The organism is Ancylobacter tetraedralis, from assembly GCF_014195655.1.
Classification (GTDB): domain Bacteria; phylum Pseudomonadota; class Alphaproteobacteria; order Rhizobiales; family Xanthobacteraceae; genus Ancylobacter; species Ancylobacter tetraedralis.
This window is the reverse complement of sequence record NZ_JACICD010000001.1, coordinates 219,707-277,377: the sequence shown is the minus strand read 5'-3', so window position 1 is coordinate 277,377 and position 57,671 is coordinate 219,707. Positions and strand designations below refer to the sequence as shown.

Annotated in this window: 47 protein-coding genes and 2 riboswitches (2 of these 49 running past the window's edge); of the genes, 34 read left to right on the top strand and 13 right to left on the bottom strand. The window is 68.6% G+C overall.

Annotated features, from left to right (window positions below; all coding sequences use genetic code 11):
* The 7 genes from FHS55_RS01250 to FHS55_RS01220 form a co-directional block, all read left to right on the top strand.
* Positions 1-289, top strand: partial view of a type II 3-dehydroquinate dehydratase gene (locus FHS55_RS01250; protein ID WP_183187864.1) — the 3' portion only. The gene continues 170 nt to the left of window position 1, outside the view; 289 of the gene's 459 nt are visible here — the last part of the coding sequence; the start codon falls outside the window, past its left edge; the stop codon is at positions 287-289.
* Positions 290-398: 109 nt separating this feature from the next.
* Complete coding sequence (locus tag FHS55_RS01245) at positions 399-944, top strand: MgtC/SapB family protein (protein WP_246339745.1); 546 nt, start codon at positions 399-401, stop codon at positions 942-944.
* Between the two features lie 123 nt (positions 945-1,067).
* Positions 1,068-2,147, top strand: coding sequence for a quinolinate synthase NadA (nadA, locus tag FHS55_RS01240; protein ID WP_425485777.1), 1,080 nt, complete (start codon positions 1,068-1,070; stop codon positions 2,145-2,147).
* Positions 2,148-2,160: 13 nt separating this feature from the next.
* Entirely contained in the window at positions 2,161-3,696 is a 1,536-nt protein-coding gene (locus FHS55_RS01235) for an L-aspartate oxidase (protein WP_183187863.1), read from the top strand.
* Positions 3,697-3,778: 82 nt separating this feature from the next.
* Positions 3,779-4,675 (top strand): carboxylating nicotinate-nucleotide diphosphorylase, encoded by an 897-nt coding sequence (gene nadC / locus FHS55_RS01230; RefSeq protein WP_183187862.1) that lies wholly within the window; start codon positions 3,779-3,781, stop codon positions 4,673-4,675.
* 112 nt (positions 4,676-4,787) lie between these two features.
* A riboswitch (glycine riboswitch) is annotated at positions 4,788-4,890 on the top strand.
* Between the two features lie 3 nt (positions 4,891-4,893).
* Positions 4,894-5,015: riboswitch (glycine riboswitch) on the top strand.
* 76 nt (positions 5,016-5,091) lie between these two features.
* The gene (locus tag FHS55_RS01225) at positions 5,092-6,387 is read left to right on the top strand and encodes a D-amino acid dehydrogenase (RefSeq protein WP_183187861.1); all 1,296 of its coding nucleotides are present in this window, start codon (positions 5,092-5,094) and stop codon (positions 6,385-6,387) included.
* A gap of 129 nt (positions 6,388-6,516) precedes the next feature.
* Positions 6,517-6,807: a GIY-YIG nuclease family protein gene (locus tag FHS55_RS01220; RefSeq protein WP_183187860.1), complete on the top strand. Its 291-nt coding sequence runs from the start codon at positions 6,517-6,519 to the stop codon at positions 6,805-6,807.
* A 447-nt stretch (positions 6,808-7,254) separates the two neighbouring features.
* Here the strand turns inward: FHS55_RS01220 and FHS55_RS01215 are convergent, their stop codons facing one another.
* Positions 7,255-9,780 carry a heavy metal translocating P-type ATPase gene (locus tag FHS55_RS01215; RefSeq protein WP_183187859.1) on the bottom strand — a complete coding sequence of 842 codons (2,526 nt, stop codon included), beginning with the start codon at positions 9,778-9,780 and terminating at the stop codon, positions 7,255-7,257.
* Between the two features lie 71 nt (positions 9,781-9,851).
* On the opposite strand from FHS55_RS01215, the gene FHS55_RS01210 reads away from it, so the two are divergent.
* Positions 9,852-10,127: a metal-sensitive transcriptional regulator gene (locus FHS55_RS01210; RefSeq protein WP_183187858.1), complete on the top strand. Its 276-nt coding sequence runs from the start codon at positions 9,852-9,854 to the stop codon at positions 10,125-10,127.
* A 36-nt stretch (positions 10,128-10,163) separates the two neighbouring features.
* Here the strand turns inward: FHS55_RS01210 and FHS55_RS01205 are convergent, their stop codons facing one another.
* The 5 genes from FHS55_RS01205 to FHS55_RS01185 all read right to left on the bottom strand — a co-directional run bounded on the left by FHS55_RS01205 (position 10,164) and on the right by FHS55_RS01185 (position 16,274).
* A complete protein-coding gene (locus FHS55_RS01205) occupies positions 10,164-10,574 on the bottom strand; it encodes a GtrA family protein (protein ID WP_183187857.1) in 411 nt (136 codons plus the stop codon).
* Positions 10,574-11,572, bottom strand: coding sequence for a glycosyltransferase family 2 protein (locus tag FHS55_RS01200; RefSeq protein ID WP_343055933.1), 999 nt, complete (start codon positions 11,570-11,572; stop codon positions 10,574-10,576). The genes FHS55_RS01205 and FHS55_RS01200 overlap by 1 nt, the downstream gene beginning before the upstream one ends.
* A gap of 49 nt (positions 11,573-11,621) precedes the next feature.
* Positions 11,622-13,142 carry a hypothetical protein gene (locus tag FHS55_RS01195; RefSeq protein WP_183187856.1) on the bottom strand — a complete coding sequence of 507 codons (1,521 nt, stop codon included), beginning with the start codon at positions 13,140-13,142 and terminating at the stop codon, positions 11,622-11,624.
* A gap of 197 nt (positions 13,143-13,339) precedes the next feature.
* Positions 13,340-14,854, bottom strand: a complete 1,515-nt coding sequence (locus FHS55_RS01190; RefSeq protein ID WP_183187855.1) for a malonate--CoA ligase — start codon at positions 14,852-14,854, stop codon at positions 13,340-13,342.
* A 43-nt stretch (positions 14,855-14,897) separates the two neighbouring features.
* Positions 14,898-16,274 (bottom strand): glycoside hydrolase family 5 protein, encoded by a 1,377-nt coding sequence (locus FHS55_RS01185; protein ID WP_183187854.1) that lies wholly within the window; start codon positions 16,272-16,274, stop codon positions 14,898-14,900.
* A 125-nt stretch (positions 16,275-16,399) separates the two neighbouring features.
* On the opposite strand from FHS55_RS01185, the gene FHS55_RS01180 reads away from it, so the two are divergent.
* The 5 genes from FHS55_RS01180 to FHS55_RS01160 all read left to right on the top strand — a co-directional run bounded on the left by FHS55_RS01180 (position 16,400) and on the right by FHS55_RS01160 (position 23,961).
* A complete protein-coding gene (locus FHS55_RS01180; protein ID WP_183187853.1) occupies positions 16,400-17,728 on the top strand; it encodes a GntT/GntP/DsdX family permease in 1,329 nt (442 codons plus the stop codon).
* Positions 17,729-17,775: 47 nt separating this feature from the next.
* On the top strand, positions 17,776-19,230 hold the full coding sequence (locus FHS55_RS01175; protein ID WP_183187852.1) for a GH1 family beta-glucosidase: 1,455 nt from the start codon (positions 17,776-17,778) through the stop codon (positions 19,228-19,230).
* A 173-nt stretch (positions 19,231-19,403) separates the two neighbouring features.
* Positions 19,404-22,262, top strand: coding sequence for an autotransporter outer membrane beta-barrel domain-containing protein (locus FHS55_RS01170; RefSeq protein WP_183187851.1), 2,859 nt, complete (start codon positions 19,404-19,406; stop codon positions 22,260-22,262).
* A gap of 200 nt (positions 22,263-22,462) precedes the next feature.
* Positions 22,463-22,750 (top strand): acyl carrier protein, encoded by a 288-nt coding sequence (locus FHS55_RS01165; RefSeq protein WP_183187850.1) that lies wholly within the window; start codon positions 22,463-22,465, stop codon positions 22,748-22,750.
* Entirely contained in the window at positions 22,747-23,961 is a 1,215-nt protein-coding gene (locus tag FHS55_RS01160) for a beta-ketoacyl-[acyl-carrier-protein] synthase family protein (protein WP_183187849.1), read from the top strand. Before FHS55_RS01165 ends, FHS55_RS01160 begins: the two co-directional genes overlap by 4 nt.
* 44 nt (positions 23,962-24,005) lie before the next feature.
* Here the strand turns inward: FHS55_RS01160 and FHS55_RS01155 are convergent, their stop codons facing one another.
* A complete protein-coding gene (locus tag FHS55_RS01155) occupies positions 24,006-24,971 on the bottom strand; it encodes a LysR family transcriptional regulator (RefSeq protein WP_183187848.1) in 966 nt (321 codons plus the stop codon).
* A gap of 107 nt (positions 24,972-25,078) precedes the next feature.
* On the opposite strand from FHS55_RS01155, the gene FHS55_RS01150 reads away from it, so the two are divergent.
* The 6 genes from FHS55_RS01150 to folD all read left to right on the top strand — a co-directional run bounded on the left by FHS55_RS01150 (position 25,079) and on the right by folD (position 32,042).
* The gene (locus FHS55_RS01150) at positions 25,079-26,329 is read left to right on the top strand and encodes a sarcosine oxidase subunit beta family protein (protein ID WP_183187847.1); all 1,251 of its coding nucleotides are present in this window, start codon (positions 25,079-25,081) and stop codon (positions 26,327-26,329) included.
* A complete protein-coding gene (locus FHS55_RS01145) occupies positions 26,329-26,637 on the top strand; it encodes a sarcosine oxidase subunit delta (protein ID WP_183187846.1) in 309 nt (102 codons plus the stop codon). The genes FHS55_RS01150 and FHS55_RS01145 overlap by 1 nt, the downstream gene beginning before the upstream one ends.
* On the top strand, positions 26,634-29,597 hold the full coding sequence (locus tag FHS55_RS01140) for a sarcosine oxidase subunit alpha family protein (RefSeq protein WP_183187845.1): 2,964 nt from the start codon (positions 26,634-26,636) through the stop codon (positions 29,595-29,597). The genes FHS55_RS01145 and FHS55_RS01140 overlap by 4 nt, the downstream gene beginning before the upstream one ends.
* Entirely contained in the window at positions 29,590-30,198 is a 609-nt protein-coding gene (locus tag FHS55_RS01135) for a sarcosine oxidase subunit gamma family protein (protein WP_183187844.1), read from the top strand. The genes FHS55_RS01140 and FHS55_RS01135 overlap by 8 nt, the downstream gene beginning before the upstream one ends.
* Before the next feature lie 94 nt (positions 30,199-30,292).
* Positions 30,293-31,162, top strand: coding sequence for a formyltetrahydrofolate deformylase (gene purU / locus FHS55_RS01130; RefSeq protein ID WP_183187843.1), 870 nt, complete (start codon positions 30,293-30,295; stop codon positions 31,160-31,162).
* 10 nt (positions 31,163-31,172) lie between these two features.
* Entirely contained in the window at positions 31,173-32,042 is an 870-nt protein-coding gene (gene folD / locus FHS55_RS01125) for a bifunctional methylenetetrahydrofolate dehydrogenase/methenyltetrahydrofolate cyclohydrolase FolD (RefSeq protein WP_183187842.1), read from the top strand.
* A gap of 15 nt (positions 32,043-32,057) precedes the next feature.
* Here the strand turns inward: folD and sthA are convergent, their stop codons facing one another.
* Positions 32,058-33,452, bottom strand: coding sequence for a Si-specific NAD(P)(+) transhydrogenase (sthA, locus tag FHS55_RS01120; protein WP_183187841.1), 1,395 nt, complete (start codon positions 33,450-33,452; stop codon positions 32,058-32,060).
* Between the two features lie 295 nt (positions 33,453-33,747).
* On the opposite strand from sthA, the gene FHS55_RS01115 reads away from it, so the two are divergent.
* Complete coding sequence (locus FHS55_RS01115) at positions 33,748-34,377, top strand: helix-turn-helix domain-containing protein (protein WP_183188578.1); 630 nt, start codon at positions 33,748-33,750, stop codon at positions 34,375-34,377.
* Between the two features lie 21 nt (positions 34,378-34,398).
* Here the strand turns inward: FHS55_RS01115 and FHS55_RS01110 are convergent, their stop codons facing one another.
* Positions 34,399-35,181 carry a DUF1194 domain-containing protein gene (locus tag FHS55_RS01110; protein ID WP_183187840.1) on the bottom strand — a complete coding sequence of 261 codons (783 nt, stop codon included), beginning with the start codon at positions 35,179-35,181 and terminating at the stop codon, positions 34,399-34,401.
* A gap of 231 nt (positions 35,182-35,412) precedes the next feature.
* Positions 35,413-36,861 carry a helix-turn-helix domain-containing protein gene (locus FHS55_RS01105; RefSeq protein WP_183187839.1) on the bottom strand — a complete coding sequence of 483 codons (1,449 nt, stop codon included), beginning with the start codon at positions 36,859-36,861 and terminating at the stop codon, positions 35,413-35,415.
* 279 nt (positions 36,862-37,140) lie between these two features.
* On the opposite strand from FHS55_RS01105, the gene FHS55_RS01100 reads away from it, so the two are divergent.
* The 11 genes from FHS55_RS01100 (at position 37,141) to FHS55_RS01050 (ending at position 49,695) form a co-directional block, all read left to right on the top strand.
* Positions 37,141-38,673, top strand: a complete 1,533-nt coding sequence (locus FHS55_RS01100; protein WP_183187838.1) for an acyl-CoA carboxylase subunit beta — start codon at positions 37,141-37,143, stop codon at positions 38,671-38,673.
* Between the two features lie 68 nt (positions 38,674-38,741).
* Positions 38,742-39,035, top strand: coding sequence for a hypothetical protein (locus tag FHS55_RS01095; protein WP_183187837.1), 294 nt, complete (start codon positions 38,742-38,744; stop codon positions 39,033-39,035).
* Between the two features lie 12 nt (positions 39,036-39,047).
* The gene (locus FHS55_RS01090) at positions 39,048-41,063 is read left to right on the top strand and encodes an acetyl-CoA carboxylase biotin carboxylase subunit (RefSeq protein WP_183187836.1); all 2,016 of its coding nucleotides are present in this window, start codon (positions 39,048-39,050) and stop codon (positions 41,061-41,063) included.
* Between the two features lie 40 nt (positions 41,064-41,103).
* The gene (locus FHS55_RS01085) at positions 41,104-43,005 is read left to right on the top strand and encodes a methylmalonyl-CoA mutase family protein (RefSeq protein WP_183187835.1); all 1,902 of its coding nucleotides are present in this window, start codon (positions 41,104-41,106) and stop codon (positions 43,003-43,005) included.
* Positions 43,006-43,027: 22 nt separating this feature from the next.
* Complete coding sequence (locus FHS55_RS01080; protein ID WP_183187834.1) at positions 43,028-43,396, top strand: hypothetical protein; 369 nt, start codon at positions 43,028-43,030, stop codon at positions 43,394-43,396.
* Positions 43,397-43,466: 70 nt separating this feature from the next.
* Positions 43,467-45,623, top strand: coding sequence for a methylmalonyl-CoA mutase (gene scpA, locus FHS55_RS01075; RefSeq protein WP_183187833.1), 2,157 nt, complete (start codon positions 43,467-43,469; stop codon positions 45,621-45,623).
* 386 nt (positions 45,624-46,009) lie between these two features.
* Positions 46,010-46,747, top strand: a complete 738-nt coding sequence (locus tag FHS55_RS01070; RefSeq protein ID WP_183187832.1) for a GntR family transcriptional regulator — start codon at positions 46,010-46,012, stop codon at positions 46,745-46,747.
* 4 nt (positions 46,748-46,751) lie between these two features.
* On the top strand, positions 46,752-47,552 hold the full coding sequence (locus tag FHS55_RS01065; RefSeq protein ID WP_183187831.1) for a transporter substrate-binding domain-containing protein: 801 nt from the start codon (positions 46,752-46,754) through the stop codon (positions 47,550-47,552).
* 95 nt (positions 47,553-47,647) lie between these two features.
* Complete coding sequence (locus tag FHS55_RS01060) at positions 47,648-48,319, top strand: amino acid ABC transporter permease (RefSeq protein WP_183187830.1); 672 nt, start codon at positions 47,648-47,650, stop codon at positions 48,317-48,319.
* A gap of 10 nt (positions 48,320-48,329) precedes the next feature.
* Positions 48,330-48,989, top strand: coding sequence for an amino acid ABC transporter permease (locus FHS55_RS01055; protein WP_183187829.1), 660 nt, complete (start codon positions 48,330-48,332; stop codon positions 48,987-48,989).
* Positions 48,967-49,695 (top strand): amino acid ABC transporter ATP-binding protein, encoded by a 729-nt coding sequence (locus tag FHS55_RS01050; RefSeq protein WP_183187828.1) that lies wholly within the window; start codon positions 48,967-48,969, stop codon positions 49,693-49,695. The genes FHS55_RS01055 and FHS55_RS01050 overlap by 23 nt, the downstream gene beginning before the upstream one ends.
* Before the next feature lie 26 nt (positions 49,696-49,721).
* Here the strand turns inward: FHS55_RS01050 and FHS55_RS01045 are convergent, their stop codons facing one another.
* Positions 49,722-50,675 (bottom strand): LysR family transcriptional regulator, encoded by a 954-nt coding sequence (locus FHS55_RS01045; RefSeq protein ID WP_183187827.1) that lies wholly within the window; start codon positions 50,673-50,675, stop codon positions 49,722-49,724.
* 145 nt (positions 50,676-50,820) lie between these two features.
* Between FHS55_RS01045 and FHS55_RS01040 the strand changes: the two genes are divergently transcribed.
* The 3 genes from FHS55_RS01040 to FHS55_RS01030 all read left to right on the top strand — a co-directional run bounded on the left by FHS55_RS01040 (position 50,821) and on the right by FHS55_RS01030 (position 56,310).
* Entirely contained in the window at positions 50,821-51,648 is an 828-nt protein-coding gene (locus FHS55_RS01040) for an alpha/beta hydrolase (protein ID WP_183187826.1), read from the top strand.
* Positions 51,649-51,665: 17 nt separating this feature from the next.
* Positions 51,666-52,976, top strand: coding sequence for an efflux RND transporter periplasmic adaptor subunit (locus tag FHS55_RS01035; protein WP_183187825.1), 1,311 nt, complete (start codon positions 51,666-51,668; stop codon positions 52,974-52,976).
* 151 nt (positions 52,977-53,127) lie between these two features.
* The gene (locus FHS55_RS01030) at positions 53,128-56,310 is read left to right on the top strand and encodes an efflux RND transporter permease subunit (RefSeq protein WP_183187824.1); all 3,183 of its coding nucleotides are present in this window, start codon (positions 53,128-53,130) and stop codon (positions 56,308-56,310) included.
* 105 nt (positions 56,311-56,415) lie between these two features.
* On the opposite strand, the gene FHS55_RS01025 is transcribed toward FHS55_RS01030, so the two are convergent.
* Positions 56,416-57,405, bottom strand: coding sequence for an FUSC family protein (locus FHS55_RS01025; RefSeq protein WP_183187823.1), 990 nt, complete (start codon positions 57,403-57,405; stop codon positions 56,416-56,418).
* A 2-nt stretch (positions 57,406-57,407) separates the two neighbouring features.
* Positions 57,408-57,671, bottom strand: partial view of an HlyD family secretion protein gene (locus FHS55_RS01020; RefSeq protein ID WP_183187822.1) — the end only. 717 nt of this gene lie beyond the right edge of the window; the window shows 264 of its 981 coding nt (coding positions 718-981); its start codon lies off the right edge, out of view; it ends in the stop codon at positions 57,408-57,410.

Here is a 57,671-nt window from a genome sequence, read left to right as displayed (position 1 = left end):
CTGTGAGGGCGAACTGGTCGACTGGGTGCAGCAGGCGCGCGGCACGGCGGACGGCATCGTCATCAATGCCGGCAGCCTCTCCTACACGTCCATCGCCCTGCGCGACGCGCTCGCCGCCATCGCGAAACCGGCGATCCAGGTGCATGTGAGCAACGTGTTCACGCGCGAGCCCTTCCGCCATCATTCGCCGCTCTCCGCCGTGGTGACGGGCTGCGTCTTCGGCCTTGGGCCGGAGGGTTACGCGCAGGCGGTCGAGGCGCTGATCGCCCGGATCGGCCGGACCGACTGATCGCGGCGGCACGCACGGGCGGGCGGGCGCTTGACCGGGTGGCGGCATCGGCGCACGTCACGTGGACGAACGTCGCCTGCCGCGACGACCATCGCCCCAAGAGATCGCCATGGACCTGATGTCGCCACACGATATTGAGGCCCTGTTCCGCCTGCTGGTGGCGGCGGTCTGCGGCATGCTCATCGGCATCAACCGCGACCTGCGCGGCAAGCCGACCGGCATGCGCACGCTCGGCCTGGTCGCGATGGGCGCGGCGCTGGTCGCCCTTACCGCGATGCGGGTCGATGGCATTGCCGGCCATCCCGACGCCACCAGCCGCGTGGTGCAGGGCATCATCCAGGGCATCATGACCGGCATCGGCTTTCTCGGCGCCGGGGTGGTGCTGCACAAGCGCCATTCCAGCCGCGTGCATGGCCTCACCACGGCCGCCACCGTGTGGGTGACGGCGGCGCTCGGCATCGCCTGCGCCCTCGCCTCCTGGCACCTCATCGTCATGGGCATCGCCGTCACCCTGATGCTGCTGGTGCTGGCGCTGCCGATCGAGCGCTTCATCGAAGCCCGCGCCGGCGTGCCCGTGCGCCGGCATGGCGCCACCCCGCCCGCCAGCGGCGATGCCCCACTGGAACCGCCCCCGCCACCTTCATCGGCTTTGTGACGAACAGTTGACAACCCCTTATACTCAGTCCTAGCATAAGCTCGAAATGCCGGGCACGTCGCCCGGTCTTCTTTGACCCATATTATACTCAAAAAGAGCATAAGGGAGGGTGCGATGCTGGACATGAACCCCGCCGCCCGTGTCGAGCCGGCCGAGGACCTCGCCCCGGTTTCCGTTGCCGCGCTTGCCGTCGCGCCTGCCGTCGCGCGCGACGTCGCCTCCACGCTGCCGCTGGCTCATCTCTATGCGCGGGTGTCGCGCCACATCACCCTGGCCGAGTGGCCGCGGATCGCGCGCGACGTGGAGGCCATCGAGCGGCTCAAGCGCGAGCGCAACGCCGTGGTGCTCGGGCACAATTACCAGGCGCCGGAAATCTTCAACACGGTGGCGGACATCGTCGGCGACAGCCTCGCGCTGGCCCGCGAGGCGGTGACGATCGACGCCGACGTCATCGTCATGGCCGGCGTGCACTTCATGGCCGAGACGACCAAGCTGCTGAACCCCTCCAAGACCGTTCTGATGCCGGACATGCAGGCGGGCTGCTCGCTGGCCGAGAGCATCACGGCGGAAGATATCCGCCTGCTGCGCCAGCATTATCCCGGCGTGCCCGTGATCACCTATGTCAACACCTCGGCCGCGGTGAAGGCCGAGAGCGATTATTGCTGCACTTCCGGCAACGCGGTGAAGGTGGTGCGCGCCGTGGCGAAGGAATGGGGCGTCAACCGCATCCTCATGCTGCCGGACGAGTATCTCGCGCAGAATGTGCAGAAACAGGTGCCGGAGCTCGAGCTGATCGCCTGGAAGGGCCATTGCGAGGTGCATGAGCGCTTCAACCCGCAGGATATTCGCGATCTGCGCGAAGCCCATCCCGGCATCGTCGTGCTCGCCCATCCCGAATGCCCGCCCGAGGTGGTGGCAGAGGCGGACTATGCCGGCTCCACCGCCGGGATGGCGGATTACGTGCGCGACGAGAAGCCGGCCCGCGTGGTGCTCATCACCGAGTGCTCGATGGCCGACAATGTCGCAGTGAACCACCCCGACATCGAGTTCGTGCGCCCCTGCAACCTGTGCCCGCACATGCGGCGGATCACGCTGCCCAATATCCGCCGGGCACTGGAGACGATGACCCACGCGGTCGAGATCGACCCGGCCATTGCCGACCGGGCCCGCCGCGCGGTCGAGCGCATGCTCGCCATTTCCTGAAAGGCTTCCTGCGTTGCGCCATTCGCCCGAGAATATCGTCGTGGTCGGCGGCGGGGTCGCCGGCCTCGCCACCGCGCTACGCCTTGCGCCGCTTCCCGTCACGCTCATTGTCGCCGCCCCGCTCGGCGCCGAGGCCGCCACCGGCTGGGCGCAGGGTGGCATCGCCGCCGCGCTGGGCGATGATGACCGGCCCGATTATCACGCCATCGATACGCTCAAGGCCGGCGCCGGCCTGTCCGAACCCGAGGTGGCGCGGCGCATCGTGGCGGCGGCGCCCGGTGCCATCGACTGGCTGGTGCAACTGGGCACGCCGTTCGACCGCGCGCCCGATGGCGCCCTCGCGCTCGGGCTGGAGGCCGCCCATTCGCGCCGCCGTATCGTTCATGCCGGGGGCGACGGCACCGGGCGCCTCGTGCTGGAAACGCTGGTGAAGGCCGCGCGCGCCTGCCCGACGATCGCGGTGATCGAGGACGTGCGCGCCAGCGAGTTGCTCACCGACGAGGCCGGCACCGTGCGCGGCATCGCCCTGCGCGACCGTGCCGGGCGTGTGACCGGCCTGCCGGCCCGTGCGGTGGTGCTGGCGACCGGCGGGCTGGGAGGGCTCTACGCCTCCACCACCAACCCGCTCGGCGCCGTCGGTTCCGGCCTCGCGCTCGCGGCGCGGGCAGGCGCCATGCTGCGCGACCTGGAATTCGTGCAGTTTCACCCGACCGCGATCGTCACCGCCGCCAATCCGGCCGGGGCGGATCTTCTGGGCGGCCCCGCACCCATGCCGCTGGCGACCGAGGCGCTGCGCGGCGAGGGGGCGAAGCTGTTCAACGATCGCGGCGAGCGCTTCATGATGGAGGTGCCGGGGCAGGAACTCGCCCCGCGCGACGTGGTCGCCCGCGCCATCTTCGCGCAGAACGCGGCAGGCCGCCACGTGGTGCTCGACGCGCGGCGGACGGATGTGGGGCGGCGTTTTCCCGGCGTCGCCGCGCTCTGCCGCGCGCACGGGCTCGATCCGGCGCACCAGCCCATTCCGGTGCGGCCGGCGGCGCATTACCACATGGGCGGCATCAACGTGGATGATTGCGGTCGCTCCAGCGTGGCGGGCCTGTGGGCTTGCGGCGAGGTGGCCTCGACCGGCCTGCACGGCGCCAATCGCCTCGCCAGCAACTCGCTGCTGGAGGCGCTGGCCTATGCCGAATGGATCGCCGCCGACATTGCCGGCAGCGAGGCCGGCGCGGGAATCGCCCGCGCGCCCTCCCCGGCCCCGGTCGGCTCGTCCGCCCGTGCGGAAATCCGCGCGCTGATGGATAGTCATGTCGGCGTGGTCCGCGAGGCGTCGATGCTGGACGCCGCGGTGCAGCGGCTCGGCGAGCTGAACGCGCGGGATGGCGACGACCTTTCGCTCGTCGCAAGAATGGTCACGGAAGCCGCGCTACACCGCACCGAGAGCCGGGGCGGGCATTTCCGCACCGATCATCCCGCCCCCGCCGCCCTCGCCCGCCATTCGGAGAGTGCGCTGGCCGCCGCCCGCCCCACCCATGTGCGGCAGGTGGCCTGAGCCGGCCGGAGCCGATGGCGCTCCTTGCCAGGGGCGCCCACCCGCCGGCGGGTGCCCAAATCATCCCGAGACGAGTAGGCCCATGACCTCGCCCTCTCCCACCACCACGCTTTCCCCCCTGCCCCATCTGCCCCCCCTGCCCCGCCTGCTGGTCGAGCCCCTCGTGCGCGCCGCGCTGCTGGAGGACCTCGGCCGCGCCGGGGATGTCACCACCGATGCGGTGGTGCCGGCCGATGCCCGCTTCGAGGCGGTGATCGCTTCGCGCCAGCCGGGCGTGATCGCCGGCATCGATGCGGCGGTGATCGCCTTCGCGCTGATCGACCCCGCGCTCACGGTTGCGGTCACGCGCGGCGATGGCAGCGTGGTGGTGCCCGGCGATGAGGTGCTGCGGCTGTCGGGCGCGGCGCGCTCGATCCTCACCGCCGAGCGGGTGGCTCTGAACATCGCCTGCCGCATGTCGGGCATCGCCACCGCCACGGCCGGCCTCGTCGAGATCGCCCGCCGGCACGGGCATGCGCAGATCGTCTGCACCCGCAAGACCACGCCCGGCCTGCGCGCGCTGGAGAAGCACGCGGTGAAGGCGGGCGGCGGCTCCAACCACCGCTTCGGGCTGGATGATGCGGTGCTGATCAAGGACAACCACATCGCGGTGGCCGGCGGCGTCGCCATCGCCATCCGGCGCGCCAAGGCCCATGCCGGGCATCTCGTGAAGATCGAGGTGGAGGTCGACACGCTCGCCCAGCTGGACGAGGCGATGGCGGAGGGAGTCGACGCGGTGCTGCTCGACAACATGACCCCCGCCATGCTGGCGCAGGCCGTCGCCATCGTCGGCGGGCGCGCCCTCACCGAGGCGTCGGGCCGCGTCTCTCGGGAGACGGTGGGGCCCATCGCCGCGAGCGGGGTGGATCTCATCTCGGTCGGCTGGATCACCCATTCCGCGCCGATCCTCGACCTCGGGCTGGACGCGGCGACGCGGTAGGGCCGTTTCGCCGGCGGAGCAGCCATGCGGAAGTCGCGCGCAAGGATCCGCGCGCCGACGGAACCGCCCTTGAAGCGGGCATGCTTTTGTGCGATGCATATAGACGTCTGCTAATGGTCATGCGGGAGAGACTGACAGTCCTCCCAGGACACGTGTCGGCGCCGACGGAGCAACCCCCCAGGAAACTCTCAGGCACCAAGGACCGCATGATCAGGACGATCTGGAGAGAGGCGTCGGCGCCCGTCTAACGGTGCTGGGACGTCCACCGAAGGGGAAGCCCGGGATTTCCGGACGGCGCCGCCGTCTGTCTCGGGGCGAGCTCTCAGGTACCGCGACAGATGGGGACAGCCGGCCGGAGCGCCAAGGTGGAAACACCGGTGTTCGGGCTTCGTCGTCCTCCAGCGCGGGAGCTCTCCATGCGCCAGATCGCCGTTATCGGCGCCGGTATCACCGGCATCACCACTGCCTATGCCCTCAACGAGAAGGGCTATGACGTCACCGTCATCGATCGCCAGCGCTATGCGGCGATGGAGACCTCCTTCGCCAATGGCGGCCAGCTCTCGGCCTCCAATGCCGAGGTGTGGAATTCCTGGGCCACCGTGCTCAAGGGCATCAAGTGGATGCTCACCCCCGACGCGCCGCTGCTGATGAACCCCAAGCCCTCCTGGCATAAATATAGCTGGATGGCCGAATTCCTCGCCAACATTCCGAACTACACGGCCAACACGGTGGAGACCACGCGCCTCGCCATCCAGGCGCGCCGCTACATGTTCGACATCGCCGCGCGCGAGGGTATCGACTTCAACCACGAGACGCGCGGCATCCTGCACATCTACCGCGACAAGGCCGCCCAGGACAGCGCCCGCGCCGTCTCCACGCTCTATGCGCAGGGCGGGCTGGAGCGCCGCGAGGTGACGCCGGCCGAGATCCGCGCCATCGAGCCGACCTTGCAGGGCAGCTTCTACGGTGGCTTCTACACCCCCTCCGATTCCACCGGCGACATCCACAAGTTCACCTTCGGCCTCGCCGAGGTCTGCCGCGCCAAGGGCGTGCGCTTCATCAACGAGGCGAGCGTCGATCGGGTGCGGCACACCGGCGCTGGCGCGGGCGGCACGGGCGTCGAGATCAGCCTCACCCTCGCCCCGGCGCGGGAAGATGGCACGCCGACCCACGAGACGCTGGCCTTCGACGCGGCCGTGGTCTGCGCCGGCGTCGGCTCGCGCGCCCTTGCCGCCCAGTTCGGCGACCGGGTGAATGTCTATCCCGTGAAGGGCTACTCGATCACCGTGATGCTGGAGGACGAGCAGAGCCAGAAGGCGGCGCCCTGGGTGAGCCTTTTGGACGACAAGACCAAGATCGTCACCTCGCGCCTCGGCAAGGACCGCTTCCGCGTCGCCGGCACGGCGGAGTTCAACGGCGAGAACCGCGACATCCGCGCCGATCGCATCCGCCCGCTGACCGACTGGGTGCGCAAGCTGTTCCCGGGCGTGTCGACCGAGCGCGCGGTGCCGTGGGCGGGCCTGCGCCCCATGATGCCGGACCTGATGCCGCGCGTTGCCGCCGGTGCGAAGCCCGGCGTGTTCTACAATACCGGCCACGGGCATCTGGGCTGGACGCTCTCCTGCGCCACCGCCGAGATTATCGCCGCCAAGGTGGAGGCAGCCCTGCCGATCGACGCCCCCGCGCCGATGCTGCGCATGGCGGCGGAATGAAGGACCGTGCGGGGCCGGGACACCCTGTGTCCCGGACGCCTGCAGCGATAGCGGAAGGCGAGCCGGGACCCAGCGCGCGACTCCGCCCGCAAGGGCTCCTCATGATACCTTCAGTAGTGGAGGTCTCGCATGGAGCGGTACGCCGTTTACATCCTCGCCAGCGGGCGCAACGGGACGCTTTATGTCGGCGTCACCAACGACCTTGCCCGTCGCATGGCGCAGCATCGCTCCGGTGAGGTCCCCGGCTTCACGGCACGCTACGGGGTCCGGCTGTTGGTCCACGTCGAATTCTATACGTTGATCGACGAGGCACGCACGCGCGAGGCCCGCCTCAAGCGCTGGCGCCGGGAGTGGAAGCTCCAGTTGATCGAGACGGACAATCCCGGATGGGAAGATCTGGCGAATCGGCTGCTGGATTGAGATGGAGATCGAGCCTGCCGTCGGCAGGAGCCCCTCGCGCTGGACCCCGGATCGGCTCGGCGCTTGCGCGCCGCTTGTCCGGGGAACAGGGGCCATCGTTGCGGCGACCATGAGCGGCGCACCGCTTGTCCCGAGGAACACCCTGTGTCCCGGATGCCTGCAGCGGTAGCGGAAGGCGAGCCGGGACCCAGCGCACGACTCCGCCCGCAAGGGCGCCTCATGATACTTGCGGCATCGAGGCTCAGACGGCACGGCGTACCGATCGAGCCTGCCGTCGGCAGGAGCCCCTCGCGCTGGACCCCGGATCGGCGCGGCGCTTGCGCGCCACTTGTCCGGGGAACAGGGGCCATCGTTGCGGCGACCATGAGCGGCGCACCGCTTTTCGACGGAACACCTTGTGTCCCGGACGCCTGCAGCGATAGCGGAAGGCGAGCCGGGCGAAGCCTGTCACACCCGCGTCGCCCGCAGCCGCAGCGCGTTGCCGATGACGCTCACCGAGGACAGCGACATGGCGAGCGCCGCGACCATGGGCGAGAGCAGCAGCCCGAACACGGGATAGAGCACCCCGGCCGCGATGGGCACGCCGGCGGCGTTGTAGACGAAGGCGAAGAACAGGTTCTGGCGGATGTTGCGCATGGTCGCCTGCGACAGCCGGCGCGCGCGCAGGATGCCGCCGAGATCGCCGCGCAGCAGCGTCACCCCCGCGCTCTCGATGGCGACATCGGTGCCCGAGCCCATGGCGATGCCGACATCGGCACCGGCGAGCGCGGGCGCGTCGTTCACCCCGTCGCCGGCCATGGCGACGATGCGCCCCTCGCGCCGGAGCCGCGCCACGACCGCCGCCTTATCCTCTGGCGCGACCTCCGCCTCAACTTCGGTGATGCCAAGGCGGCGCGCCACGGCCTCCGCCGTTACCCGGTTGTCGCCGGTGAGCATGACGACGCGGATGCCGGCCGTCGCGAGATCGGCCAGCGCCTGCGGCGTCGTCGCCTTGATCGGGTCGGCAATGGCGATGGCCGCCGCCGCCTTGCCGTTGATGGCGACCAAAATCGCGCTGGCGCCCTCGCGGCGCAGCTCATCCGCCTGGGCGGCGAGCACGCCCGTGTCGATGCCGAGTTCGCGCAGGAACGCCGCGCTGCCGAGCGCCACGCGCTTGCCCTCGACCAGCCCATAGGCACCCTTGCCGACCGGCGAATCGAAACCGCGCACTTTGGCGATATCAATCCCGCGCGCCTGCGCCGCTGCGACCACCGCGCGGGCGAGCGGGTGCTCGGACAGGCGCTCGACCGCGGCGGCGAGCCGCAGCACCTCGGCTTCCGTAAAACCTTCCGCCGGCCGGATGGAGGTGACGGAAGGCGCGCCTTCGGTGAGCGTGCCGGTCTTGTCGACCACCAGCGTGTCGACCTTTTCGAGCCGCTCCAGCGCTTCGGCATTCTTGATCAGCACGCCAAGTTGCGCCCCGCGCCCGACCCCGACCATGATCGACATGGGCGTGGCGAGGCCGAGCGCGCAGGGGCAGGCGATGATCAGCACCGCCACGGCGGCGATCAGCGCATGGGCGAGGCGCGGCTCCGGCCCGAGGGTCGCCCAGGCGATGAAGGCCAGAACCGCGCAGGCCACCACAAGCGGCACGAACCAGCCGGCGACCTGATCGGCCAGGCGCTGGATCGGCGCGCGCGAGCGCTGCGCCTCCGCCACCATCTGCACGATGCGGGCAAGCACGGTGTCGCGTCCGACCCGTGCCGCCGCGATGACGAGGCCGCCGGAGCGGTTGAGCGTGCCGCCGATGACGGCGTCGCCCGGCAGCTTGGTGACCGGCATGGATTCGCCGGTGACCAGCGATTCATCGAGCGCCGAGCGGCCTTCCACCACCTTGCCGTCCACGGGCACCTTCTCGCCCGGACGCACGCGAAGCCGATCGCCGACCACGACCTGGTCGAGCGGAACTTCCTCCTCGCGCCCGTCCGCCTCGATGCGCAGGGCGGTCTTCGGCGCGAGGTCGAGCAGCGCGCGGATGGCACCCGAGGTCTGTTCGCGCGCGCGCAGCTCCAGCACCTGGCCGAGCAGCACCAGCACGGTGATCACCGCCGCCGCCTCGAAATAGACCGCGACCGTGCCGTCCGCCGCGCGGAAGGCCGGCGGGAACACGCCGGGCGCGAAGACGGCGATGAGGCTGTAGAGATAGGCGACGCCGGTGCCGATGGCGATCAGCGTGAACATGTTGAGGTTGCGCGTCACCAGCGACTGCCAGCCGCGCACGAAGAACGGCGCGCCCGCCCACAGCACGACCGGGGTCGCCAGCGCCAGCTGGATCCAGTGTGAGGTGCCCGGCGGCACGAGGTGGTGCAGCGCCGGCACGAGATGCCCGCCCATTTCCAGCGCGAAGACCGGCACGGCCAGCACGAGGCCGATCCAGAACCGGCGCGTCATGTCGATCAATTCGTGGTTGGGCCCATCATCGAGGCTGACGAGCAGCGGCTCCAGCGCCATGCCGCAGATCGGGCACGTGCCGGGGCCGATCTGGCGCACCTCCGGATGCATCGGGCAGGTATATTCCGTGCCCGCCGGCACCGGCGCGGCGGGGGCGGCGCGCCCTTCGAGATAGGCGCCGGGATTGGCGACGAACTTGGTGCGGCAACCATTGCAGCAGAAATAATAGGTGCGCCCGCCATGCTCCGCCCTGTGCTGGGCGGTGTGCGGATCGACCTTCATGCCGCAGACCGGGTCCTTGGCCAGGTGGGCCTGGATGTCCGCCTGCACAGGGGCCGGCGCGTGGGCGTGTCCGTGATCGTGCGAATGGGCAGGCGCGGCATCGTGATCATGATGATCATGAGCGCCGCCACAGCAGGAGGATGCCGGTTTCTCCGGCGGCGCGGCGGAAGGCCCCCCGCAGCACGATCCGCCGGTGACGGGATCGGCGGCGTGATCCTTGCCATGATCCTGGGCCGAATGATCGCGATCGCCGTGAGCCATGGCACCCTCCTTATACCCATGCGGGGTATATGACCCTTGCGATATATACCCCGCATGGGTATATGGCAAGCATGCAGGATGACACACGCAACGCTTGCCTGAAGCGCCTCAGCCGAATCGAGGGGCAGGTGCGCGGCCTCTCGCGCATGCTGGAGGACAACCGCTATTGCATCGACATCGTCACCCAGGTGGCGGCGGTGCGGGCGGCGCTGAAGAAGGTGGAGGAAGAGGTGCTGCGCGACCATGTCGCCCATTGCGTCGAGCACGCCATCCGCTCGGGCGATGCCGACCAGCAGCGCCAGAAGGTCTCCGAACTGATCGAGGTTCTGGGCAAGCTGAAGGGCTGAACGCCGAGCGTCGGAGGCCTCGGCAGGCCGCCTGCGCTATTTCTCGACCGTGCCGCGAAAGACGAAGCGGCGCGAGAGCGTGAAATTGATCGCCAGCCCGGCAATGGAGCCGGCGGCCACCGCCAGCACGGGGTGATCGCTGGCGAGCGGCCAGCCGGCGATCAGCGCCGAGTAGGTTCCGTAATAGACGAGGAACCCCATGAAATTGGCGCCGAGAAAATCGAGAAACTGGCGCAGCAGCGGCCGTTTTGCCCGGTGGGCGAAGGTCCAGATGCGGTTGAAGAACCAGGTGCAGCTGGCCGCCGCGAACCAGCCGATGAGGCCGGCGGCATAGAGATTCACCAGCGCACTCGCGGCATAGGTCACGCCGGCATTGACGACAAAGCCCAGCCCGCCGACGCAGCCGAAGCGGAAGAATTCCTTGAGCGCGAGCCGGGAGACCGCCATCAGGCGTCCTCGCCGTCTCGCCGGCTCCCGCCCCTGCCGGGCGCGAGCGGGCGCACGGGCGGAATGGCGAGATAGGCGAGCCGCTTCATCTCATGCCGGCTGGTCGTGCTCATGTCGAGGACGAGGCCGCAGAACAGGCTGAGCACGGCGACGATCGACAGCCCGACCACCGCGATGGCGGTGGGCAGGCGCGGCACCAGGCCGGTCTCGACATAGGTATAGAACAACGGAATGCTGAGCACGAAAGCTGCGACCCCCAGCACCGCCGCCGCCACGCCGAAGAACAGCATGGGGCGCTCGTTGCGCACCAGATTGGCGATGAGGCGCAGGATGCGCGCGCCGTCGCGATAGGTCTTCAGCTTGCTGAAGGAGCCGGCCGGCCGCTCGATATAGACGGTTGGCACCTCCGCGCAGGGCATCCGCAGCCCCAGCGCATGCACGGTCAGCTCGGTCTCGATCTCGAAACCGTGCGACATGGCCGGGAAGGACTTCACGAAGCGCCGTGAGAAGATCTTGTAGCCCGACAGCATGTCGGAGAACTGCCGCCCGAAGATGAACTGCACCAGCGAGGTCAGCGCCCAGTTGCCGAAACGGTGGCCGGCACGGTAGGCGGCCTGGGCTTCGGCAATGCGCGCACCGTTGAGAAAATCGAGATTTTCCGCGATCACCCGCTCCAGCATGGCCGGCGCGGCATCGGGATCATAGGTGGCGTCGCCGTCGACCAGCACATAGAGATCGGCGTCGACATCGGCGAACATGCGCCGCATCGCGTGGCCCTTTCCCTGCCGCAGTTCGCTCATCACCTCCGCCCCGGCCTCCCGCGCGAGGTCGGCGGTCCGGTCGCTGGAATTGTTGTCGCAGACATAGACCGTGGCGTCGGGCAGCGCCCGGCGGAAGCCGGATACGGTCGTGCCGACGGTCAACTCCTCGTTGTAGCAAGGAATGATCACGGCGATGCGCGGCGAGATACCGCGCGACAGGCTCACAGCATCAGGCACGGTGGGCTTCCCCAATCTTTTGGCGGCAGGACCAAGCCATGCTTAACCGTCACGACCCCACCCGGACAAGTCGACATGAGACGAGTTCGCCAAACTTGCTGGTGATGTCGACGCAATCGCCGGGATCGAGGCGCAGCCCATAGGCGGCCAGGCGGGCTTCGGACTGGGTCTGCTCATAGCCCGACGGCGCGAGGGTGCGCACCTCGCCGCCATGGGCCCCCAGCTTACCGGCGATGACCCGGCCCAGGCCGGTTTCCGGCGTGATCGGCATGTTTCCCTCGATGCGCACGAAGACGTCTGAAGGCGGAAGGAAGGGAATGACATAGGCGGTGGCTTCGACCGACAGCATTATGAACATCGTGTTCTCCTGCCGGAGCGCGTCGGGCACCTTCACCTCGAACCAGTCCGCCGTGAAGGGAACGCGCTCCCAGTTCGCCGGCACCGTGGAGAGAGCGATCCACAGTATGGCCAGGCCGGACGCCCCCAGCAGCACCGCGCGGCGGCGCAGGAGGCAGGACAGGAGAATGATCACAACCAGCGGGGCCAGTTGCTCGAGGGCGACAACATAGCGCTGGATGCCGAACAGCGGCAGCCAGATCAGGAAGGAGACGATGCAGAAGGTCAGCAGGAAGGCGCGCGCCCGCGGATCGAAGATGCCCTCCTCTGCGGGCCCGCGTGCCATCCGCCGGTCGATCAGGACCGCCGCGACGAGGGGCATGAGGATGAGCAGCAGGGTGAAGCGCATGTCGGCGAAGCCGACTTCGGCCGAGGGATGCAGGCCGGCCGGCCACTCCCAGAAATAGCGCAATGCATCGGCGATCCCGTTCGGCCGGAACCGCGAGTCCGACATGGCGATCGGCTCATAAAAGGCAGATTTGAAGACGTTGTTGTAGAGCGGGAAAAGCGGGTTACCGAACTTGTGGAACATATAGGCGCTCCACACCCCGCCCAGCGGAACATAGGTGAGCGCCGCGCCGAGGCCCGCAAGCACCACCGGCCGGAAGAAGCGCCGGCGTTCCACGACCACGACGGCGGCGACCCAAGCCACCACGAAGAATACACTCGTCAGCTTCAGCGCCAGCGCCAGCCCTAAGAAAAGCCCGGCGATGAAATGGGCGCGCGCGGCGAAGCGCCCAGCCAGCACGGCCAAGATCGCCGCCAGCAGCAGCGCCGAGCCGAGCGTATCGGAAAAGGTCGTGCCCAGCTCCGATAGGAACATCGGCGACACGAAGGCGCCGATGCCGGCCAGCCCCGCCACACCTCGCCGCAGCAAGGTGTCCACGCGCTGTTGCGGCGTCAGCCCGTATCCGGCGATCAGAACGACCAGCACGATCGGGAACGCCGACAGGGCCGAGAGAACGCTCGCCGCAATCCGGGGCGGGACATAGCTCAACAGGAAATAGGTCGGCAGCGATTGCAGCGGGTTGAACCAGGTCTGCAACTGGCTCGGCGCGACGTCGACCCGGAGCCGCCCATGCAGAAACGCATAGGCACCATAATAATGGTAATTGCGCAGGTCCCAATTGGCGTCCTGCCCGTAGCGCAGCCCCACGGCGACGCACGCGACCAAGGCGATAGCTGCGACGACAGCAACTTCAACGCGAGTGAACGGCGAGGACTTTACGGTCGTGTGTGATGTCGAGGTTCCGCTCATCCAGCCAATCCAAAGTCGATTTCAAGTTGATGTCCGGTCGAATCGCCGGGTAACGCGCCCCATTCGGGTCGGATAGCACGGCGGAGCATCCGTCCTGCCGAACGCCCGACCCCTCAACGCGCATAGATCTCTCTGTACTGCTCGCGCAGCAGGTTCTTCTGCACCTTGCCCATGGTGTTGCGCGGCAGGTCGTCGACGAAGAACACCCGCTTGGGGCATTTGTAACGGGCGAGCCGGCCTTCCAGCGCGGCCAGCACGCACGCCTCGTCGAGCCCGGCGCCCGGGCGCGCCACCACGACCGCCGTCACCCCCTCGCCGAAATCGGCATGCGGCACGCCGATCACCGCGCTCTCGATCACGCCGTCCAGCGCGTCGATCTCGCCCTCCACTTCCTTGGGGTAGACATTGAAACCGCCGGATATGACGAGGTCCTTGCCGCGCCCGACAATCTGCACATAGCCCGCCGCGTCGATCCGCCCGAGATCGCCGGTGACGAACCAGCCGTCATGGAACTCGGCCGCCGTCTTCTCCGGCATCCGCCAATAGCCCGTGAACACGTTCGGGCCCTTCACCTCGATCATGCCGATGGCGCCGATGATGAGTTCCCGCCCGTTCACCGGGTCGACCACCCGCACGCTCACCCCCGGCAACGGCAGGCCAACCGTGCCGGCGAGGCGCGCGCCCGCATAGGGGTTGGAGGTGTTCATGCCGGTCTCGGTCATCCCGTAGCGTTCGAGAATGGCGTGGCCCGTGCGGGCGCTCCATTCCCGGTGCGTCTCCGCCAGCAGCGGCGCCGAGCCGGAGATGAACAGGCGCATGCCCGCCGCCGCCGCGGGCGTGAGGACGGGGGATTTCAGCAGCCGGACATAGAAGGTCGGCACGCCCATCAGCACGCTGGCCCGGCCCATCAGCTTCAGGATCCCATCGGGGTCGAACTTGGCCAGAAAGATCATCGAGGCGCCGGCCGCCAGCGTTACGTTGGTGGCGACGAACAGGCCGTGGGTGTGGAAGATCGGCAGGGCGTGGATCAGTACGTCATCGGCCGTGAAGCGCCAGGTCTCGACCAGCGCGAAGGCGTTGGAGGCGAGATTGCCGTGGGTGAGCATGGCGCCCTTGGAGCGGCCGGTGGTGCCGGAGGTGTAGAGCAGCGCCGCGAGATCGTCGGCGGCGCGCGGCACGTCGGCGAAGGTGGTCGGGGCCGCGTCGGCCGCCTGCGCGAGGCTGCCCCGGCCCTGCGCGTCCAGCGTGAGCACCGAGCCGACGCCGGCCGCCGCCGCCACCGGGGCCAGCGTGGGCAGGCTCGCGGGATCGCACACGAAGACCGCCGGCACGGCATCCCTGAGGAAATAGGCGACCTCCGGCGCGGTATAGGCGGTGTTCAGCGGCAGGAACACGCCACCCGCCCGCACCGTGCCGAGATAGGCGAAGATCGCCTCTAGGCTCTTTTCCACCTGCAGCGCCACCCGATCGCCGGGCGCGAGGCCCAGCGCGATCAGGGCATTGGCGTATTGCGCCGAGCGCCGTTCGAGGTCGGCATAGGTGTAGACCGTGCCGTCCGGCGCCTCGGCAAAGGGCCGCGAGAGGTCCGGCTGGCGGGAACGGAGGAGATCGATGAGGTGATTGGTCATGGCGTCACATTCATGCGGCGTCCGGAATGACGGCATCCGGCTATCACGGCGCCTTCAGCCCGAGCGAGGCGACATAGCCGCGGTTTACCTCGGCATTGGCGAATTTCGCGTTCTCGATATAGGCGCGCAGAGTCGCCGCCACGGCCTCACGCGAGGGCCTGGGCAGGCTGTCCCATTGCGCGCGCGGCACCGAGCCGAAGGCGGCGATGGCGTCCCAGCCCTCGGGCTTGGCGATGGAGACAACGGTGGAGCGGGAATCGAGGTTCTTGTAGGTCCAGAAGCTCCAGCCGATGCCGAATTTCTCGTTCATCGCGCGGTACTTGGCGTTCCACTCGTCGGTGAGTTCGCCCGTCTCCCCGAGGAAGATCGGCACGCCCCAGCGATTGGCGAAGTTCACGTAATCCTGCACCTCCCGCCGCTCCGGGCTCGCCCAGAACTTGTGGTAGGTGTAGCCGAGATTATCGGCGAAGGGCGGGCCGAACACACTGAAATTGGTGCTCCACTGCGCCGCCGCGAGGATGATCGGGTGGTTGGGATCGACCGCGCGGATTGCCGCGGCGATCTCCTTGTAGAAGGGCTCCAGGCGCGGGTTGAGATAATCCGTGTCGCTATAGGGCGAGATCGGCTCGTTGAGCAGGTCATAGGCCAGCACGGTCGGCTCGTCGCGATAGCGCGTGGCGATGGCCTGCCACAGGGCGATGGTGCGGCGCCTGAACTCCGGCACGTAGAAGGTGAGCGGGTAGCCGACGCCGTCGTCATGGTTCACCCCGGTCTGTCCGCCGGGGGCGGCATGGATGTCGAGGATGAGCTTGATGTCATGCGCCCGTGCCCAGCCGACCACCCGGTCGAGCAGCGCCCAGCCTTCCCCCTCGGGATCGACCTTCGAGGGGTCCGCCGGGTCGAGGAAGAATTTCCAGTGCAGCGGCACGCGCACGGTGGTGAAGCCGGCGGCCTGCAGGAAGGCGAGGTCCGCCTCCTGGATATAGACGTCGCGAAAATCCTTCCAGAAGCGGGCGGCTTCCTGCGGACCGGCGAGATACTCGATCACGTCCTCGATCTCGCGCGGCGAGCGCTGGACCTTGAACTTGAACATGTAGCCTTCCGGCAGCAGCCAGTTGCCGAAACTCATGCCGCGGATCGGAAAGGTGGAGCCGTCCGGCCGCACGAAGCGCGTGCCCTCCGCGCGTATGAAACCGGGTACGGACGAGGGTGCGGCAGGCGCCGGCGGCGCGGCGGCATCCGGCGCGGAGGCACCAAGCGCGGAGGCACCAGGCGCGGCCGGCGGCGACGTTGTTGCGGGCACGGCAACCGGCGCGGTGCCGACGCCGGCGGACACCGTCCCGGCGAGGGATTGGCCGGCCGGGGATGGGCCGGCGGCCAGAGCCAGCACGGCAGCGATGAAGAGAGCGCGGGCGATCATGGGCGGGCAAACTAGTCAAGCCGTCGCCCGCGGGCAATGGCGGAACGTGCCCTCATGCCCCGGTGACAGCGCCCGCGCCACGGGTTAAGCGAAGGCATCTGTCCCCGCCCCGGCTTTACCCGCACATGTCGCTTTCTCAGGCCGCCTCTTTCGCCGTCGTGCTGGCGCTCCTCGCGCTGGCGATCCAGCGCGGGCGGGTCCAGCCCTTCCTCGCCCTCACCCTCGCCGCCATCGGCTTCGGCTATGCCGCCGGCATGTCGACCAGCGGCGTCGGCAAGGCGTTCGGGCTCGGCTTCGCGCAGGGCATGAACACGCTCGGCCTCACCGTCGTCGCCGCCGCGTTCATGGCGGAGATCGCCGATGCCAGCGGCGCGACCGCCTGGCTGCAGCGCGCGGCGGCCGGGCGAGCGCGCCCGTCGCTGCCGCTGGCGCTGATCGGGCTCATCGCCGGCCTCGCCTCCACCCCGGCGGCGGCCTTCGCGGTGCTGGGTCCGCTGCGGCGCGGCATCGGCGAGGACAGCCCGCGCTCCGCGCTGGTGCTCGGCCTGTCGCTGTCGGGCAGCCATGGGCTGCTCATCCTCTCGCCCGTCATGCTGGCGAGCGCCACAATCCTCGCCGCCGACTGGACCACCACGCTCGCCTTCGGCCTGCCGGCCGCGCTGGTGGCGGTGGCGACCGGCCTCCTGCTGGCGCAGCGCACCAGCGGCGCGGCGCACCGGGTCGACACGGCCGGGGCGATGGACGGCGAGAGCCTGCACGCCCCGCGTCGCGGCGCCTTCGCACTAGGCATCACCAGCGCGGCGCTCGTCGCCCTGCTCGTCACCCAGTCGCTCGGCGACATCGCCTCCGAGCCGCTGGGCGGCGGCTCGAACCGCGAATTCCTCATCGCGCTCGGCCGGCCGGTGGTGCTGCTCCTTGTCGGCGTCGGCCTGCTGCTGCTGCTCGGCTGGCACCGGGAAAAGGGCGGCTTCAGCGAGCAGGGCTGGGCCGGCCGAGCGCTGGCGAAGGCCGCGCCATTGGTGCTGCTCATCGGCGCGGCGGGCGGCCTGTCGAAGATCGCGCAGGAAACCGGCATGGCGGAAATGAACGCCGAGCGGCTCATCGGGTTCGCTCCATCCGGCGCGCTGGCGCTCCTCCTGCCTTTCGCGCTCGCCGCCATCGTCAAGACCCTGCAGGGCTCCTCGCTGGTCGCGGCGATCACCGCCGCCGGCATGATGATGGAACTGGTCGGCCCACTCGGCCTCGGCGATTCCGCCGGGCGGGCGCTCGCCGCGCTGGCCATCGGCGCCGGGGCGATGAGCGTCAGCCACATCAATGACGGGTTGTTCTGGCTGGTGGGACAAGCCGCGCGCCTGCCGGCCGGCACCACGCTCGCCCGCTTCTCGCTGGCGACCGGCGTGCAGGGGGCGGTTGCGCTCCTCCTGCTGATGGCGTTCCGCCTCGTCTGCCACTGACACATCCGACACCCTGGACCGCCCCGCCAGCGCCAAGGACCAAGCCCATGCTCCGCCGCCGTGACTTCCTAGCCTCCGCTGCCGCCACGGCCGCCCTGCCGGCGCTGTCCTCCCGGCTCGCGGCGCAGGCCGGAATTTCCCCCGCCGGCACGCCCGCGGCCGGGGCGCCGCGCCTGCCGCCCGGCTTCCTCATCGGCGCCTCGACCTCGGCCTACCAGATCGAAGGCGCGGTGAAGGAGGGCGGGCGCCAGCCCTCGATCTGGGACACCTTCTCGCACACGCCCGGCCGCATCGCCGATGGCACCAATGGCGACGTGGCCTGCGACCACTACAACCGCTATGCCGGCGACGTGGATCTGATGGCGCAGATGGGTCTCCAGGCCTATCGCTTCTCCATCGCCTGGCCGCGCGTGATGCCGCAGGGCACCGGCCCGGTGAACCCGGCCGGGCTCGATTTCTACGACCGGCTGGTGGACAAGCTGCTGTCGCGCGGCATCCTGCCCATGGCCTGCCTCTATCACTGGGACCTGCCGCAGGCGCTGCAGGACCGTGGCGGCTGGCACAATCGCGATATCGCGAACTGGTTCGCCGATTATGCCCACGCCACTGTGGCCCGCCTCGGCGACCGGGTGAAGCCCTGGGCGATGCTCAACGAGCCCTCGGTGCATGCCATTTTCGGCCATGGTTTCGGCAATCACGCGCCGGGCCTCACCGGTTGGGAGAGCTATGTCAGCGCCCAGCACCACCAGAATCTGGCGCAGGGCACCGGCATCGCCGCGCTGCGGGCGCTGCGCTCGGACCTGAAGCTCGGCACGGTGTTCTCGCTGCAGCCGATCTTCCCCGCGTCGAAGGCCCCGGAGGACGTGGCGGCGGCGGGCCGCTTCGACGCGTGCTGGAACACCATCAATCTCGACCCGCTGTTCCACGGCCGCTACCCCGCCGGGTTCGAGCCGGTCTTCGCTCCTCTGGTGCGGCCGGGCGACATGGCGACGATCCAGCAAAAGATCGACTTCCTCGGCGTCAATTATTACGGCCCGTCCTATATCCAGCACGACGCGAACGCCTTCCTCGCGCAGGCGGGCTATGGCGCGGTTCCGCCCGGCACGGCGCTCACCGCGCTGGGCTGGCCGATCAGCCCGCAGGGGCTGGTGCAGGTGATGACGCGGCTGCGCGACGAGTATGGCAACCCCACCACCTTCATCACCGAGAACGGCGCCTGCTATGACGACCCCGCGCCGGCCGGCGGGGTGGTCGCCGACCCGCAGCGCACCGCCTATATCCGCGCCCATCTCGACGCCTGCGCGGAGTCCATCGCGCAGGGCTGCGGGCTGAACGGCTATTTCGTCTGGTCGCTGCTCGACAATTTCGAATGGGCGGAGGGCGAGCGCCGCCGTTTCGGCGTGACGCATGTGGATTTCGCCACGCAGGCACGCACGCCGAAAACCTCGCTACTCGCCCTCGCGCAGCTCATCCAGGCCCGCGCCGGCGGCACCTCTCCCTGAGATTGAGGACATGCGACCAAAATTCGTTGGGAACCTGAAGGCCTTGTAGCCTATCGCCCGCCCCTTCGCGCGCGATAGGCTCGCGCGCATACGCTGGCGATCAGCCAGCGATTCGGGGGCGGGCGACCATGAGAGCATTGTTTGGTGGGGCCGGTGCGCCCCGGCTGTTGCTAATGGCCGTGGCAGGCTTCGGCATCGACGGCTTCGCGCATGTGGCCGCCGCGCAAACGGTCTACGAGACGCTGAATTTCGGCACCACCGGCACGTTCCTTACCGGCATTCGCGGCGACAACATCGTCGGCAACTACACGATCGGCACCGCGACCGGCGGGCTCTATTACAACATGGTGACGCAGGCCTGGTCGCCCATGCCGGTCTCCACCGCCGACGGCGTGAACTATCCCGGCGCGACCAGCTCCTCGCCCTATGGGCCGAGCTTCGGCAATCCCGGCGGCATCCTGCGCACGGTGGGCAGCTACCAGACCACGGCCTCGGCGCCCTATGACCTGAGCTACCTCTATGATGGCGCGGCGGCACCGGGGCAGTCGATCACCCCGCTCGCCTATCCAGGTTCCGATACGCTCTTCACCATCGCACACAGCACGTTCGGCAACCAAGTCGTCGGCGACTACGATACCGATCTCGATCAGGGCAAGGCGTTCATCTACACGATCAGCACCGGCACCTATGCGCCGCTCGTCATCACCAATGCCAGCACCACGGCCTATGGCGTCTATGGCGACAAGATCGCCGGCGGCTATGCCATGGTCGAGCCAGGCGGCGCGCTCGGGGCGGAGCACGGCTACATCTACGATCAGAGCACCGGCACCTATGTGAGCTACGACCACCCCGCCTCGATCGGCACCCATTTCGAGGGAATCACCGGCGCCGGCCGGGCGGGCGAATACAATCTCGTCACCAACTGGGTCAGCGCCGACGGCGCCGTCCACCCCGCCGTGATGCATCTGGCGGCGGACGGAACGGTCACCTGGTATGAGATCGACATTCCCGGCGAGTCCGTCTCGGCGAACTCGGCCTATGGCGACAATGTCATCGGCATCTACATCACCAATGGCACCGTCAACGGCTATCTCGCCACCCTTCCCGGCATCTACAACCCGATCCGCAACGATGCGCCGCTGACCGTGGCCGCGAACGGGGCGACCGGCATCGCCACCAATCCCGGCGGGGACGACGTGATCAACCGGTCGAGCATCCTGGTCTCGGGTGCCAATGCCACCGGCATCGCCGCCGAGACCTATGGCGTGATCAGCAACAAGGGCACGATCACCGTCACCGGCAGCGACAGCACCGGCGTGCGGATGAACGGGAGCTACGGCACACTGCTGAACAGCGGCAGCCTCACCGCGAGCGCCGGCGCCACCGCGCTGTCGAGCGGCCCGGACGCGCTCGGCACCGCCGTCGTCAATACCGGTGTCATCGACGGGCAGGTGAACCTCGCCTCCGGCCTGCAGGGCCGGTTCGAGAATAGCGGCTGGCTCGGGATCAGCGGCGCGGGCGCGGGCACGGTGCAGGCCATCAGCGGCACTTTCGCGCAGACGGCGGCCGGCACGCTGGTGCTCCGGCTGGACGGCACCAGCAACGACAGCGTGCAGACCGACACGGCGCGGCTGGCGGGAACGCTGGCGGCCAGCTTCCAGAGCACCAGCATCGCCAAGTCCTCCACGCTGCTGACCGCGACGCAGGAGGTCACCGGCAGCTTCGACACCTTCGCAACGTCCGGGCTGCCGGCGATGTTCGCGACCCGCCTGAACTATGGCGCCAACGCCGTGACACTGGGCGTCGCCTCCAATCTGGGCGGGCAGGCGAACAGCACGCCGAACCAGCAGGCGGTCGGCCGCGCCATCGACCGTGTCGTCAACAACAGCAGCGGGCCGCTGCTGCTCGAACTGCCGGCGGGGCTGAGCCCGCTCTACGCGCTCGACGCCGCGCAGCTTCCGCTCGCGCTGGGCGCGCTGTCGGGCGAATCCTATGCCAGCGCGCGCTCGGTGATGATCGGCGATGGCCTGTACAGCCGGCAGGCGATCCTCGGCCGCCTGCGACAGGGCGCCTATCAGGGCGCAGCCGGCCCGACCGGCGCGCTCGGCTATGGCGGCCCGGCCCTCGCCTATGGCGCGACGCCCAAGAGCGCGGCCGCCGCGCCCTTCCCCACCAAGGCCCCGGTAGCGGAGCCGGCCCCCTTCGCCGGCACGGTCTGGGCGCAGGGCTTCGGCGGGTGGAGCGACTATGCGGGCGGGTCGACCACCGCCGATGTGGATGCCACGATCGGCGGGTTCATGGTCGGCGCCGACGTGCCGGTCTCCGACTGGCTGGTCGGCCTCGCCGCCGGCTATACCCGGTCCAGTTCCAGCAGTTCGGCGCTGCTCTCCACGTCGGATGTCGATAGCGGGCTGCTGGCGCTCTATGCCGGCACCCGTGCCGGCGCCTGGAACCTGCGGCTCGGCGCGACCTATGCCTTCAACAGCGTCGATGCCTCGCGTACCATCGCCTTCCCCGGCTATGCCCAGCAGGCGAGCGCCGCCTATGACGGCTCGACCGCGCAGGTATTCGGCGAGGTCGGCTATGGCTTTGCGGTGCAGGGACTGGCGGTCGAGCCTTTCGCCGGCCTCGCCTATGTGCATCTCGACACGGACGGCTTCAGCGAAAGCGGCGCGCTGAACGGCGTGAACGGGGCGTCCGGCTCGCTCGATGTCGGCTATTCCTCGCTCGGCCTGCGCCTCGCCACCGCGCTGGAACTGCCCGGCGGCATGGTGCTCAAGCCGCAGGCCTCGCTCGCCTGGCAATATGCCTTCGGGGACACCACGCCCGAGGCGCGGCTCGAACTGCAGAACCTGCCGGGCGCGACCTTCTCGGTGGCCGGCGTGCCGCTGGCGCAGAACACCGCGCTGCTGGAACTCGGCGCCGAACTGCTGGTGAGCGAGCGCACCAGCGTCGGCGTCGCCTATGTCGGCCAGTATGCCGACAGCGTGACGGTCAACGCGATCCAGGCCCGGCTCAGCTGGCGCTTCTGACGGCTCCGCCTGAGGCTGGGTGGAGCGCGGTGGAGCGCGAATTCCGGATGCGCAAACGTGGCGGGGGTGACATGCGGCCGACACATATGTCAGTCAATTGACGCCCATGTCCGGCGCGCCGGACATTGTGCTACCAAGAGCGATCCCATGCTGCCGGCCCGAGCGGCCGGCGGCGCAGAAGAGCGGACTTTGGGCAGACCATGCAGACAGACGATCCCACCGTCACCGAAATCGTCGCCTTCATCGCGGACGAAGTGGGTGTCGATGCGACCCTCCTGACGCGGGAGACGCCGGTGGCGGAACTCGGCATTTCCTCGCTCGACCTCATCGAGACGATCTTCAAGCTGGAGAGCCGCTTCGACATCGAAATTCCCAATGACGGACCGCTGAACGGCAACAATGTCACCGTCGGCGCGCTGGTCGACCATGTGGCCGAGCTGGTTGCCGCCAGCCATGGCCGCACGGCCGGGGCCGCGTCCGCCGGATGACGGCCCGCGTCGCGATCACCGGCCTCGGCTCGCTCTCCGCGCTCGGGCCCGACATTGCCGCTCATCTGGCGGGCCTGCGCGCCGGCACGGTGGGCATCGGCCCGACACAGGGCGTCGACGTCACCTCGATGAAGACGAAGATCTCCGCCGAGGTCCGCGGCTTCGCGCCGGAGGCGCATTTCGAGCCGCGCCAGCTCGGGCTGATCGACCGCACCTCGCAATTCGCCGTCGTCGTCGCCCGGCAGGCCCTGAGGGATGCCGGCCCGGCCCTGGAAGGCGTGGCACGCCATCGCGCCGGGGCCATCTTCGCCGCCTCGGTCGGCTTCCACGCGGTCGATGACAGCTACCACAAGCTCTATGCGGAGAAGGCGCCGCGCCCGCATCCCTTCACCGTGCCGCGCGCCATGCCGAGCGGCCAGGTGAGCCATGTCACCATGGATCTCGGCATTCACGGGCCCTCCTTCTCCATCGCCTCGGCCTGTTCCTCGGCGTCGCACTCCATCGGCACCGCGTTCCACATGATCCGCTCGGGCATGCTGGATGTCGCGGTGGCCGGCGGGGCCGAATCGCAGATCACCTTCGGCATGCTGAAGAGCTGGGAAGCGCTGCGCGTGCTCGCCGCCGAGGGCTGCCGGCCCTTCTCCAAGGATCGCGGCGGCCTCGTCATCGGCGAGGGCGGCGGCGCCGTGGTGCTGGAAAACATGGACCGCGCCATCGCCCGCGGCGCCACCATCCATGCCGAGATGATCGGCTTCGGCATGAGCGCCGACGGCATGGACATCACCGCCCCCGACATGGCGAGCGCGGCGGCCTCCATGCGCTTCGCGCTGGAGGATGCCGGCGTCAAACCGGAGGCGGTCGATTATGTCAGCGCCCACGGCACCGCGACAGTGCTGAACGACAAGACCGAGACGGCGGCGCTGCGGCAGGTATTCGGCGATCACCTGGCCAAGCTGCCGGTCTCCTCGTCGAAATCCCAATATGGGCACACCATGAATGCATCCGGCGCGCTGGACTGCGTGACCACGGTGCTGGCTCTGCGCGAGGGCTTCCTGCCGCCGACCATGGGCTATCGCGAATTCGACCCCGATTGCGATATCGACTGCGTGCCCAACGCCGCCCGAACGGCGCCGATCGAGACCGCCATCTCGTCGAGCTTCGCCTTTGGCGGGCTCAACGCGGTGCTGGCACTGAGGCGGTATAACGGCTGAGCGGAGCCGGCTCCCTCTCCCCGTCGGGGAGAGGGAGCCTCCCATTACGCTTCCACCCGGAACGCCTCCGCCAGCTTCTCGCCGACCAGTGCGCCGACGGCGGGCGCCGCGAGGCGCAGCTGCGCGCGGCAGAAATCGGCGATCTCCCGGGGCAGGCGGCCGAGTTCCTGCCGGCGGGCGATCAGCGTGAGGTGACGCGTCAATCCGGGGCCGGGAAGCGGCCAGCAGGCGAAGCCCTCCAGCCCCAGCCCCGCCTCGAACAGGCAGAGCGGCGTGGTAATGGCAAAGCCCATCCCGTCGGTGACGCTGGCGGTGACGCCATAGGGCGTGTCGAATTCCATGCGGCGCGGCAGGTCGAGCCGCAGGCGGCGCAGATGCCGCTCCACTTCCATGCCGGTCTGCGAGCGGGCGGAGAAGCGCACCAGCGGGAGCTGGCGGACCAGTTCCTCCAGATCCCCCGTCCGGCCGGGGCGCGGCAGATGCGCGGGCATCAGCAGCACATAGGGCTCGGTAAGCAGCGGCCAGCGCTCCAGCCCCTCGATATCGTCGAGATCGCCCGCCCCGACCAGAAGATCGAGCTGGCGCGTCAGCAGTGCCCCGCCATGGGAGGCGGTGAGCCCGGACAGCAGCGACACCTGCTCCGCCTTCTCGTCCAGTGCCCGCGCCAGCGGGGTGATCAGCACGCGCGAGAGCGAATCGACGAGGCCCGCGCGCAGCAGCGGCAGGCGGGCATGCTCGGCCTCGCGCACGAGCGGCGCGATCTGCCGCGCCTCGGACAAGAGCGCGCTTCCTCTCTGGCGCAGCGCGCCGCCCGCCACGGTGAGCGCCAGCGGGCGCGCCGAGCGGTCGAACAGCGCGATGCCGATGCGCCGCTCCATCTCGGCAACCGCCTGCGAGACGGCCGGCTGGGTGAGCCCGAGCCGCCGCGCCGCCTGCGCCATGGTGCCGGCCTCGCAGACCGCGAGGAAGATTTCCAGCGCCCGGAGATCGAAGGGGAGGTTGTCGGCCATGGCGACGGCGTCACTCGCGAAGGGATCGGCGATGTATAACTGAAACTTATATTATCAGCATCCTCCAGCCGGATTATAGCTGTTTGGAACATAGGTAAGGCCCCCGCATGCGCTATTCCTGGCTCAGCATTCTCACGAACGGGCTCTCCGGCCAGTCCGGTTGGAAGCCGGCCTGGCGCGCGGCGACGCCGAAGCCGGCCTATGACGTGATCATCGTCGGCGGCGGCGGCCATGGCCTCGCCACGGCCTATTACCTCGCCAGCCAGCACGGCATCCGCAATGTCGCGGTGATCGAAAAGGGGTATATCGGCTCGGGCAATGCCGGGCGGAACACCACCATCATCCGCTCCAACTACCTGTTGCCGGGCAACGAGCCGTTCTACGAATGGTCGATGAAGCTCTGGGAAGGGCTGGAGCAGGAACTGAACTACAACGCGATGGTCAGCCAGCGCGGCATCCTCAACCTCTATCATTCCGATGCGCAGCGCGACGCCTATGCGCGGCGCGGCAATGCCATGCGACTGAGCGGGGTGGATTCGCAGCTTCTGGGCCGCGACGAGGTGCGGGCCATGTACCCGTTCCTCGATTACGACAATGCGCGGTTCCCCATTCAGGGAGGCCTGCTCCAGGAGCGCGCCGGCACCGCGCGCCATGATGCCGTGGTGTGGGGCTACGCGCGGGGTGCGGATCGCCTCGGCGTCGACATCCTCCAGAACTGCGAGGTCACGGGCTTCCTCCGCGAGGGCGATCGCATCCTCGGGGTGGAAACCACGCGCGGGCCCATTGGTGCCGGCAAGGTGGGGCTCGCGGTGGCGGGCTCGACGACGCGCGTCGCGTCAAAGGCCGGATTGCGGCTGCCGATCGAGAGCCATGTGCTGCAGGCCTTCGTCTCGGAAGGGCTGAAGCCGGCGATCGACGGCGTCATCACCTTCGGCGCCGGGCATTTCTACATCAGCCAGTCCGACAAGGGCGGCCTGGTGTTCGGCGGCGACATTGACGGCTACAATTCCTACGCCCAGCGCGGCAACCTGCCGGTGGTCGAGGATGTGGCCGAGGGCGGCATGGCGCTGATGCCGCGCATCGGCCGGGTGCGGCTCCTGCGCATGTGGGGCGGCATCATGGACATGTCGATGGACGGCTCGCCCATCATCGATCGCACGCCGCTGCCCGGCCTCTATCTCAATGCCGGCTGGTGCTATGGCGGCTTCAAGGCGACCCCGGCCTCCGGCTGGTGCTTCGCCCATCTCATCGCCCGCAACGAGCCGCACGAGGTGGCGCGGCTGATGCGCCTCGACCGTTTCCGCACCGGCCATCTCATCGACGAGAAGGGAGTCGGCGCCCAGCCGAACCTGCACTGATGCGCATCCCCTGCCCCTATTGCGGCGAGCGCGACGCCCACGAATTCAGCTATCTCGGCGACGCGACGCTCACCCGCCCCGATCCCGCCGCGCCGGACGCGCCGGACCGCTTCTTCGATTACGTCTACCTGCGCGACAATCCCGCCGGGGCGCATCAGGAATGGTGGTATCACGCCTATGGCTGCCGCCAGTGGGTGAAGGTGGAGCGCAACACGCTCACCCACGCCATTGCCGGCGCGCGCCTCGCCCGTGATGCGCGAGACGCGGCGGGAGACGCGGCAGGAAACGTCCCGGGAGACGCCCCATGAGCCGCCTCGCCAAGGGCGGTCTCATCGACCGCGCGCGTTCCCTCGCCTTCACCTTCGACGGCCGGAGCTATGGCGGCCATGCCGGCGACACGCTGGCCTCGGCGCTGCTGGCCAACGACGTGCGCCTGGTCGGCCGCTCGTTCAAATATCACCGCCCGCGCGGCATCGTCTCGGCGGGGGCGGAGGAGCCGAACGCGCTGGTCGAGCTGCGCGCCGGCGCGCGGCGCGAGCCCAATACCCGCGCCACCGTGGCCGAGCTGTTCGACGGGCTGGAGGCGCAGAGCCAGAACCGCTGGCCCTCGCTCGATCTCGACCTTCTGAGCGTCAACCAGCTGCTCTCGCCCTTCCTCGGGGCGGGCTTCTACTACAAGACCTTCATGTGGCCCGCCGCCTTCTGGGAGAAGGTCTACGAGCCCATCATCCGCCGCGCCGCAGGGCTGGGGCGCATGGCCGAGGCGGCCGACCCCGACCCTTACGAGAAGGCCAGCACCTTCTGCGATGTGCTGGTGATCGGCGCCGGCCCGGCCGGGCTGATGGCGGCGCTCGCGGCGGGACGCGCCGGCGCGCGGGTGATCCTGGCGGATGAGGATTTCCTCGCCGGCGGCCGGCTCAATGCCGAGACGCGCGAGATCGACGGCAAACCGGCGGCGGAATGGGCCGCGCGGGTCACGGCCGAGCTGGCCAGCCTGCCCAATGTCCGCCTCATGACCCGCACCACCGTGTTCGGCGTCTATGATTCCGGCACTTATGGCGCGCTGGAACGCGTGGCCGACCACCTGCCGGTGCCCCCGCCCTTCCAGCCGCGCCAGCGGCTGTGGCGCATCCATGCCCGCCGCGCCGTGCTGGCCGCGGGCGCGACCGAGCGGCCCATCGTGTTCGGCGGCAATGACCGGCCGGGCGTGATGCTGGCGGGCGCGGTGCGCACCTATGTCAACCGCTTCGCCGTGGCGCCGGGACACCGCGTCGCGGTATTCGCCAATAATGACGACGCCTGGCGCGGCGCCCTCGAAATCAAGGCGGCCGGCATCGAGGTGGCTGCGATCGTCGACGTGCGCAAGGCGGTGGCGGCCAGCCTCGTGCAGCAGGCGAAAGCGAAGGGCATCCGCACCCTGCTCGACGGGCGCGTCACCGCCACCCATGGCAAGCGGCTCACCGCGGTCGATATCGTGGCGGACGGGCGCACGGAACGGCTGGCGGTCGACACGCTGGCCGTGTCGGGCGGCTGGTCGCCCAATGTCCATCTCACCTGCCATCACGGCGGCAAGCCGGCCTGGGACGAGGCCATCGCCGCCTTCGTGCCGGGCATCGTGCCGCCCTTGCTCGCCGTGGCGGGCGCTGCCAGCGGCGCCTTCTCCCTTGGCGCGGCGCTGACCGACGGCGCGGCGCAGGGCGCGGAGGCCGCAGAGGCGCTCGGCTTCCCCGTGCCGCTGCCCGACGTGCCGGCCGTGGCGGAGGAGAGCGTCGCCATCACCCCGTTCTGGCATGTGGCGGATTCCAGGGGTCCGGCCTTCGTCGATCTGCAGAACGACGTGACGGCGAAGGACATCACCATCGCTTACAAGGAAGGCTTCCGCTCGGTCGAGCATCTCAAGCGCTACACCACGCTCGGCATGGCGACCGACCAGGGCCGCACCTCCAACGTCACCGGCCTCGCCATCATGGCGAGCCTCACCGGCGCCTCGATCCCCGAGACCGGCACCACCATCTTCCGGCCGCCCTACACGCCGGTGTCGCTCGGCGCGCTGGGCGGGCACCATCGGGGCAAGGACTTCCGCGCCGTCCGCCTGACCCCGACCCATGAATGGGCGAAGGCACGCGGCGCGGTGTTCATCGAAACCGGTGCCTGGCTGCGGGCGCAGTATTTCCCCCGCCCGGGCGAAACCGACTGGCTGGAGAGCGTGAACCGCGAAGTGAAAGCGGTGCGCGCCTCGGTCGGGCTCATCGACGTCTCCACCTTCGGCAAGATCGACCTGCAGGGGCCCGATGTCGGCACCCTGCTCGACCGGCTCTACATCAACACCTTCTCGACGCTGGCCATCGGCAAGGCGCGCTACGGCGTGATGCTGCGCGAGGATGGGCTGGTGATGGATGACGGCACCACGGCACGGCTGGGGGCCGAGCATTACGTGATGACGACCACCACGGCCAACGCCGCCAAGGTCTACCAGCATCTCGAATTCTGCCTGCAGGTGCTGTGGCCGCAACTCGATGTCAGCATCGCCTCGGTATCCGAGCAATGGGCGCAGATCGCGCTCGCCGGGCCGCGCGCCCGCGACGTGCTGGCCCGCGTGGTCGATGCGGGAGTGGACGTGTCCAATGACGGACTGCCCTTCATGGGCGCCATCGAGGGCACCGTGCTGGGCGGGGTGAAGGCGCGGCTGTTCCGCCTGTCCTTCTCCGGCGAGCTGGGCTTCGAGATCGCCGTGCCGGCCCGGCATGGCGCCGCGCTGGCGCAGGCGCTGATGAGCGCGGGCGAGGCGTTCGGCATCACGCCGTATGGCATCGAGGCGCTCGGCGTCATGCGCATCGAGAAGGGGCATGTGTCCGGCAATGAACTGAGCGGCCAGACCACGGCGCGCGACCTCGGCTTCGGGCGCATGGCATCCACCAAGAAGGACTATATCGGCCGTGTCATGGCCGGCCGTCCCGGGCTGGTGGATCCGCAGCGGCCGACCTTTGTCGGCTTCAAGCCGGTGGACCCCAGCCAGCGCCTGCGCGCCGGCGCGCATTTCCTCAAGATCGGGGCGGCCGCGAGCCTCGAGAATGACGAGGGTTACATGACCTCGGTGGCCCATTCGCCCCATCTGGGTCACTGGATCGGCCTCGGCCTCCTCCAGCGCGGTCCCGAGCGCATCGGCGAGCGCGTGCGCGCCTATGACCCGGTGCGCGGGGGGGACATCGAGGTGGAAATCTGCGCGCCGGGCTTCATCGATCCGGAAGGGGAGCGGCTCCGTGGCTGATCATTCGTCTCATCCGCTGGACACCCTGCCCTTCGACGCGGTGGCCACTGCCGGCCATTACGGCGTGGCGGGCACGTTGGGTGTCACCGCCCGCCGCATCGATGGGCTTTCCATCGCCACCCTCGCCGCCCGGAAGGGCGACGACGACGCGCTCGCCGAGGCCGTGCGGGGCGCGCTGGGCCTGGAGCTGCCGCGCGCCTCGCGCGCGGTCTTCGCCGGAGCGCGCACGCTCATCGGCACCGCGCCGGGGCGCTGGCTGGCACTGTCGGGTCTCGATCGCGACATCGCCGGCACCTTGAGGGCCGCGCTCGGCCCGCTGGCCGCCATTACCGACCAGAGCGATGCCGTCGTCACCCTCGACCTCACCGGCCCGAAAGTGGCCGACACGCTCGCCAAGGGCGCGCTGATCGACCTCGACCCGCGCGTGTTCCTGCCGGGAATGGCGGCGACGACGGTGCTGGCGCATATCGGCATCACCCTGTGGCGGCGCGAGGAGGCGACATGGCGCCTCTTGGTCGCGCGCAGCTTCGAGGCGGCCCTGCTGCGCTTCCTGGTCTCCAGCGCCGCCGAATACGGCTTCGAACTGGACGACCGAGGTTGAGTGCGGCGCGGTGCGCGCTTCACGGACCCCCGCTTCTCCCGTAAAAGCCGGCCGAGCGCGACACCGCGCCGCCGGCAGACCGACGAGTATTCCGATGAGCGATATGACCACGCCCCACGTCCTCACCCTCTCCTGCCCCGATCGGCCCGGCATCGTCGCGGCCGTGGCCACCTTCCTGTTCGAGCATGGTGGCAACATCCTCGAGGCGCAGCAGTTCGACGACACGGAGAGCGGCCGCTTCTTCATGCGCGTTATGTTCGACCGGCCGGGCGATGCAGGCTCGCTGGAGGCGCTGAAATCGGATTTCGAGGCGGTGGCGCAGCCATTCGCCTTCAACTGGCGCCTGCGCCAGCGCGGTACCACGCGCAAGGTCATGCTGCTCGTCTCCAAGTTCGACCATTGCCTGGCGGACCTGCTCTATCGCTGGCGCATCGGCGAGATTCCGATGGAGATCGTCGGCATCATCGCCAACTACCCGCGCGAGACCTACGCCCATCTCGATTTCGACGGCATTCCCTTCCACTACCTGCCCATCACCAAGCAGACCAAGATGGAGCAGGAAGCCCAGCTATGGGAGCTGTTCCAGACGTCCGGCGCGGAGCTCGCGGTGCTGGCGCGCTACATGCAGGTGCTGTCCGACGGGCTCTCGGCCAAGCTGTCGGGCCGCTGCATCAACATCCACCATTCCTTCCTGCCCGGCTTCAAGGGCGCCAAGCCCTATCATCAGGCGCATGCGCGGGGCGTGAAGCTGATCGGCGCCACGGCGCATTACGTGACCTCCGATCTCGACGAAGGTCCGATCATCGAGCAGGATGTCGAGCGCATCACCCATCAGGATTCCGCCGAGGACCTCGTGCGCAAGGGCCGCGACATCGAGCGCCGCGTGTTGGCGCGGGCACTCGCCTGGCACCTCGACGACCGGGTGCTGACCAACGGCCACAAGACCGTCGTGTTCCGCGACTGAGGAGGCCCTGATGATCGAGACCCGCCTCATCGACGGAAAAGCTTTCGCCGAGACACTGCGCGCCCGCATCGCCACCGAGGTCGCCGCCTTCCGGCAGGCGACCGGGGTGACGCCCGGCCTTGCCGTGGTGCTGCTGGGGGAAGACCCCGCCAGCGCGGTCTATGTGCGCAACAAGGGCCGGCAGACGATCGAGGCCGGCATGGCCTCGTTCGAGCACAGGCTGCCGGCGGAAACGTCGCAGGACGACGTGCTGGCACTGGTGCGCGCGCTCAACGCCGACCCCGCCGTGCACGGCATCCTCGTGCAGTTGCCGCTGCCGGCGCATATCGACGCGCAGGCGGTGCTCGCCACCATCGATCCGGCCAAGGACGTGGACGGGTTCCATGTGGTGAATGCCGGACGGCTGGCGGTGGGGCTGGACGCGCTGGTGCCCTGCACGCCGCTCGGCTGCGTGATGCTGCTCAAGGACACGCTCGGCAGCCTCGCCGGGCTGGAGGCTGTGGTGGTAGGGCGCTCCAACATTGTCGGCAAGCCGCTGGCGCAATTGCTGCTGCGCGAGGACGCCACCGTCACCATCGCCCATTCGCGCACCCGCGACCTCCCCGCCGTGTGCCGGCGGGCGGATATCCTCATCGGCGCGGTCGGTCGGCCGGAGATGATCAAGGGCGACTGGATCAAACCGGGCGCCACGGTGATCGATGTCGGCATCAACCGCGTTCCGAAGCCGGACGGCGGCACGCGGCTGGTCGGCGACGTGGCCTTCGAGGAGGCGCAGGGCATTGCCGGCGCCATCACGCCCGTACCCGGCGGCGTCGGCCCGATGACCATCGCCTGCCTCCTGGCAAACACGCTGACGGCGGCGAAGCGGCTGGTGGGGTGAGGCTGAGCCCCACCCTCACGCCCTCGGCATGCGGTTCCAGGCATCCAGCCCGGCGATCTTGTAGGCCTCGGCGAGGGTCGGGTAGTTGAAGGTGTTCTCGATGAAGTAGTCGATCGTGCCCTTCAGGTTGAGCACCGCCTGGCCGATATGGATCAGCTCTGTGGCGCCTTCGCCGACGATGTGCACGCCGAGCAGGCGGCGCGACTTCACCGAGAAGATCATCTTCATCATCCCGTTATTCAGCCCCATGATGTGGCCGCGCGAGGTCTCGCGGAAGCGGGCGATGCCGCATTCGTAGGGGATCTGCCGGCGGCGCACCTCTTCCTCGGTCATGCCCACGGTGGAGATTTCGGGCACCGAATAGATGCCGTAGGGGAAGAATTCCGGCGGCGGCGGCGGCTCCAGACCGAAGGCATGGCAGGCGGCGACGCGGCCCTGCTCCATGGAGGTGGAGGCGAGGCTGGGAAAGCCGATCACGTCGCCGGCGGCATAGATATGCGGCACCGCCGTCTGCAAGGTGCGCGGCTCCACCGCGATGCGGCCGCGATGATCCACGGCAAGCCCGGCATTTTCCAGATCGAGCCGGTCGGTGGCGCCCACGCGGCCGGCGGCGAAGAGCAGCATGTCGGTATGCACCGTGCGCCCGTCGGCGAGCCGGCAGATGGGGCGCTCGTCGGCACCCAGCTCGATCTTGCTGACGGCAGCGCCAAATCTCAGGCCGACATTGCGGTCGCGCAATTCGTGGGTGAATTCCTCGATCAGTTCCTTGTCGATGAAGTCGAGAAAGCTGTTGCGCGGCTCGATCAGCGTCACCGACACGTCGAGCGCGCTGAAGATGGAGGCATATTCGACGCCGATCACGCCCGCGCCGATCACCGCCAGGCTGCGCGGCAGGCGCGGCAGGTCGACGATCTCGTCGCTGTCGAACACGCTCGTCGCGTTGAACGGCACATAATCCGGGCGGAACGGACGGGTGCCGACCGCAATCAGCACATGCGCGCCGGTAACGAGGTCGACATCGCCGTTCTCCTCGGTGATCTCGACCGTGTGCGGATCGACGAACCGCGCCTCGCCGCGCGCGGTCTTCACTCCGTTGCGGCTGAACTGGTGTTCAAGCACCTCGACTTCATGGTCGAGTGTCTTGTGCAGCCGCGCCAGCAGGTCCGCCGCGCCGATATCCTGCTTCACCCGGTAGGACCGGCCATAGAAACCACGCTCGCGCCAGCCGGAGAGGTTGAGCACGGTTTCGCGCAGGGTCTTGGAGGGGATGGTGCCGGTATGCACCGAAACGCCACCGACGCGGCGGCCCTTTTCCACGACGAGAACCGACTTGCCGATCTTGGCGGCCTGCACCGCGGCACGCCGACCCGAGGGGCCGCTGCCGATCACGATCATATCGAAGTCGTACATGGAGACCGGGTGCTCGCTGGCAAAAGGGAAACAGGGCTTTCGTCGATGCACGATGAATGCCAAGGAGACATGACAATTCGGCGCGCGACCACCATGAAGCGCCGGATTCGGGGCTTGGCTTTTGCCGGCGATCGCGGTCCCATCGTGGGAGGACTGGGGAGGGAATCGGACATTGGGCGAGGCGCAGCAGAAGCGGGGCAAGGATACGGCCAAAGGGGCGGGCAAGGGTGCGGCCAAGAGCGAGGGCAAGAGCGAGGGTGCGGCCAAGAGCGCCGCGTCGGCGGAAACCACGGGAATCGAGCCGGCCGCCGACGATCTGCGCACGGGCTCAGGCGCGCCGGGCGCCAATGAGCGCACGCTGGAACAGGCGCTCGGCCTTCAGGTTCGGGCGATCCGCCGCGACCTCGACCTCACCGTCTCCGATCTCGCCAGCGCGGCCGGCATCTCGGTCGGCATGCTGTCCAAGATCGAGAACGGGCTGATCTCCCCCTCGCTTTCCACGTTGCAGGCGATTTCAAACGTGCTGAACGTGCCGATCTCCACCCTGTTCTCCAGTTTCGAGGAGAAGCGGGACTGCTCCTTCGTGCCGGCCGGACAGGGCGTGCATATCGAGCGGCGCGGCACCAAGGTGGGGCACCAGTATGAGTTGCTCGGCCACGCGCTGGGCGGCGAGGTGGCGGTGGAGCCCTATCTCATCACGCTCAGCGAGGAGGCCGTGCCCTATACCGGCTTCGCCCATGCCGGCGTGGAGTTCATCCACATGCTGTCGGGCGAGGTGGTCTACCGCCACGGCGACCGCTCCTATCACCTGCGGCCGGGCGATTCGCTGCTGTTCGATTCCGCCGCCACGCACGGGCCGGAGCAGTTGCTGGTGCGGCCGATGACCTATCTGTCGATCATCGTCTATCCGCGCGAACCACGCTGAGAGCCCGTACGCGAAGGGGCTTCAGCGCGGCGCCGCCGAGAAGCGCGGCTCCATCGGCCCATCGGCGATCTCGCGCACCAGCTTGGCGCGGATCGCCTCGCCATAGAGCTGGCGGTTCATCACCGGCATGACGAAGGCGCCGGGGCCACCGATGACCTCCTGCAGGAAATAATCGATCAGTTCCTCGGGCGGAACCTTGCCGTCGGGGGTCTCCACGAAGGACACGGTCTCGGGGGCTTCGTCGTCATAGACGATCGGCAGGCCGTTGATGACCACGCCCCGGGCAAGCGCGGCCGCGCGCGCGAGGTGAAGCGGACGGCCGCGATTGCTCTTGCCGTCGCCCGATATGTCGATCGCCTTGCGGGTGCCGGCGAAGCCCGACTGGCCGAGCTGGCCGAGGCCGAACACAATGGCGTCGCCCATATTGGTGCCGTAGGTCAGCCGGCCCGGCGAGACTTCGGCGAGACGGTCGGCGAAGGCCCGTGCCGCCTCCGGGCTGTCGATCCGTGTCCAGGGAACCACGACCCTCTGCCGGTCGGAGCCGCCCCATTCGATATAGGTCACGGCGATGCGTCCGAGCGGGCCGAGCGCGATGGCCCGATGCACCTGCGCGTCGCGGAAGGCGGCAATGAAGCCGTCCCGCTGCAGATCCTTCTCCACGCGATCCATCGAGGTCGACACGTCGGCCGCGATGACCAGTTCGAGATCCACCGGCAGGCCGCCCTTCCCGTCAGCATCGGCGGGGATGCTGCCCCCCGCCGCGAGGGACAGCACGAGCAGCCCGCCCAGCCACAGCTTTCTCACTTTCACCCCCCAAGCACATGTCCGGCCCCCCCGGAGATGACCCAGCGGATATCACTGTCTTCGGGCGAAATTGTTGCGGGAATTCTTGAATATTCGGCCAATATTCCTTACGTAACGTCGAGTGAACAACGAGAAAGCGTGACCGCGGGAGGCGCCGGATCACGCCGGTTCAGCGGAGTTCATGTCCCCTTCCACCCTCGCCCGTCCGTCGCCGCGGCCACGCGTTGCGCACTATTCCCGCACGGAGAACGGCACCACGCCGCGCCGGTCGGGATCGAGCACGATCTCGCGGTCGAGCGGCGGGAAGGCCCGCTCGGGACAGGCGGCGCGCGGGCAGATGCGGCAATTGACGCCCAGCGGCGCCGCCTGGGCGGCCTTGAGGTCCAGCCCGTCGGCATAGACGATCTCGCCGGCATAGGAGATTTCGCAGCCCAGCCCCAACGCGTAGCGCCGCTCGCGCTGGCCGTGGCGGAGCGGGGGGCGGGAGGCGCCGCGCGCCAGGCACAGATAGCGCAGGCTGTCGGGCATCTCGCCCACCTGAACCAGCGTGCGGGCCGGCTGCTCGAAGGCCTCGTGCACGTTCCACACCGGGCAAGCGCCGCCATAGCGGGCGAACTGGAAGCGCGTGGCGCTGTGGCGCTTGATGACGTTGCCGGCGCGGTCGACTTTCAGGAAATAGAACGGCACGCCCTTCTCGCCCGGCCGCTGCAGGGTGGAAAGGCGGTGGCACACCTGTTCGAGGCTCGCCCCGGTGACGGCGGCGAGAAGATCGAGATCGTGCCGCTTCTCGCGGGCGAGGCGGGCGAAGCGGCGATAGGGCAGGATCAGCGCGCCGGCATAATAGTTCTGCAGCGACAGCCGGCAGACCTCGCGCGCGGTGGTGCTGCGAAAGCCGGCATCGCTCACATGCTGGTCGATGAGATCGCTCTGCTCGAAGCGGGCGATCAGCGTGGCGAGGCGGAAGGCCTGACTGGCGCGGCCCTGCGCGCGCGCGAGCGTGGCGGCGCGGCGATGCCGGTCATAGCGGATCAGCGGCGCATCCAGATCCTCGGCCGGCGCCATGTCCACCACGATATCGTGCTGCTGGCGCAGATGCCGGGTGAGCAGCGCCACCGCATCCTCGCGCGCGAACAGGTCGAGCGCGGCGCTGCGCGCCTCCGCCGCGCGGTCGAGACCGTCGACGTAATTGTCGATATAGTGGAAATGGTCGCGCACCTCCTCATAGGGAGCGAGGTTGCGCGCCTCCTCGGGGACGGCGGCGCCGTCCACCTCGCGCGCGACGGAGATGACCGCGTCGTCCAGCGCGGCGCGGCGCTCCTCCAGCCGGCGCATGGCGCCGTGCAGGCGCAGGAAGGCGCGCGCGAAGGCCGGGGCATGGGTGGTGGCGTTCTTCAGGTCCTGCAGGCTCGGTTCCAGCCCGCGAAACACCGGGTCGGCCAGCGCCTCGCGCAGATCCGCAACGATACGATCGAGATCGTCGGCGCCGAAGCGTGTAATATCCAGATCGAAGGTGCGGCTGATCGCGAGCAGCACTGCCGCCGTCACCGGGCGCTGGTTGCTCTCGATCTGGTTGATGTAGCTCGGCGACAGCGACAGCCGCCGGGAGAAATCGATCTGGGTCAGGCCGAGCCGCTCACGCACGTTGCGCACCGCGTGGCCGGCAAACACCTTCTTGGACATGATGGCCTTCTCCCGCAGATGACTTTCGCCTTTGCCTCTCCCTGTCGGGGATAGGTGGCCCGCGAAGCGGGTCGGTGAGGGGCGACACGATGGCGGCGCGGCGCAGGCCCCTCACCCCACCCCTCTCCCCATTGGGGAGCGGGAGACGTGCCCTCCATCGATTTTGTGAATTTTTTACAATTTCACGATCCGCATTTTCACAGCTTATCTTTTGTCCCGCAAGGGCCTAGAAGCGAAGCACGTGGCCGCGACGGCGACAAACGTCCGAGGGAACGCCCCATGAAGCATATTCTCGACGAGCTCGAACAGCGCCGCGCCGGCGCCCGCCTCGGGGGCGGCGTCCGGCGCATCGACGCCCAGCACACGCGCGGCAAGCTCACGGCCCGCGAGCGCATCGAGCTCCTGCTCGACACCGGCTCGTTCGAGGAATTCGACACCTTCGTCGAGCATCGCTGCACCGATTTCGGCATGGCCAAGGTGAAGACGCCGGGAGATGGCGTCGTCATCGGCTGGGGAACGGTGAACGGGCGCAAGGTGTTCGTTTTCGCCAAGGACTTCACCGTGTTCGGCGGTTCGCTCTCGGAAGCGCATGCCGCGAAGATCACCAAGATCCAGGACATGGCGCTGCGCACCCGCGCGCCCATCATCGGCCTGTTCGATGCCGGCGGCGCGCGTATCCAGGAAGGCGTGGCGGCGCTCGGCGGCTATGGCGAGGTGTTCAAGCGCAACGTGCTGGCCTCCGGCGTCATCCCGCAGATCTCCGTCATCATGGGCCCCTGCGCGGGCGGCGACGTCTATTCGCCGGCCATGACCGACTTCATCTTCATGGTGCGCGACACCTCCTACATGTTCGTCACCGGCCCGGAAGTGGTGAAGACCGTCACCAACGAGACCGTCACATCGGAGGAACTGGGCGGAGCCAAGGTGCACACCACCAGGTCCTCCGTGGCCGACGGCGCCTATGAGAACGATGTCGAAGCCTTGCTTCAGATGCGCCGGCTGATCGACTTCCTGCCCGCCAACAACCAGTCCGGCGTGCCGCACTGGCCGAGCTTCGACGAGGCGGAGCGGCTGGACGCCTCGCTCGACACGCTGGTGCCGGACAACCCGAACAAGCCCTATGACATGAAGGAGCTGATCGGGAAGCTCACCGACGAGGGCGATTTCTTCGAGATCCAGCAAGGCTTCGCCGCCAACATCCTCACGGGCTTTGGCCGCATCGAGGGGCGCACGGTGGGCTTCGTCGCCAACCAGCCAATGGTGCTGGCCGGCGTGCTCGACAGCGACGCCTCGCGCAAGGCCGCCCGCTTCGTGCGCTTCTGCGACGCCTTCGAGATCCCGATCGTCACGCTGGTCGACGTGCCCGGCTTCCTGCCCGGCACGTCGCAGGAATATGGCGGGCTCATCAAGCACGGCGCCAAGCTGCTCTTCGCCTATAGCCAGGCCACCGTGCCGCTGGTGACGGTGATCACCCGCAAGGCCTTCGGCGGCGCCTATGACGTGATGGCCTCCAAACATGTCGGCGGCGACGTGAACTACGCCTGGCCGACCGCGCAGATCGCGGTCATGGGCGCCAAGGGCGCGGTGGAGATCATCTTCCGCGCCGATATCGACGATCCCGAGAAGATCGCCGAGCGCACGAAGGAATATGAGCAGCGCTTCCTCTCGCCGTTCGTGGCGGCCGAGCGCGGCTATATCGACGAGGTCATCACCCCCCGCTCGACCCGCAAGCGCCTCGCCCGCGCGCTGTCCATGCTCGCCTCCAAGAAGGTCGAGACGCCCATGAAGAAGCACGACAATCTGCCGCTCTAGTACGACCTATTTACACGCAATCGGAATCCGGCCAGAAATTTACTTCCATTCCCTTGGGGTATTTTTCCATGAGCAATATTCCGCATGCCCGCCGTATCCTAATCGACCTTTATCGCAAGCTGATTCAAGAGGGAAATCAGGAAGATGCTCACGCGATTGGCGAGGCAATTGGCAACCTGTTTCGACGGGCGCCAGTTAGGAAGAGCCCAACCCGGTCGAACCCTGTGACTATCAATACAAAGAACAATGTCATAGAGCTTGCAGATACGACAGACCTTACTGCGGCCCAGATCGCCGCGATATTTAACATAAATCCCGGTCGTGTAACTGAAATTTTACAAGAGCGTCGGGGAGTTAATTAGAATGGAGCAAGAATGTTCTCCAAAATCCTCATCGCCAATCGTGGCGAGATCGCCTGCCGGGTCATCAAGACCGCGCGCAAGATGGGCATCCGGACGGTGGCGGTCTATTCCGACGCCGACAAGGACGCGCTGCATGTCGAGATGGCGGACGAGGCGGTGCCTATCGGCGCCGCTCCCGCCGCGCAGTCCTACCTCATCGCCGAGAAGATCATCGAGGCGGCCAAGCTGACCGGCGCCGAGGCGGTGCACCCGGGCTATGGCTTCCTCTCCGAGCGCGCGAGTTTCGCGCAGGCGCTGAAGGATGCCGGCATCGTCTTCATCGGCCCGAACCCCGGCGCCATCGAGGCGATGGGCGACAAGATCGAATCCAAGAAGGCGGCGGCGGCGGCCAATGTCTCCACCGTGCCGGGCTATCTCGGCGTGATCGAGGATGCCGTTCATGCGGCAAAGATCGCCGACGAGATCGGCTATCCCGTGATGATCAAGGCCTCCGCCGGCGGCGGCGGCAAGGGCATGCGCATCGCCCATTCGCGCGACGAGGTGCAGGACGGTTTCGATCGCGCCCGTTCCGAAGCGAAGTCCTCCTTCGGCGACGACCGGGTATTCGTCGAGAAGTTCATCGTCGACCCGCGCCATATCGAGATCCAGGTGCTGGGCGACAAGCACGGCAATGTCATCTATCTCGGCGAGCGCGAATGCTCGATCCAGCGTCGCAACCAGAAGGTTGTCGAGGAGGCCCCCTCGCCGCTCTTGGACGAGGCCACCCGCACGCGCATGGGCGAGCAGGCGGTGGCGCTGGCAAAGGCTGTGAACTATGACAGCGCCGGCACGGTCGAGTTCGTCGCCGGGCAGGACAAGTCGTTCTATTTCCTGGAGATGAACACCCGCCTGCAGGTGGAGCACCCCGTCACCGAGCTTGTCACCGGCATCGACCTCGTCGAGCAGATGATCCGCGTGGCGGCGGGCGAGCCTTTGTCGATCCGCCAAGCCGACGTGAAGCTCAAGGGCTGGGCGGTGGAGAGCCGCGTCTATGCCGAGGACCCCTACCGCTCCTTCCTGCCCTCCATCGGCCGGCTGACCCGCTATCGCCCACCGGCGGAAGGCGTGACCAACGCGGTGACCACCCGCAACGACACCGGCGTCTATGAAGGCGGGGAAATCTCGCTCTATTACGACCCGATGATCGCCAAGCTGATCACCCATGCGCCGACGCGCGAGGAGGCGATCGAGGCGCAGGCGGATGCGCTGGATGCTTTCGCCATCGACGGCATCCAGCACAATATTCCGTTCCTGTCCTCGCTCATGACGCATGAGCGCTGGCGGGCCGGCCGGCTCTCCACCGGCTTCATCGCGGAAGAATATCCCGACGGCTTCCACCCCACCGCGCCGACGCCCGCGCTGGCGCGCCGGCTCGCGGCCGTGGCGGCGGTCATCGACAATGTCGGCAATGCGCGCAAACGCAAGATCTCCGGCCAGCTGGCGGGGCGGCCGGTGGTGTTCGAGCATCAGCGCGTGGTCCGTCTCGGAGAGTTGAGCCTGCCCTGCGAGGTGGATCGCGCGGCCGGCGGCTTCATCGTCACCTTCCTCGATGCCGAGGGCCGGCCGGACGGCACGCATGAGCTGCGCTCCGGCTGGAAGCCGGGGGACCCGGTGTGGAGCGGCGTGTTCGACGACGACGCCATCGCCGTGCAGGTGCGCCCGCGCCTCAACGGAGTGGCGCTCGCCCATCGCGGCGTGGCGGTCGAGGCGCTGGTCTATACAAGCCGCGAGGCGGAGCTGGCCGCGCTGATGCCCGAGAAGCTGCAGACCGGCAGCGGCAAGCAGCTGCTCTGCCCGATGCCGGGCCTCGTGGTTTCCATCTCCGTGACCGAGGGCCAGGAGGTCAAGGCCGGCGAGGCTTTGGCCGTGGTGGAAGCGATGAAGATGGAAAACGTGTTGCGCGCCGAGCGCGACGCGACGGTGGGCAAGATCCTCGCCAAGGCGGGCGACAGCCTCGCGGTCGACGCCGTCATCCTCGAATTCGCCTAGGGAAAGCCGAGGGAGCCCCGCCGTGGACCACGCAACGCCTATGCCTGATCTCGCCGCCTTCCCGGCCGCGCGCCGCGAGGACTGGCTGAAGCTGGTCGACGGCGTGCTCAAGGGCGCTCCCTATGACAAGCGCATGGTCACGCGCACGGCCGATGGCATCACGCTCGACGCCCTGCCGGCGCGCCGGCCGAACGCCGCGCCCATCGCCGGCCGGCCGGCCGGGGCGCCGTGGCGGGTGATCGCGCGGATCGACCATGCCGACCCGGCGGCCGCCAACGCGCAGCTGCTGGAGGATCTCGACGGCGGGGCGGACGGGGCGAGCCTCGTCTTCGCCTCCGCCCCCTCCGCGGCCGGCTTCGGCCTGCCGGCCCGGCACGAGGAACTGCTGCAGGCGCTCGCCGGGGTGCTGCCCGATCTCGTCACCCTGCGCGTCGAGGCCGGGCACTATCAGGCGCGCGACATCGCCCTCGCGCTCGCCCGCCTGTTCGAGAAGCAGGACCCCGCCAGGCTCGACATCCGCTTCGGGCTCGATCCGATCGGCGATTTCGCCGCGCTCGGGGCCGCGCCGATCGAATGGGAGGCGCTGTCCGCCCGGCTCGGCCAGACGGTCGGCACGCTCACCGCCCGTGGTTTCACGGCCCCGATGGTGCGGGCGGACGGGCGGCTGCACCACGCGGCGGGCGCCACCGACGCGCAGGAACTCGCCGCCGTGCTGGCAACCGCCGCCGCCTATCTGCGGGCGCTGGAGGCCGCCGGCCTGTCGCTGGAGGCCGCCGCCGGCGCCATCGAGGTGACGCTGACCGCCGATGTCGACCAGTTCGGCACGCAGGCCAAGCCGCGCGCCTTCCGCCTTCTATGGACGGCGATGCTCGCGGCCTGCCGCGTCGAGGCCGGGCCGGTGGCGGTCCACATGGAAACGGCGTGGCGTTCCCTCACCCGGCGCGACCCTTATGTGAACCTCCTGCGCGGCACCATCGCCGCCTTCGCCGCCGGCGTCGGCGGCGCGGACAGCCTCACCGTGCTGCCCTTCACGCAGGCGCTCGGCCTGCCCGATGACGCCGCCCGCCGCCTCGCCCGCAACACGCAGCTGATCCTCCTCGCCGAATCCAACATTCATCGCGTCGCCGACCCCGGCGCCGGGGCGGGCGCCATCGAGGAGCGCACCGAAACGCTCGCCGCGAGCGCCTGGGCGCTGTTCCGCGCCATCGAACAGGAGGGCGGCATGGTGGAAAGCCTGACCTCGGGCGGATGGGCCCGGCGCCTCGCCACCGCCCGTGCCGCGCGGATGCAGGACATCGCCACCCGTCGCCTGCCCCTCACGGGCACGTCGGAATTCGCGGCCCTGGGCGAAGGCGTGCCGAACGTGCTGGCGCCGGCCCGCCAGATGACAGCGGCGGCGCCGGCGGAGGGCGCGCTCCTGTGCGAGCCGCTGCTGCCGCACCGCCTCGCCGAGCCGTTCGAGCGCCTGCGCGACGCGGCCGAGCGCGCGCACCCGGCGCCGACCGCCTTCCTCGCCACCCTTGGCGCGCCGGCCGACTTCACCGCCCGCGCCGGCTTCGCCAAGGCCTTCCTGGAGGCGGGCGGCATCGCGGCACCCGTGGGGGACGGCTTCGCCGACGCCGTGGCACTGGCGGACGGCTTCCGCGCCTCCGGCGCCCGGCTGGCCTGCCTCGCCTCCTCGGACGAAGTCTATGCGCGATGGGGCCGGGCGGCGGTGGCCGCGCTCAAGGAGGCCGGCGCGGACACCGTACTTCTGGCCGGGCGGCCGGGCGCGGACGAAGGCGACTGGCGCACCGCCGGCGTTGACGGCTTCATCTTCGTCGGCGCCGACCTCATCGCGACGCTGGGTGAGGCGCATCGACGGCTTGGTATCCCCACCGGTATCGGGGGTGGCGCCGGCGGCAAAGCGGGCGATACTGATGCGACGCCCGGTGCGGCATGAACAGGAGCGAAAGGGAAGCAGCATGTCCTTTGCGTTGAAGCCGGTCCTCCTCCTCACGGTGGCCGCGATGGCGACGCCCGTCGGCGCGGCATGGGCGAGCGACACTCATCATGACGGCATCTGGACCGTCACGACCTCCGCCGAGGATGGCGCCTGCAACACCAATTACGACTTCAAGATGCGGGTGAAGAACGGCGAGGTCACCTATGCCGGCTTCTGGCCGGTGAAGGCGACCGGCGGCATCAACCGGGCCGGGTTGATCCGCATGAATCTCGCCCATAGCGGCCAGAGCGTCAAAGCCACCGGGCTGGTGCGCGGCGACACCGCCTCGGGGGACTGGACCTCGCCCAAGCCCGCCTGCTCGGGCTCATGGGTCGCCAAACGGGCGTGAGTACAAGCGGGGCCGCCAAGGCCCGGACGCGGCATCCGCCAAAGCGGACGCCCGATGCGAGGAGGCCACGATGAGCCGCATTCCGAACTTCGCCGGCATCGAGTGGCAAAGCCGCGCGCCGGCCGCGCCGCCGGTCACGGTCGCGGACTGGACGACACCCGAGCGCATCGCGGTCAAGCCGCTCTACGGGCCGGACGATATCGCCGGGCTCGGCTTCATCGACAGTTTCCCCGGCATCGCGCCCTTCCTGCGCGGCCCCTACCCCACCATGTATGTCACCCAGCCCTGGACCATCCGGCAATATGCCGGCTTCTCCACGGCGGAGGATTCCAACGCCTTCTACCGGCGCAACCTCGCCGCCGGGCAGAAGGGCCTCTCGGTCGCCTTCGATCTCGCCACCCATCGCGGCTATGACAGCGACCACCCGCGCGTCGCCGGCGATGTCGGCATGGCCGGCGTGGCGATCGATTCGATTTACGACATGCGCACGCTGTTCGACGGCATCCCGCTGGACCAGATGAGCGTGTCCATGACCATGAACGGGGCGGTGCTGCCGATCCTCGCGCTCTATGTCGTGGCGGGCGAGGAGCAGGGCGTGAGCCCCGCGCAGCTTTCCGGCACCATCCAGAACGACATCCTCAAGGAGTTCATGGTCCGCAACACCTATATCTACCCGCCGACCCCCTCGATGCGCATCATCTCCGATATTTTCGCCTTTACCTCCAAGCAGATGCCGCGCTTCAACTCGATCTCGATCTCCGGCTACCACATGCAGGAGGCGGGGGCGACGCAGGATCTGGAACTCGCCTACACGCTGGCCGACGGCCTCGAATATGCGCGCGCCGGCATGGCCGCCGGCCTGCCGATCGATACCTTCGCGCCGCGCCTGTCCTTCTTCTGGGCGATCGGCATGAACTTCTTCATGGAGGTCGCCAAGCTGCGCGCCGCCCGGCTGATCTGGGCCCGGCTGATGGCCGATCTCGGGGCATCGAGCCCGAAATCGCTGCCGCTGCGCACCCATTCGCAGACCTCGGGCTGGAGCCTCACCGCGCAGGACCCGTTCAACAACGTGATGCGCACCATGGTAGAGGCGATGGCGGCCACGCAGGGCCACACCCAGTCGCTGCACACCAATGCGCTGGACGAGGCGCTCGCGCTGCCCACCGACTTCTCCGCCCGCATCGCGCGCAACACGCAGATACTCTTGCAGCAGGAAAGCGGCACTACCCGCGCCATCGACCCGTGGGGCGGCTCGTTCTTCGTGGAAAAGCTCACCGCCGACCTCGCCGCCAAGGCGCTCGCGCATATCGGCGAGGTCGAGCAACTCGGCGGCATGGCCAGGGCGATCGAGGCCGGCATCCCCAAGCTGCGCATCGAGGAAGCCGCCGCCACCACGCAGGCGCGGATCGATTCCGGCGCGCAGACCGTGGTCGGCGTCAACATGTTCAAGCCGACGCGCGAAACGCCGCTGGACGTGCTGCGGGTGGACAATTCAGCGGTGCGCGCCGCCCAGCTCGAAAAGCTGCGGCGGCTCAAGGCCGAGCGCGACCCGAAGGCGGTGGAACCCGCCCTGGCGGCGTTGCAGAACGGCGCGGCGGGCGGGGCCAATCTTCTCGCCCTCGCCATCGATGCCGCGCGCGCCAAGGCGACGGTGGGCGAGATATCGGATGCGCTGGAACGCGTCTTCGGCCGTCACCGGGCGGAAATCCGCGCGGTCTCCGGCATCTACCGGCGGGAGGCGGGAGCGATGAGCGACAGGGTGACGCGCGTGCGCGAACGCGTCGAGGCATTCGAGCACGAAGAGGGCCGGCGCCCGCGTATTCTGGTCGCCAAGGTCGGGCAGGACGGGCATGACCGCGGCCAGAAGGTGATCGCCTCGGCCTTCGCCGATCTCGGCTTCGACGTCGATATCGGCCCGCTCTTCGCCACGCCGCAGGAGGCAGCGCGGCAGGCGGTGGAGAATGACGTGCATGTCATCGGCATCTCCTCGCTCGCCGCCGGCCATCTCACGCTGGTGCCGCAGGTGAAGGCCGCGCTGGAAGCGGAGGGGCGGGGCGACATCATGGTCGTGGTCGGGGGCGTGGTGCCGCCGCAGGATTATGACGCCGTTCATGCCGCCGGTGCCGAAGCGATCTACCCACCCGGCACAGTGATCGCGGAGGCGGCGGAAGGCCTGCTCGACAAGCTCGGCGAACGGCTCGGCCATAGCGGCGCGGCGGCGCAGTAGCGTCCCGGCCGGCCTCCCGGCGCGAGGCCGGCCGAAAGGACGCAGGACGGTTCCGGGAAGGGCCGGGTGGGCATACGGATCGCGCGAGGTATGCCGTTCCTCCTCGCCGCGCGACGTCGCGATTAGCAGGACTGACCAAAGATGTGGCAGGACGGCGGGTGGCGCGCGCGAAAGCGGCAGCCGCGGGCCTGCGGACGCCGATGCGGCGAGGCCAGGCCGCGCGCGAACAGCAGCCCCCCATCAACCAATTGAAAAATAAGGTTATATTTGGAGGGCGGTCGGCCAGCCGGCCGCCGCGCGCGTGCGGCGCGTCCGTTGCCACGGCTGTACCGAAACCTTGGCACGCCGCTTGCTTTCCAGCTTGTATACAAGTTTGTGAGCAAGCCATGAACCCCGCCAGTGCCAATATCGAGGAGGCGATCCTCTCCGCCATCCTCGCCGGCCGCATCAATCCCGGCACGCGGCTGGGCGAGCAGAAGCTCGCCGACTTGTTCGGCGTGTCCCGCACCCGCGTGCGCGAGGCGATGATGCGGCTGGAGACGCGCGGCGTGGTGCAGGTCAGCGCCCGGCGCGGCTGGTTCGTGGTCGAGCCCTCGGCCGAGGAGGCGCGCGAGGCGTTCCAGACCCGCCGCGTCATCGAGACCGGCCTGCTGCAGACCGTGCGGGAGGTGCCCCCCGCGGTGCTGGAGAGCCTCCGGGAACATGTCGCCATCGAGCGCGCGGCCATCGAGACCGGCGATGTCTCGTCCCGTGCCTGCCTGCTGGGCGACTTCCACATCCACCTCGCCGACGCGCTCGGCAACCGCCTGCTGACCGAGATCATCCGCGACCTGACGGCGCGCACCACGCTGATCTCGATGCTCTACCAGCCGACGGAGAAGGCGGAAGAGTCGAGCCACGATCACGAAGACATCGTCGCGGCCATGGAGGCGGGCGATCTCGCCCGTGCCGCCCGGCTGATGGACGAGCATATCGGCAAGGTCGAGGCCGGCCTCGACCTCACCGCCAAGCCCGATCCGCTCGCGGGGCTTCGCGAGCTTCTGTCGCCGTCGACCTTTGCCGGCAACGCGCCTTCCGTTCCCCATCATCACACCCCTGCCCCCTCGTTCGAGAAAAAGGATTGACCGCATGAACCGTCGCACCCTCATCGCCCTCGCCGCCGGCGCGCTGCTGGCCGCCGCGCAGGCGCCGCTCGCGCAGCTGTCGCTCGCCCGGGCAGACGCGCTCGCCACCATCGAGACCAGCAAGCTGATCCGCATCGCGGTGCCGCAGGACTTCCCGCCCTTCGGTAGCGTCGGTGCCGACATGGCGCCCAAGGGCTATGATGTCGACGTCGCCCGGCTGATCGCCGAGAAGCTTGGCGTGAAGGTCGATCTGGTGCCGGTGACGAGCGCCAACCGCATTCCCTATCTGCAGACCAACAAGGTCGACCTCGTCATTTCCTCGCTGGGCAAGAATCCCGAGCGCGAGAAGGTGATCGACTTCTCCACGGCCTATGCGCCGTTCTTCTCCGGCGCCTTCGCGCCCGCCGACGTGAAGGTGAGCGAGGCCAAGGATCTGGCCGGCAAGACCATCGCCGTCACCCGCGGCGCCACCGAGGATCTGGAACTCACCAAGTTCGCCCCGGCCGATGCCACCATCAAGCGCTACGAGGACAATAACGGCACCATCTCCGCCTTCCTCTCGGGCCAGGTCGACGTGGTGGTGACGGGCAACGTGGTGGCCGCCGCCATCCTCGCGCGCAACCCGCCGAAGAAGCCGGAGCTGAAGTTCCTGATCAAGAACTCGCCCTGCTATATCGGCCTCAACAAGAACGAGCCGGCGCTGCTGGCCAAGGTCGACGCCATCATCGCCGCCGCCAAGAAGGACGGCTCGCTCGACGCCATTTCCGAGAAGTGGCTCGGCGCCAAGCTGCCCGCCGACCTGTGAGGACGGCTCCGCAGCCGGGGAACTGTGACGGCTGATCCCTCGGCGGGCCGCGTGGCCCGCCTCCCCCTCACCGCCGCATCAGCGGGAGTTCAGGCATGAACTACGCGTTCGATTTCGGCTGGCTGTTCGACTATTGGCCAGTCCTGGTGAAAGGCATTCTCATCACGGTCGAGTTGACGCTGGTGGGCGGCATTCTCGGCGTGTCGCTCGGCATTGCCTGCGCCTGGGCGCGCGCGCTCGGGCCGCGCTGGCTCGGGGCGATCGTCGCCACCTATGTGGAGCTGATCCGCAACACGCCGTTCCTGATCCAGCTGTTCTTCATCTTCTTCGGCCTGCCGGCCCTCGGGGTGCGCATGGGCGAGCTGGAAGCGGCCAATCTCGCCATGGTGATCAATCTCGGCGCCTATGGCTGCGAGATCATCCGCGCCGGCATCCAGGCGACGCCGCGCGGCCAGTTCGAGGCGGGCGCGAGCCTCGGCATGAGCCGCATCCAGACCTTCTGGTACGTGGTTCTGGTGCCGGCGCTGCAACGCATCTGGCCCGCGCTGTCCTCGCAGATCGTCATCGTCATGCTGGGCTCGGCGGCGGTGTCGCAGATCGCGGCGGAGGACCTCACCTTCGCGGCCAATTTCATCCAGTCGCGCAGTTTCCGGGCGTTTGAATCCTATTTCGTCGCCACCCTGATCTACCTCGCCCTCGCCATCGGTCTGCGCCAGCTGCTGCGCGGCCTCGGCTGGACCATCTTCCCCCGTCGAGCAGCCCGGTGAGGAGGCGCGCATGAGCGATTTCACCACCTGGGACATCCTGCGCAACCTCTTGCTGGCGGCGCGCTGGACCGTGCTTCTCTCCCTCGTTTCCTTCATCGGCGGCAGTCTGGTCGGCATGGCGCTGCTATTCGCGCGCATCGGCAAGAGCCGCGGGGGGCGAGGTTTCGTCAGGGCCTATGTCGAGATCTTCCAGGGCACGCCGCTGCTGATGCAGCTGTTCCTCACCTTCTTCGGCCTTGGCCTGTTCGGCATCGATGTGCCGGCCTGGCTGGCGGCGGGGCTGGCGCTGATCCTGTGGTCGGCGGCCTTCCTCACCGAGATCTGGCGCGGCTGCGTCGAATCCGTCGCCAAGGGCCAGTGGGAGGCCTCTTCCAGCCTGGGCATGGGCTATCTGCAGCAGATGCGCTGGGTGATCCTGCCGCAGGCGCTGCGGGTCGCCGTGCCGCCCACCGTCGGCTTCTCCGTGCAGGTGGTGAAGGGCACGGCGCTCACCTCGATCATCGGCTTCGTGGAATTGTCCAAGGCCGGGACGATGGTCACGAACGCCACGTTCGAGCCCTTCACGGTCTATGGCTTCGTCGCCCTGATCTATTTCTGCCTGTGCTGGCCGCTTTCCAAGTCCTCCCAGATCCTCGAGAGGAAGCTCAATGTCGCTCATCGAAATCACTGAAGTGAAGAAGCGCTTCGGCGACAATGAAGTGCTCAAGGGCATCAATATCGATGTCGCACCGGGCGAAGTCATCGCCATTATCGGCAAATCGGGCTCCGGCAAATCCACGTTGCTGCGCTGCATCAACGGGCTGGAGACCATCGACGAGGGCTCCATCTCGGTGGCAGGCGCCCAGTTGTTGCCGGACGAGTTGCACCTCAAGGCGCTGCGGCTGAAGGTCGGCATGATCTTCCAGGGGTTCAACCTGTTCCCCCATCTCACCGCGGGCCGCAATGTCATGCTCTCGCAGACGGTGGTGAAGAAGACACCGAAGGCCGAGGCCGAGGTGATGGCGAAGAAGATGCTGGAGCGGGTGGGCCTCGCCCACAAGTTCGATGCCTATCCCGACCAGCTCTCGGGCGGCCAGCAGCAGCGCGTCGCCATCGCCCGCGCGCTCGCCATGCAGCCCATCGCCCTGCTCTGCGACGAGATCACCTCGGCGCTCGACCCCGAACTGGTCAACGAGGTGCTGAGCGTGGTGAAGGAACTCGCCAGCGAGGGCATGACGCTGCTCATGGTGACGCACGAGATGCGCTTCGCCCGCGACGTGTGCTCGCGCGTCGTGTTCATGCACCAGGGCCGCGTGCACGAGATCGGGCCGCCGGAAAAGGTGTTCGCCAACCCGGCGACGCCCGAGCTCAAGCAGTTCCTCGGCGTCATCCACTGACCGCCGGCCGGCGCGCGAAGCGCGCGTCAGCCGCCACCCGGATCGGTGGCCATCAGCAGCGAGGCGGCGCGGCGTCGATGGGCGGCGCCGCTCGCGAACAGTTCGGCAGCCCAGTCGACGAAGACCCGCAGCCGGCTCGAAAGATGCCGGTTGGGGGCATAGACGACGTGCAGCGTGATCGCCTCGCACTCCCAGTCCGGCAGCACGCGCACCAGCCGCCCGGCCTCCATATAGGGCCTCACCATCGGCTCGCTCCCCTGGATGATGCCAAGTCCGGCGAGGCCGGCGGCGAGATAGGCGGTGGAATCGTTGACCGCCACCGCATGGGGCAGGTCGAGATCGTAATGCTCGTCGCCGCGCATCATCTCGAAACTGACCGGCCGCCCGGTGCGGGCGCTGAAATAACCGACCACGCGGTGCCCGCTCTCCAGCTCGCGCGGATGCAGCGGCAGGCCGTACTGGCGGATATAGTCCGGCGCGGCGCAGGGCACGAGTTGCACCTGGCCGATGCGCCGGGCGATCAGCGTCGGGTCCGTGAGGCTGCCGCCGCGAATGGCGCAGTCGACATTCTCGGCCACCAGATCCACCGGCCGGTCGGACACGCCCATGTCGAGCTGGATGTCGGGATAGCGCGCGATGAAGTCGGGCAAGGCGGGAATGAGCGCATAGAGCGCCAGCGAGGACGGCACATCGACCCGCAACCGCCCCGAGGGGGTGGCCTGCGAACGCATCATGGAGCCGTCCAGTTCGTCGAGATCGGACAGCAGCGCGAGCGCGCGCTCGTAATAGGCGGCGCCGTCCGGCGTCACCCCGACGCGCCGCGTGGTGCGGTTGAGCAGCTTGGTGCGCAGATGCGCCTCCAGTTGCTGGATCAGCTTGGTGACGGTCGGCTTGGGGCTGTCCAGGAGGTCGGCGGCGCGGGTGAAGGTGCCCGCCTCCACCACGCGGACAAAGGCGCGCATCGCCGCAATCTGGTCCATGACAACCTCGCCATTGTTTCCATAGGTGAACAATGTAATCCAGATTCAGCTATTTTTTCACCCTGAGCACGAGACTAAGTTTCGCCGCACTGCAACAGGTGAGATCCGGGAGCGTCCGCGCGCCCCGATTTCCAAGGTGAGCGACATGTCGGCGCTGTGGACCGAGGACAAGCTGGATCTGGACGGGACGGCGTTGCCGGTCCGCGTCTACCGGGCCGGCGCGGCGCTGCGCCCGACCCCGCTCGTGCTGCACCTGCATGGCGGCACCTTCACCTGCGGCGATCTAGACTGCGGCGCCATGATCTGCCGCACCATGGCGGAGGCCGGCGCCGTGGTCGTCTCGATCGATTATCCGCTGGCGCCCGAGCATCCCTTTCCCGCCGCGCTCAATGTGAGCTTCGCCGCGCTCGACCTGCTCTATCGCCAGCGGGCGCGCTGGGCGGGCCGCGGCGCCCGGCTGTTCGTGGCCGGCGAGGAGGCGGGGGCCAACATCGCCACCGCCCTCACGCTGATGGCGCGTGATCAGCACCGCCCGCCCATTGCCGGGCAGATCCTCATTTCGCCCATGCTGGATCCGTGCCTCGGCTCGCACTCGATCCGTGCCGCGGCCGTGGGCGAGGCGGGCTGCAAATGGGCGGATGGTTGGCATTTCTATCTCGGCACCGCCGACAAGGCCGCCCACCCCTATGCCGCGCCGCTCGGTTCGCGGCGCCTGGCCGGCATCGCCCCCGCGCTCATCCTCACCTCGGACGATTGTCCGATGCATGACGAGAGCGTTGAATATGGCCAGCGCCTCGGCAGTTGTGGCGTGCCGGTGCAGAGCCACGTCGTTTCCGATCCCTCCGACTGGCCGCCGGACGGCCCGCCGGATGCGGCCAGCCTGCCCCCCTGGGCGCAGACGCTGCTGCCGCTGTTCACCACATTCCTGACGGCGCCCGCACCTGCCGCCGCCGTCCGCACCGTTCAGGCCTGAGGCCGGGAGACTTTGCCATGACCGATGATCGCACCCGCAACCATGTCGCCGTGCCGGAGATCGTACGCGCCGAAATCGCCCGCGATCGTGCCGCGCCGCCCGCCCGCCGCCGCTGGCGCGATGCCGGCCTTGCCATCAGCCTCGCCACCACCGCGACTGCCGCCGCCGTGTGGTTCGCCTGGCCGATCAGCGCGGCGCTCGCCACCGACCCCGCCCCCGCGCAGGTCCAGGCGCCGCAGGGCGTGCCGGTGTCGGTCGCGGTCTTGAAAAACCGCGACACCATGAAGTGGGACGAGTTCTCCGGCCGCCTGCAGGCGGTCGAGCGGGTGGAGGTGCGTCCGCGCGTCGCCGGTGCGGTGCAGTCCGTGCACTTCCGCGAAGGCGCGCTGGTGAAGCAGGGCGACCTGCTGTTCACCATCGACCCCGAGCCGTTCAAGGCCGCGCTGGACCGCGCCGAGGCGCAGGCGACCGCATCCGAGGCGCGCGTGCTGCTCACCAAGAACGAGCTTGAACGCGGCCAGAAGCTGGTCGACGCCAAGGTCGTCTCGGTGCAGGACATCGACCAGCGCACCAACAATCACAACGAGGCCAAGGCCAATCTGCGCGCCGCGGAAGCCGCCGTCCACACCGCCCGGCTCGATCTCGGCTATACCGAGGTGCGCGCGCCGGTGGATGGCCGCGTCGGTCGCATCGACGTCACGGTCGGCAATCTCGTCGCCGCCGGCCCGACCTCGCCGGTGCTGACCACGCTGGTCTCGGTCGATCCGATCTATGTCGGCTTCGCGGCCGATGAAAACGCGGTGGGCGAGGCGCTCGCCACGCTCGGGACCGGCGACGTGCTGGGCGAGATCGCCCGCATTCCGGTCGAGATCGTCACCGCCACCACCGGCGGCAAGCCGGTCACCGGCCATCTCCAGCTGGTCGACAACCAGGTCGAGACCACGACCGGCACGTTCCGCCTGCGCGCGGTGTTCGACAACAAGGACGGCCGGCTCGTTCCCGGCCAGTTCGCCCGGGTCCGCATGGGCCGCGCCCGCGCCGAGCCCGCCCTCGTCATCAACGAGCGCGCCATCGGCACCGACCAGGACAAGAAGTTCGTCTTCGTGGTCGGAGCGGACGACAAGGCGACCTATCGTGAGATCAAGCTCGGCGCGCCGGCCGAGGGCATGCGCGTGGTCGCCAGCGGGCTCAAGGAAGGCGAGCGCATCGTCGTGAACGGCCTGCAGCGGGTGCGCCCCGGCGCGCTGCTCGCGCCCGAGATCGTGCCCATGGAAACCGCTTCCGCCGGCAAGCCGACGGACGACGCCACCTCGGTCGCCGCGCGCTGACCTCTAAAGCGTTTTCGCGCGACGTGAATTCCGGTTCGCGTGACGAAAACGCGTTGTAGCAACACTTGGAGTCTTCCCGCCGAACAGGAGTTCGCCGGGAAGACTCTGGATCCAGCGCTGGCTGGCAACGCCTCCTTGGGGGGAGGACGCTATGAATCTGTCCAAATTCTTCATCGACCGGCCGATCTTCGCGGGCGTGCTCTCGGTGCTCATCTTCGTCGCGGGGCTTCTCGCGCTGCGCGTCATGCCCATTTCGGAATATCCCGATGTGGTGCCGCCGCAGGTCATCGTTCGCGCGCAATATCCCGGCGCCAGCCCCAAGGTGATCGCGGCGACGGTGGCCACGCCCATCGAGGAGCAGATCAACGGCGTCGAGGACATGCTCTACATGTCCTCCCAGGCCACCACGGACGGCGTGATGATGCTGACCGTCACCTTCAAGCTGGGCACCGATCCGGACAAGGCGACGCAGCTGGTGCAGAACCGCGTCGCCCAGGCCGAGCCCCGCCTGCCGGAAGAGGTGCGCAGCCTTGGGCTGACCACGGCGAAAAGCTCGCCGAACTTCATCATGGTGGTGCACCTCGTCTCGCCCAATGACCGCTACGACATCACCTATCTGCGCAACTATGCCGTGCTGAACGTGAAGGACCGGCTGGCGCGCATCGCCGGCGTCGGCCAGATCGACATTTTCGGCGCCGGCGACTACTCGATGCGGGTCTGGCTCGACCCGCAGAAGATCGCCGAGCATGGCCTTTCCGCTGGCGACGTGGTCAGCGAGATCCGCGCGCAGAACGTGCAGGCCGCCGCCGGCATCGTCGGCGCCTCCCCCGCCGCCGAAGGCGTCGAGCTTCAGCTCTCCGTCAATGCGCAGGGCCGGCTGGAGACCGAGGAGGAGTTCGGCGAGATCGTCGTGAAGACGGGTTCGGACGGGCAGATCGTGCGTCTGCGCGACGTTGCCCGCATCGAGCTCGGTGCCGCCGACTACGCGCTCCGCTCGCTGCTCGACAACAAGCAGGCGGTCGGCATCGGCGTGTTCCAGGCGCCGGGCTCCAACGCGCTGGAAATCGCCGAGAACGTGCGCAAGACGATGGAGGAAGTGAAGAAGACGATGCCGGAAGGCGTCGACTACGCCATCGTCTACGACACGACCCGCTTCGTCGACGCCTCCATCGAGGCGGTGGTGCACACGCTGTTCGAGGCGGTGTTCCTCGTCGTCATCGTCGTCGTGGTGTTCCTGCAGACCTGGCGCGCCTCGATCATCCCGCTGCTCGCCGTGCCGGTCTCCATCGTCGGCACCTTCGCGGTGATGTACATATTCGGCTTCTCGATCAACGCGCTGAGCCTGTTCGGGCTGGTGCTGGCCATCGGCATCGTGGTCGATGACGCCATCGTCGTGGTGGAGAATGTCGAGCGCAATATCGAGAACGGGCTCTCCCCGCGCGACGCCGCCTACCGGGCGATGAGCGAGGTTTCGGGCCCCATCATCGCCATCGCACTGGTGCTGGTGGCGGTGTTCGTGCCGCTGGCCTTCATCTCCGGCCTGTCGGGCCAGTTCTACCGGCAGTTTGCGCTGACCGTGGCCATCTCGACGGTGATTTCGGCGATCAACTCGCTGACCCTGTCGCCGGCGCTGGCCGCGCTGCTCCTGAAGGGCCACCATGCCGAGCCCGACGGTCTGCAGCGGGTGATCAACTTCCTGTTCGGCTGGTTCTTCCGCGGCTTCAACTACGTGTTCGCGCGGGGCTCCAGCGGCTATGGCAGCGGCGTGCGCGGGGCGCTGAAGGTGAAAAGCCTCGTCATGATCTTCTACATCGTGATGCTCGGCGCCACCTGGTGGCTGTTCCAGGCGGTGCCCTCGGGCTTCGTGCCGGCGCAGGACAAGCAGTATCTGGTCGGCTTCGCCCAGCTGCCGGACGGCGCCACGCTCGACCGCACGGAGGAGGTCATCCGCAAGATGACGGAGATCACGCTGGCCGAGCCGGGCGTCGCCAACGCGGTCGCCTTCCCCGGCCTGTCGATCGCCGGCTTCTCCAACTCGTCCAATGCCGGCATCGTGTTCTCGACCCTGAAGCCGTTCGAGGAACGCACGGACCCCTCGCTCAGCGCCGGCGCCATCGCCATGTCGCTGAACAAGAAATACGGCGCGATCCAGGACGCGTTCATCGCCATGTTCCCGCCCCCGCCGGTGCAGGGCCTCGGCGTGGTCGGCGGCTTCAAGCTGCAGATCGAGGATCGGGCCGGCCGCGGCTACGAGGCGCTTGCCGACGTCACCAACGCGTTCATGGCCAAGGCGATGCAGGCACCCGAACTGGTGGGGCAGTTCAGCACCTTCCAGATCAACGTGCCGCAGCTCTTCGCCAATGTGGACCGCACCAAGGCCCGCCAGCTCGGCGTGCCGATCCAGTCGGTGTTCGAGACGCTGCAGGTCTATCTCGGCTCGCTCTATGTGAACGACTTCAACAAGTTCGGCCGCACCTACTCGGTACGTGCCCAGGCCGACGCGCCCTTCCGCTCCAAGCCGGAGGACATCGGACAGCTGAAGGTGCGCGCGACGAGCGGCGAGATGATCCCGCTCTCGGCCCTGCTCAAGGTGGAGATGACGGCGGGGCCGGAACGCGCCCAGCGCTATAACGGCTTCCTGACCGCCGACTTCAACGCCTCGCCGGCGCCCGGCTTCTCCTCGGGCCAGGCGCAGGATGCGGCCAAGCGGATAGCCGCCGAAGTGCTGCCGCCGGGCTTCGACTATGAATGGACCGACCTCACCTACCAGGAGATCCTCGCCGGCAATTCGGCGGTGCTGGTGTTCCCTCTCGCCCTGCTGCTCGTCTTTCTCGTGCTGGCGGCGCAGTATGAGAGCCTCACCCTGCCGATCGCCATCATCATGATCGTGCCGATGGGCCTTCTCGCCGCGCTGTTCGGCGTGTGGCTGGGCCATGGCGACAACAACATCTTCACCCAGATCGGGCTGGTGGTGTTGGTGGGCCTCTCGGCGAAGAACGCGATCCTGATCGTAGAGTTCGCCCGCGAACTGGAATTCCAGGGGCGCACTCCCGTGGAAGCGGCGATCGAGGCGAGCCGGCTGCGGCTGCGGCCGATCCTGATGACGTCCTTCGCCTTCATCATGGGCGTGCTGCCGCTGGTGCTCTCCACCGGCGCGGGCGCCGAGATGCGGCACGCCATGGGCGTGGCGGTGTTTGCCGGCATGATCGGCGTGACCTTCTTCGGGCTGTTCCTCACGCCCGTCTTCTATGTGCTGCTGCGTAGGCTCGCGGGCAACCGCAAGCTGCGCCAGCACGGCGAGGTGCTCGCCCCCGCCGCCCATCCGGCGGAGTGAGCCACCTGCGGCCGGCCGGAAAGTCAGGACCCGGTGCCGATACGCCCCCCTCGGCACCGGGGCATTCGCTCTTTCCGGCCGGCCCACCACGGGCCGTCCGCCCCCTCAGGCCCCGGCCTCGATCGCGGGCTTCGGCGGGTTCAGCGCCCAGACCAGAACGGTGATGATGCTGACGCCGATGACGATGCCGACCAGCCGGTCGATCGGCGGGTCCAGCGTGGTCGGCGGGCCCGCGCCGACCAGCGTGACGAGATAGGCGATGGCCGACTGCGTGCCGATATAGGCCTGCGGCGATTTCGTCAGATGCAGCCGGGCGAAGGTGAAGACGCCCAGGAACAGCGCCGCCGTCCACCACACCTGGCCCGACGCGTCCAGCATCACCACGGCGATGCCAGCGGTGCCGCCGATGATGCAGCCGAAAATGCGCTGCACGCCGCGATGGCGGGTGGCCAGCGGGTCGGCATCCAGCACGACGAGGCTGGAAATCAACACCTGCGGCAGCTGGGGCAGATCGAACAGGGCCCAGGTGATGACGATGGTCGTGGCGCCGAGCGCCGCGACGAAGGACTGGCGGCGGGCATTCTCGGCGGTGGAGCCGGCCGCCTGCGCCACGATATGGGCGGGCAGCCCGCCCGCGCGCGGACCCAGCGCCCAGCTCGACAGCGTGCCGCACACCACGCCGATGAGGATTTCGTAGAAGCGATAATGCGCGAAGTCGTACAGGTCCTGCGGCTGCACCATGGTGTAGAGGATGAGCAGGGCGAAGGTCAGCCCGCCGTAGAACCAGGCGTAGCCATAGGCGCTGCGCTGGCGGCAATAGGTGCCGATCGCCGCCGCCACCGCCACCAGCGTCAGCTGCATCCACGCTTGTCCCTCCATCCACTGGCCGATGGAATAGCCGAGAGCGATGCCCACCGCGGTGCCGGCCATGCGCAGCACGCCCTTGGTGAACAGCGCGTCGCGGTCGACATTGGCGATGATCAGGACGCTCAGCGCCGCCCAGTAGGGGTCCTGCAGGTGCATCCACAACGCGAGATAGACGGCGGCCAGAACACCCGTGGCCGTGGCGAATGCCTGCCGGGTGACGTCATCCATCGTCAGAACCAGATCAGCACGCGGGCATCCGCGCCGTTGAACAACCCCAGATCCGCCGGCCAGTCGTCGAGCGTGATCTCGATGGGGAAGCGGCGCGGCAGCCGCACCCAGTCCGTGGTCGGCTCGACATAGGGCACCACCTGCGGATTGCTGGGCGAGCGCGAGATCCCGGCGGCGATGCCGCTGACCCGGCCGTGATGGATGACCCACGGGTCCGAGCCCAGCGTCAGCCAGACCCGCTGCCCGAGGCGGATGCGCGCGAGATG

Bases quoted from the DNA above. Each gene is read 5' to 3' on its own strand.
- FHS55_RS01155 (WP_183187848.1), bottom strand. From the start codon at position 24,971: ATGGCCGACAACCTCCCCTTCGATCTCCGGGCGCTGGAAATCTTCCTC.
- sthA (WP_183187841.1), bottom strand. From the start codon at position 33,452: ATGTACGACTTCGATATGATCGTGATCGGCAGCGGCCCCTCGGGTCGG.
- FHS55_RS01145 (WP_183187846.1), top strand. From the start codon at position 26,329: ATGCGCATCCCCTGCCCCTATTGCGGCGAGCGCGACGCCCACGAATTC.
- folD (WP_183187842.1), top strand. From the start codon at position 31,173: ATGATCGAGACCCGCCTCATCGACGGAAAAGCTTTCGCCGAGACACTG.
- FHS55_RS01100 (WP_183187838.1), top strand. From the start codon at position 37,141: ATGAAGCATATTCTCGACGAGCTCGAACAGCGCCGCGCCGGCGCCCGC.
- FHS55_RS01065 (WP_183187831.1), top strand. From the start codon at position 46,752: ATGAACCGTCGCACCCTCATCGCCCTCGCCGCCGGCGCGCTGCTGGCC.
- FHS55_RS01105 (WP_183187839.1), bottom strand. From the start codon at position 36,861: ATGTCCAAGAAGGTGTTTGCCGGCCACGCGGTGCGCAACGTGCGTGAG.
- purU (WP_183187843.1), top strand. From the start codon at position 30,293: ATGAGCGATATGACCACGCCCCACGTCCTCACCCTCTCCTGCCCCGAT.
- FHS55_RS01090 (WP_183187836.1), top strand. From the start codon at position 39,048: ATGTTCTCCAAAATCCTCATCGCCAATCGTGGCGAGATCGCCTGCCGG.
- FHS55_RS01095 (WP_183187837.1), top strand. From the start codon at position 38,742: ATGAGCAATATTCCGCATGCCCGCCGTATCCTAATCGACCTTTATCGC.
- FHS55_RS01025 (WP_183187823.1), bottom strand. From the start codon at position 57,405: ATGGATGACGTCACCCGGCAGGCATTCGCCACGGCCACGGGTGTTCTG.
- FHS55_RS01045 (WP_183187827.1), bottom strand. From the start codon at position 50,675: ATGGACCAGATTGCGGCGATGCGCGCCTTTGTCCGCGTGGTGGAGGCG.
- FHS55_RS01035 (WP_183187825.1), top strand. From the start codon at position 51,666: ATGACCGATGATCGCACCCGCAACCATGTCGCCGTGCCGGAGATCGTA.
- FHS55_RS01215 (WP_183187859.1), bottom strand. From the start codon at position 9,780: ATGGCTCACGGCGATCGCGATCATTCGGCCCAGGATCATGGCAAGGAT.
- FHS55_RS01170 (WP_183187851.1), top strand. From the start codon at position 19,404: ATGGCCGTGGCAGGCTTCGGCATCGACGGCTTCGCGCATGTGGCCGCC.
- FHS55_RS01140 (WP_183187845.1), top strand. From the start codon at position 26,634: ATGAGCCGCCTCGCCAAGGGCGGTCTCATCGACCGCGCGCGTTCCCTC.
- FHS55_RS01080 (WP_183187834.1), top strand. From the start codon at position 43,028: ATGTCCTTTGCGTTGAAGCCGGTCCTCCTCCTCACGGTGGCCGCGATG.
- FHS55_RS01185 (WP_183187854.1), bottom strand. From the start codon at position 16,274: ATGATCGCCCGCGCTCTCTTCATCGCTGCCGTGCTGGCTCTGGCCGCC.
- FHS55_RS01175 (WP_183187852.1), top strand. From the start codon at position 17,776: ATGCTCCGCCGCCGTGACTTCCTAGCCTCCGCTGCCGCCACGGCCGCC.
- FHS55_RS01030 (WP_183187824.1), top strand. From the start codon at position 53,128: ATGAATCTGTCCAAATTCTTCATCGACCGGCCGATCTTCGCGGGCGTG.
- FHS55_RS01190 (WP_183187855.1), bottom strand. From the start codon at position 14,854: ATGACCAATCACCTCATCGATCTCCTCCGTTCCCGCCAGCCGGACCTC.
- FHS55_RS01210 (WP_183187858.1), top strand. From the start codon at position 9,852: ATGCAGGATGACACACGCAACGCTTGCCTGAAGCGCCTCAGCCGAATC.
- FHS55_RS01055 (WP_183187829.1), top strand. From the start codon at position 48,330: ATGAGCGATTTCACCACCTGGGACATCCTGCGCAACCTCTTGCTGGCG.
- FHS55_RS01070 (WP_183187832.1), top strand. From the start codon at position 46,010: ATGAACCCCGCCAGTGCCAATATCGAGGAGGCGATCCTCTCCGCCATC.
- FHS55_RS01160 (WP_183187849.1), top strand. From the start codon at position 22,747: ATGACGGCCCGCGTCGCGATCACCGGCCTCGGCTCGCTCTCCGCGCTC.
- FHS55_RS01165 (WP_183187850.1), top strand. From the start codon at position 22,463: ATGCAGACAGACGATCCCACCGTCACCGAAATCGTCGCCTTCATCGCG.
- scpA (WP_183187833.1), top strand. From the start codon at position 43,467: ATGAGCCGCATTCCGAACTTCGCCGGCATCGAGTGGCAAAGCCGCGCG.
- FHS55_RS01220 (WP_183187860.1), top strand. From the start codon at position 6,517: ATGGAGCGGTACGCCGTTTACATCCTCGCCAGCGGGCGCAACGGGACG.
- FHS55_RS01225 (WP_183187861.1), top strand. From the start codon at position 5,092: ATGCGCCAGATCGCCGTTATCGGCGCCGGTATCACCGGCATCACCACT.
- nadA (WP_425485777.1), top strand. From the start codon at position 1,068: ATGAACCCCGCCGCCCGTGTCGAGCCGGCCGAGGACCTCGCCCCGGTT.
- FHS55_RS01180 (WP_183187853.1), top strand. From the start codon at position 16,400: ATGTCGCTTTCTCAGGCCGCCTCTTTCGCCGTCGTGCTGGCGCTCCTC.
- FHS55_RS01085 (WP_183187835.1), top strand. From the start codon at position 41,104: ATGCCTGATCTCGCCGCCTTCCCGGCCGCGCGCCGCGAGGACTGGCTG.
- FHS55_RS01245 (WP_246339745.1), top strand. From the start codon at position 399: ATGGACCTGATGTCGCCACACGATATTGAGGCCCTGTTCCGCCTGCTG.
- FHS55_RS01040 (WP_183187826.1), top strand. From the start codon at position 50,821: ATGTCGGCGCTGTGGACCGAGGACAAGCTGGATCTGGACGGGACGGCG.
- nadC (WP_183187862.1), top strand. From the start codon at position 3,779: ATGACCTCGCCCTCTCCCACCACCACGCTTTCCCCCCTGCCCCATCTG.
- FHS55_RS01205 (WP_183187857.1), bottom strand. From the start codon at position 10,574: ATGGCGGTCTCCCGGCTCGCGCTCAAGGAATTCTTCCGCTTCGGCTGC.
- FHS55_RS01150 (WP_183187847.1), top strand. From the start codon at position 25,079: ATGCGCTATTCCTGGCTCAGCATTCTCACGAACGGGCTCTCCGGCCAG.
- FHS55_RS01060 (WP_183187830.1), top strand. From the start codon at position 47,648: ATGAACTACGCGTTCGATTTCGGCTGGCTGTTCGACTATTGGCCAGTC.
- FHS55_RS01050 (WP_183187828.1), top strand. From the start codon at position 48,967: ATGTCGCTCATCGAAATCACTGAAGTGAAGAAGCGCTTCGGCGACAAT.